The following is a 57,671-nucleotide window of genomic DNA, read 5'->3' as shown; positions in this document are numbered from 1 at the left end:
TTCTCGCCGTGGTTGTTGAGGGTGGCGTAGACAGCGGCCATCTGGAGCGGGCTGGCGCCCGTGGTGCCGAGCGTCATGGCCGGCACGGCCTCGGCCTTCTCCATGTTCATGCCGAGCTCGTCGGCGACGTCCTTGACCTTCTTGAGGCCGACGTCGACGCCCATCTGCGCGAAGACCGAGTTGACGGACTTGTTCATGGCCGTCTGCACGGTGATCTCGTCGTAGTCGACCTCGTCCTCGTTGGGCGGGGCGAATCCGACCTTCCGGCCGGCCTCCTTGACCGGGCGCCGGTTGGAGCCGTCGTACAGCGTGTTGGCGCGGATCTCCTTGCCGTCCTGCGTCCTGGCCTCGTTGTCGACGGCCGCTGCGAAGATCAGCGGCTTGAAGGTGGAGGCGGGCTGGTAGTCGTCGCGGGTGGCGTTGCTGATCTGGTGCTTGAAGAAGTCCTGGCCGCCGTACAGGGCGACGACTCCGCCGGTCTTGGCGTCGACGGACACGGCGCCGGCCTGGATGTCGGCGTCGACGCGGCGCTGCTCCGGCTTCAGCTTGCTGGTCAGCACCTCCTTGACCGCCGCTTCCAGCTGCCGCTGCTTCTTCTCGTCGATGTTGAGCGTGATGTTCCAGCCGCCGGACTCGATGGCCGCCAGGTCCACGCCGTTGCGCTGCAGTTCACGGTTGGCGGCCCGGACCAGGTAGCCCTTCTGGCCCTCCATTCCGGGGGCGGGCTTGGGTTCGAGGAGCTTGGGGAACGTCATCCGGTCGCGCTTGGCCTTGTCGAGCCAGCCCTCTTCGACCATGTTGTTGAGGACGTAGTTCCAGCGGTTCCTGATGACTTCCTGCATCCTCGGGGAGGCGGTCGCCATGTCGTAGTCGCTCGGAGCCTGCAACAGGGCGGCGAGGTAGGCACCCTGTTCCACCGTCAGCTTCTCGACGTCGACGCCGTAGTAGGCGCGGGCCGCGGCCTGGATGCCGCTGGCGCTGCGACCGTAGTAGCTGGTGTTGAGGTAGCCGGCGAGGATCTTCTCCTTCGAGTACTCCTGATCGACCTTGAGGGAGATCACCAGCTCCTTCAGCTTGCGGCTGAGGGTCTGCTCCTGGCTCAGGTAGTAGTTCTTGACGTACTGCTGGGTGATCGTCGAACCACCTTGCGTGCCCTGGCCGGTGACCGTGTTGACGACACCGCGGGCCACACCCTTGAGGTCGACGCCGTTGTCGTGGAAGAAGGTCTTGTTCTCCGCCGCGACGAAGGCGTACCGGACCGGCTCCGGCACCTTCTCCAGCGGGACGATCTCGCGGTTGACCTCACCGGTGCGGGCGAAGATCTTGCCGTCGTTGAACCGGTAGACGTTGCTCTGGAGTTGGGCCTCGGCGTTCGCGCTGGGGATCGGCACCGTCAGGTAGTAGACGAAGAGCGCGCCCATGCCCAGGAGGCAGACCCCGAGGAAGGTGCCGAGCAGCTTCTTCCAGGTGAGGAACCGGCGTATGCCGCCGGTTCTCTTCGCCTGCCGCGCCGAGCGCTGGCGGGCTCGTCTCTCCTCTGCTCGACCCATTTCTCCGTAGCTCCACTCATTGACAACGAACTGGCAAGCTAACACCACGCCCGGGGACAAAGGGGCGCCGATCCGGCGTTCGCCTTACGTGACAATCAGCACGCCGCCCCATGGAACCGACTGCTCTGAAGCGCCGAAGGTTGCCGGGCGAACGAATGCCGCCCGGTTCTGCCCCGAAATCTCCCTCCGCGACACAGCGGGCTTTGTCCGCGGGTCGGTATACACATCGCGTATACATGGCATGTATAGTCGCCGCTCATGAAAGGCATCCGAGAGTTCCTGCTCGGCGCCCGGTTCGCCGTCACGGGCGGCAGGGAGAGCTGGATACGCACGCTCCTGACCGCCGTAGGCGTCGGCCTGGGCGTCACCCTGCTGTTGGGCGCGGCATCCGTGCCCCACCTCATCGACAGCCGCGCGGACCGCGGTTCCGCCCGGACGGCCTCCGAGCAGTTCACGGGGGGCGACCGGATACGGGCCGGCGACCGCACCTTCCTCCACGCCGACGCGTCCACCGAGTACCGCGACGAGAGCATCGGCGGCTCACTGCTGCGCCCCGACGGCGCGCGTCCGGCGACCCCGCCCGGAGTGGCCGCGGTCCCCGGCCCCGGCGACATGGTGGTCTCCCCCGCCCTGCGCGATCTGCTCGCCGCGCCCGAGGGTGCACTGCTCAAGGAGCGGCTCCCGTACCGGATCACCGGAACCATCGGTGACGCCGGACTGCTCGACCCAGGCGAACTGCTCTACTACGCGGGCAGCGGCACGCTCACCACCGACAACGGCGGTACGCGCGCGGCAGGTTACGGCGGAACGGCCGACACCGAACCCCTCGATCCGCGGCTCGTCGTACTGGTCGTCGTCATCTGCGTCGTGCTGCTCGCCCCGGTCGTCGTCTTCATGACCACCGCCGTACGGTTCGGCGGCGAACGGCGCGACCGGAGACTCGCAGCGCTGCGACTCGTCGGCGCGGACAACGCCATGACCCGCCGGATCGCGGCCGGCGAGGCCCTCACGGGCTCCCTGCTCGGCCTGGGGCTCGGCTGGCTGTTCTTCCTCGTCGGCCGCGAGTTCACCGGCGGCGTCCGCATCTGGGACCTGGCGGCGTTCCCCGGGGACCTGACACCGCAGCCCGCCCTCGCCCTGCTGATCATGGCGGCCGTCCCGGCCCTGGCCGTGGCCGTCACCCTCCTCGCGCTCCGCTCCGTCGCGATCGAGCCGCTGGGTGTCGTACGCCGCGCCCGTCCCCGGTCCCGACGGCTGTGGTGGCGGCTGCTCGCCCCCGCCGCCGGACTCGTCCTGATCGCCTGGCAGCGGCCCGCCGAAGACGGGGGCAGCGTCAAGGCATTCCCGATCGCCGCCGGTGCGGTCCTCGTCCTCGTCGGCCTCACCGCCCTGCTGCCGTGGGCGGTCGAAGCGGTCGTGGCCCGGCTGCGCGGCGGGCCGCCGTCCTGGCAGATGGCCGTGCGCCGGCTCCAGCTCGGCAGCGGGGCGGCGTCCCGCGCGGTCGGCGGGATCACCGTCGCCGTGGCCGGCGCGGTGGCGCTGCAGATGTACTCCGCCTCGTTGCACGCGGACTTCGAACGGGTCACCGGCCAGCACCCGGAACGCGCCCAGGCGCGCGTCAGCGCCTCCTTCGCCAGCGGGGAGCGGGCCCGGCGCATGATCGACGAGTTCCGTACGACCGAGGGCGTCCAGGCGGTCGTCGGCACCGTCGAGACGTACGTCAGCCGGCCCGCGCACCTCAGGGCCGATCACAACGACCGGTCGGTCACCACCCTCACGGTCGGGGACTGCCCGACACTGCGGGAACTGGCCCGTCTTCCGTCCTGCACCGACGGCGACGCGTTCGTCGTCCACATCAAGGGGCAGGACGACGCCAACGACTGGGTGGACCGCACGGCCCGGCCGGGAGAGCCGGTCGACATCGGCAGCCCGGCGTCCGAGCGGAGCGGCCCCGTCGAAGGGGCGCTGTGGACCCTCCCCGAGTCGGCACGGACCGTCCACGCCCAGCGCGACCCCATGGGCCGACTGCGCGACGGCATCTTCGCGACGCCCGGCGCGATCGACCCGTCCCGGCTGCCCGAGGCCCAGACGGTCGCGCTGGTCAAGGTCGACCAAGCCCTGCCGGACGCCGCGGAGTTCGTGCGCAACACCGCCGCCCGGATCGACCCGGCCATGGACGTCACCACCCTGACGAGGGTCGAACGGGACAGGCAGTACGCCAGTGTTCAGACCGGGCTGCGGGCCGCCGCCACGGCCACCCTCTGGCTCATCGCCCTGAGCATCCTCGTGTCGCAGCTGGAACAGCTGCGGGAACGCCGCCGGGCGCTGGCCGTGCTCGTCGCCTTCGGCGCCCGGCGGGCCACGCTCGGCTGGTCGGTGCTGTGGCAGACGGCCGTACCCGTCGCGCTCGGCCTGGCGCTCGCCGTCGCCGGCGGCATCGGACTCGGTACGGCCCTGATCGCGATGGTCCGCAAGACGGTGGACGACTGGTGGGTGTTCGTCCCGCTCGTCGGCACCGGCGGGGCCGTGGTCCTCGCCGTCACCCTGCTCAGCCTGCCGGCCCTGTGGCGGATGATGCGCCCGGACGGCCTGCGCACCGAATAGACGTAGAGAACACCAGGAGGAGAGCTCCCATGTCCATCGGCCATACCCTGCTGGGTCTGCTGGAGTCCGGACCCCGGCACGGCTACGACCTCAAGCGGGCCTTCGACGAGAAGTTCGGCCACGACAAGCCGCTGCACTACGGACAGGTCTACTCGACCATGTCCCGGCTGCTGAAGAACGGCCTGGTCGAGGTCGAGGGCATCGAGGCGGGTGAAGGTCCGGACCGCAAGCGGTACGCCATCACCGACGCCGGTGTCACCGATGTGTCGGCCTGGCTCGCCGCACCGGAGAAGCCCGAGCCGTACCTCCAGTCCACCCTCTACACCAAGGTCGTCCTCGCCCTGATGACCGGGCGCGGCGCCGCCGAGCTGCTGGACACCCAGCGGTCCGAGCACCTGCGGCTGATGCGGGAGCTCACCCGTCGCAAGGCCTCCGGTGATCTCGCCGACCAACTGGTGTGCGACCACGCGCTGTTCCACCTGGAGGCCGACCTGCGGTGGCTGGAACTGACCGCGGCCCGGCTCGACGAGCTGGCGCAGGTGGTGTCCCGGTGACGGGCACCCTGCTGAGTGCCGACGGCCTGTGCAAGGCCTACGGGCCCACGACCGCCCTCGACGGCGCGGGCTTCGCCATCCGCGCGGGCGAGGTCGTGGCCGTGATGGGGCCCTCCGGGTCCGGCAAGTCCACCCTGTTGCACTGCCTGGCCGGCATCGTCCGCCCCGACAGCGGCACGGTCCACTACGACGGCCGTGAGCTGACGGCCATGTCGGACGCCGAACGCAGTGCGCTGCGCCGCGGCGACTTCGGTTTCGTCTTCCAGTTCGGGCAGCTCGTGCCGGAGCTGACGTGCGTGGAGAACGTGGCGCTGCCGCTGCGGCTGAACGGCACCCGCCGCAAGGAGGCGGAGCGTGTCGCGCTGGAGTGGATGGAACGGCTCGAAGTGGCGGACGTGCGCGCCAAGCGGCCCGGCGAGGTGTCGGGCGGCCAGGGGCAGCGGGTCGCGGTCGCGCGGTCGCTGGTCACGTCGCCGCGGGTGGTCTTCGCGGACGAGCCCACGGGGGCACTGGACTCCCTGAACGGTGAGCGGGTGATGCAGTTGCTCACGACGGCCGCGCGGGACACCCGGGCGGCGGTGGTGCTGGTCACGCACGAGGCGCGGGTCGCCGCGTACTCGGACCGGGAGATCGTGGTCCGGGACGGGAGGTCCCGGACACCCGTCGTCCCGTCGGGCATCTGAACGTCTTGGGTGTGCGGACGTCTCGGGCGTCCGGACCCCTCGGGCGTCCGGACCTCCCGGGCGCCCGAGCGAACGAATCGGGCGTCCGAACATCCGCCCGCCGCTGTGTCCGAACGTCCGCCCGCCCGCGCGGGCTCAGGCGTCGGCGGGCAGCACCCGCACCGGCAGTGACTCCATCGCACCGCGCAGGGCCTGCGCGAACTCCTCGAACTCGCCCTGCCGGGCGGCTCCCGACCGCATCGCGAGAGCGATACGGCGCGACGGCGCGGGCTCCGCGAACCAGCCGGTGACCAGCTGGTCGTTGCGGCCCGTCTCGATCTGCACGGCGGTGCGCGGCAGCAGCGTCACACCGAGTCCGCCCGCCACCAGCTGGACGAGGGTGGACAGGCCCGCCGCCGTGGTGGTGACGGGCGCGCCCTCCGTGCGGCCGGCCTCCCGGCAGATGTCGAGCGCCTGGTCGCGCAGGCAGTGGCCCTCGTCCAGGAGCAGCAGGTGCAGTTCCTTCAACGCCTCGCGGGGGACGTCGACGCGCCCGCCGAGCCAGTGGTCATCGGGCATGACGAGCACGAAGTCCTCGTCGAAGAGGGGGAGTTCGGTGACGCCCGGCACTCCGAGGGGTACGGCCAGCAGCAGGACGTCGAGCCGGCCGGCGGCGAGGCCGTCGAGGAGCGAGGAGGTCTGCTCCTCGTGCACCTGGAGGTCGAGCTCGGGGTAGCGGTCGTGGACCAGGCGGAGGACGGCCGGCAGCAGGTAGGGCGCGACGGTCGGGATCACGCCGAGCCTGAGCACACCGGTGAAGGGTGCCCGGGCCGCCTCGGCCTCCTCCATCAGCTCGCCAACGGCGTCCAGGACGGCCTTGGCGCGGACGGCGAGCCGCTCCCCGGCGGGCGACAGCAGCACCTTGCGGGTGGTGCGTTCCAGCAGCTGCACCCCGAGGGACTCCTCCAGTGCCGAGACCGCTCCGGAGAGAGCGGGCTGACTCATGCCGATGGCCGCGGCCGCGTCCCTGAAGTGCAGGTGCTCGGCCACGGCGGCGAATGCTCGCAGCTGTGCGAGGCTCGGCTGCTTCGCCCTATTACTCACGGCCACTGATAGGCACCTCCGATCACCATGACCGAGTCTAGCTATTTCACTGATCAATGGGAGCCGTGTCAGGATCGGTCACCGTCCAACCCCACAGGAAGCCCCCACAAGGGGCGACCCCCCATACAAGGAGAGCGCGTGCTCACTGTCGGTGACAAGTTCCCCGCTTACGACCTGACCGCCTGCGTGTCGCTGGAGGCAGGCAAGGAGTTCGCGCAGATCGACCACAAGTCCTACGAGGGCAAGTGGCGCGTGGTGTTCTTCTGGCCCAAGGACTTCACCTTCGTCTGCCCGACCGAGATCGCCGCGTTCGGCAAGCTGAACGACGAGTTCGCCGACCGTGACGCGCAGATCCTCGGTGTCTCCGGCGACTCCGAGTTCGTCCACCACGCCTGGCGCAAGGACCACGCCGACCTGCGTGACCTGCCCTTCCCGATGCTGGCGGACTCCAAGCACGAGCTGATGACCGAGTGCGGCGTCCGGGGCGAGGACGGCTTCGCCCAGCGCGCCGTCTTCATCGTGGACCCGAACAACGAGATCCAGTTCGTCATGGTGACCGCCGGTTCCGTGGGTCGTAACCCCAAGGAGGTCCTGCGGGTCCTCGACGCCCTGCAGACCGACGAGCTGTGCCCCTGCAACTGGAGCAAGGGCGAGGACACCCTCGACGCCGCCAAGCTCCTGGCCGGTGAGTGACCGTGGCTCTCGATGAGCTGAAGGCCGCGCTGCCGGACTACGCCAAGGACCTGAAGCTGAACCTCGGCTCGGTGATCGGCAACAGCGACCTGCCGCAGCAGCAGCTGTGGGGCACCGTCCTGGCCTGCGCGATCGCGTCCCGCTCGCCGAAGGTGCTGCGCGAGCTGGAGCCCGAGGCCAAGGCCAACCTGTCCGCCGAGGCGTACACGGCCGCCAGGTCCGCGGCCGCGATCATGGCGATGAACAACGTCTTCTACCGGACCCGGCACCTGCTGTCGGACCCGGAGTACGGGACGCTGCGCGCCGGTCTGCGGATGAACGTCATCGGCAACCCGGGCGTGGAGAAGACCGACTTCGAACTGTGGTCGCTCGCGGTCTCCGCCATCAACGGCTGCGGCCAGTGCCTGGACTCCCACGAGCAGGTGCTGCGCAAGGCTGGCGTCGAGCGCGACGTGGTCCAGGAGGCCTTCAAGATCGCTGCGGTGATCCAGGCCGTGGGCACCACGCTGGACGCCGAGGCGGTCCTCGCCGAGTAGGGCGCCGGGCACGGAATCACCGAGGGCCCCGCGGACATCACGTCCGCGGGGCTCTTCGCGTCACGGCCGGCCACCGACCCTCCTCGGACTCAGGACGGTGTGGGGCCGGGCTGCTGCTTCTTGAGGGTGCTCATCAGATCGCGCACGTCCTCGATCATGGAGGCTTCCAGAGGGGTCAGGTCGACGGACTCCGGGACGTCCTCCTCCGCGTCGTCCGGAACCGCGGGCGAGGCCGTCAGTTTCAGGACGAACACCGCTCCCCCGTGACGGACCTTCAGCTCCCGCTCGTCGGTGCCGGCGGGGGCCAGCATGTACGCGCGGTCGCCGAGCTCCGGCACCTCCTGCGGTGTCACATCGACCTCGGTGGCCTCGGAGCGGCCCTTCTGGGCCTCGAACTCCGCGGCCGGGTCGGTCGCCTTGTGCAGCCGGACGGACGCCGAGACGAAGTAGTGGACCGCGCGGTCCTTTCTCCCGCTCTCCTCGTCCCCCGGTGTGGCGACGTCGCACCGTGCCTCGTCCAGCGCCTCGTGCCGGCGCTCGGAGCGGCTCTGGACCTCCATCTCGCCCACCGCGCCCGTCAGTGCCCGCAGGTCCACCGCATCGCAGAGGCTGCCGGGCACCGCATAGCCGTGGATGTCCGGCCTGCCGTCGGGTACGAGGTAGTGCAGTCCGCCCGCCCACAGCGCGGACGCGGCCACGGCGCCGCCGAACGCCCAGGCCCAGGGACGCAGCCGGGCGGCCACGGGCCCGGGGGCGCCGCCGCCGGCGAGGGTGTCGTCGTCGGCCAGGGTGCCGTCGCCGTCGGCGACCACCGGGCCGACGCTGCCGTAGGCGCCGGGCGGCCCGTGGTCACCGTCCAGTTCCGGTTCGGAGATCACTCCCGGCCCTCCGGCCGGTCCTCACCTTCCGCGCGGTCCGCCGCGTGGCCCGTGACCGGGGGCGGGGTCGGGGCCGCGGCCAGCACGGTCGCTCCGTGCGGGGCGGGCGACATCCGCAGGCCCGGGTCCACGCTGAACGCCCGCAGATAGCCGACCACGGTGTTGGTGACGGCGACGAGCGGCACCGCCACGACCGCGCCGCCGATCCCGGCGACCAGACCGCCCGCCGCGACGGACAGCACGACCGCCAGCGGATGCACCCGCACCGCACGGCCGAGGATGAACGGCTGGAGCACATGGCCCTCGATCTGCTGCACGGCCAGCACCACCGCGAGCACCATCAGCGCGGTGAACACGCCCTGGGTGACGAGGCCGACGACGACCGCGAGAGCACCGGAGACGACCGCGCCGACGAGGGGGATGAACGAGAAGAGGAAGATGAACACGGCCAGCGGCACGGCGAGCGGCACGTCCAGGAAGTACAGACCGAGGCCGATGAAGATCGCGTCGATGAGCGCCACGACGACCGTCCCCCGCACGTACGCGGTGAGGGTGGCCCACGCCCGCGGCCCGGCGCCGGCGATGCCCGGCCGTGCCTGGGCGGGCATCAGCTTGAGCACCCACTGCCAGATCCGCTTGCCGTCGTAGAGGAGGAAGAGCGTCGAGAACATCGCGAGCAGGAGACCGGTGAGGATCTCCACCATCACCGTGACGCCCTGCAGGCCCGCCGAGGTGATCTCCTGGGTGTTGGTGCCGATGGTGTCGCTGAGGTTGTTCGCGATGTCGTTGATCTGCTTCTCGGTGACGTGGAACGGACTGTCCAGGAGCCAGCGCTTGAGCTCCTCGATACCGTCCCGCACCCGGTCCGACAGGGTGTCGAGGTTCTCCAGGACCTGCCACACCACGAACCAGCCCACCAGGCCGAGCACCACGAACCCGAAGATCCCGGTGATGGCGGTGGCGAGCCCGCGGGGCAGGCCGAATCCCCGCAGTCTGGCCACGGTCGGCTGGAGCAGCGCGGTGATCAGCAGTGCGGCGACGAACGCCAGTACCACGAGCTGAACGGCGCTGATGATGCGCATCAGCACCCAGACCGTTCCGGCCAGGACGAGCAGCCGCCAGCCGGCCTCGGCGGCGACGCGGACACCCCACGGCACGGCCGCGGCCGGATCGGGCCGGGCCGGGACGGCCGGGGCGTACCCGGGCGGAGGCGGCACGCGCGGGGGGGCCTGGGGGCCGGGGGACGCGTCGTCGGCTTCCTCCCGGGCGCGGCGCTCGTCCAAGCGCTCTCCCATCTCGGTCAGCCGGCCGCCGAGCCGGCCGAGCCATGCTGGCAGTCTGGACATGTCGGTTCCTCCCCCGTGCCGTCGGACCGACCGTACACGTGCGCAGCCCCTCGCCGTAGCACGGCGAGGGGCTGCGGAAGCGTGGAGTCGGCTCAGTACCAGTGGTTGGCCTGCCAGAACGACCAGGCGCCGCAGGGGCTGCCGTAGCGCTCGTTCATGTAGTTGAGGCCCCACTTGATCTGGGTGGCCGGGTTGGTGCGCCAGTCGGCTCCGGCGGAGGACATCTTGGAACCGGGCAGCGCCTGGACCAGGCCGTACGCCCCGGAGGACGGGTTGGTGGCGCGGTAGTTCCAGGTGGACTCGTGGTCCACGATGTTGCTGAAGCACTGGAACTGGCCGCTCGGGACCATCTGCTGGGCCATGGCCTTGACCTCGGCGACGGTGTACGAGGCCTTGGCGGGGAAGGCGGAGGCGTCGGCGGCCGCGGTGGTGGCGGCGTCGCGGGTCGCGGAACGGCTGGCGGCGAGCGCTTCCTTCTTCTCGCGCTCCTCGCGGATCTTCTCCTCGGCCGCGTCCTTCTTCGCCTGGGCTTCCTTGGCCGCCTCGAGGCGTGCCGTCTCCTGGGCGGACTGCTTCGCCGCTGCGTCGGCGGCGGCGGCCTGCGCGTCGGCCTGCTGCGTCAGGGATGCGGTCTGGACGAGCGCCTGCTCGCCGGCGGGTATGTCCGCGAGGAGGGTCGCGTCGGCTGCGGTCGCCTCGAAGCTGTCGTTCGAGGGCTGGGTGTTGCCCGAGGCAACGCCCACGACGGCGCCGACAGTGGTGACCGCCGTGGCCGAGGCCACTGCGAATCCCCGGACCGAGATCCGGCTCACACGGTTTCCTTCCAGCAGCACCCGCACAGGTGACCCTCGCGGACGCGATCGTGCCCCTGGCGCTCGCCTCCCAACTACGGGGTCACGGGAAGCACTGACCCGGTGGGCAACTCCCTTGCGGAAGTGCCGTCTGGTGCTCGGGCGGCATACGGCGGCTCTATGCAGTTGAGAGATACAGCTGTGCCGTATGCGGGGCCTGACGAGATCCAGACTCTGCCGGAAGCCGACACCGCAAGGCAATTCTGTGCCGCGTGGGAAAGCTCACACCTCCTGCGTCCCAGGAGTTTTGCAGAAACCGGCGCGCACAGCAGCGCCGCCCGGCTATGCTCTTGCGCTTCGCCGGGCGGCGCCAACTGCTTCTTATCCGCTTATAGGTGGCCGTCTTCGAGCATTTCGGTCACCAGCGCGGCGATCTGCGAACGCTCGGAACGGGCGAGCGTCACATGGGCGAAGAGCGGGTGCCCCTTCAGTTTCTCGACCACGGCGACCACCCCGTCGTACCGACCGACGCGCAGATTGTCCCGTTGTGCCACGTCATGCGTCAGGACGACCCGGGAATTCGCCCCCACTCGGGACAGAACGGTCAGCAGGACGTTCCGTTCCAGCGACTGGGCCTCGTCGACGATGACGAACGCGTCGTGCAGGGAACGCCCGCGGATGTGCGTGAGCGGCAGCACCTCCAGCATGCCGCGCGCCGTGACCTCCTCGATCACCTCACGGCTCGTCACCGCGGAGAGGGTGTCGAAGACCGCCTGCGCCCAGGGGCTCATCTTCTCGGCCTCGGTGCCCGGCAGATAGCCCAGGTCCTGCCCGCCCACCGCGTACAGCGGCCGGAAGACCATCACCTTCTGGTGCTGCCGGCGTTCCAGCACCGCCTCCAGGCCCGCGCAGAGTGCGAGCGCGGACTTGCCGGTGCCGGCCCGGCCGCCCATCGACACGATCCCGACGTCCGGGTCGAGCAGCAGGTCGAGGGCGACGCGCTGCTCCGCGCTGCGGCCCCTGATCCCGAACGCCTCCCGGTCCCCCCTGACGAGCCTGACCTGCCCGTCCGCGGTCACCCTTCCGAGCGCCTTGCCCCGCTCCGACTGGAGCACCAGCCCCGTGTGCACCGGCAGCTCGGCCGCCTCCGGCACGTGCAGGGCCTCCTGCTCGTACAGCAGGTCCACCTGCTCGGCGGTGAGTGCCAGCTCAGCCATCCCGGTCCAGCCGGAGTCGGTGATGGCCAGCTCCGCGCGGTACTCCTCCGCGAGCAGCCCCACCGACGAGGCCTTGATCCGCAGCGGCAGGTCCTTCGAGACGACGGTGACGTCGTACCCCTCGGCCTGCAGGTTGCGGGCGACCGCCAGGATCCGCGAGTCGTTGTCCCCCATCCGGTATCCCGCGGGGAGCACGCCCGGATCGGAGTGGTTCAGCTCGACCCGGAGCGTGCCGCCGAGCTCCCCCATCGGGATCGGGGCGTCGAGGCGTCCGAACCGCACCCGGTAGTCGTCCAGCAGGCGCAGCGCCTGGCGGGCGAAGTAGCCGAGCTCCGGATGGTGCCTCTTGGCCTCCAGCTCCGTGACCACGACGATCGGGAGCACCACTTCGTGCTCGTCGAAGCGTGACAGGGCCTTCGGGTCGGCCAGCAGGACACTGGTGTCGAGGACATAGGTGCGCCGGTCGGAAAGGCGGCGCTTGGAACTGGTCACCACGGATTGACCTACCCCCTCGGATGAGGTCGGGGTGCGACTGCGTCGCGGGGGAGTGAGCCGGGCCGGACCCGGTGCGCGGGCCGGTCGCCGGCCCTCCGCTCCGTCCGCGCACGCCCTGCCGGTGCGAGCCGGCTGCCGGGCCATGCGGTCGTCCTGGTTGCAAAGGGCCTCCCGGGCGAGCGACACGGAGCCGCCCACTGAGATACGACGTCCGCGAACCGGACGCCGACCTGGTTGGCTTATTCCCTCGAACATGCAGCCCCATGCCATCGGAACGGCATATGACGGGGCGTGACCTCGCACGACGCGTGGCGTGAGCGTCACGAGCCCGCGCAGGGCGCTCCGTTCGGGGCGCGGGGCGGGACAGGCCGAGGCCGTCGGGGCGGGACACGCCCGGGCCGTCGGGCGTGAAGAGGGCCGAGGCCGTCGGGGCGGACAGGCCAGACCGTGGGACGTGAAGGAGGCCGGGGACTCAGGTGCCGTAACGGCGGTGGCGGGCCGCGTAGTCGCGCAGCGCGCGGAGGAAGTCGACCTTGCGGAAGGCCGGCCAGAAGACCTCGCAGAAGTAGTACTCGGAATGGGCCGACTGCCACAGCATGAATCCGGACAGCCGCTGCTCGCCGCTGGTCCGGATCACCAGGTCCGGGTCGGGCTGGCCGCGGGTGTAGAGGTGTTCCGCAATGAGGTCGATGTCGACGATGTCCGCGAGTTCCTCGAATGTCGTACCCCTGCGGGCGTGGTCGAGGAGCAGCGAGCGGACCGCGTCCGCGATCTCCTGCCGCCCGCCGTACCCGACGGCGACGTTGACGAGTATTCCGGGCCGGTCGACGGTGGCCTGCTGGGCTTCCTTCAGCACCCGCTGGGTGCCGGCGGGCAGCAGGTCGAGCGTGCCGACATGGTGGACCCGGTAGCGGCCGTCCGCCGCGAGACCGCGCACCACGCCCTCGATGATGCCGAGGAGCGGGACCAGCTCCTCCTCCGGCCTGTCCAGATTGTCCGTCGACAGCATCCACAGGGTGACGACCTCGACGTCCGTCTCGGAGCACCAGCCGAGGAACTCCGCGATCTTGTCGGCCCCGGCACGGTGGCCCTGCGCCGGGCTCCCGCCGGACGCCTTCGCCCAACGACGGTTGCCGTCCAGGATGACGCCGATGTGGCGGGGCACCTGGGCGAGGTCGAGGCGGCCTTCCACCCGGCGCGCATACAGCCTGTAGACCAGGTCGCGCAGGTTCACAGAGTTCCACCCTCTCGATGCTGTTCCGGGAGACATGGGACACATCCCGGCATACCGGGGACGCGGCACGATGTTCCGGCCCCTGCCCGCCATGGCGGTCCCCGAGTGCCGCCACACTACTGCGCGCCGGTGGCGGCGGCCCAACCCGGTGTGTCACAAGTCATCGATAGGACCGTGATAGGGAGGAAGCGTGACTGAAACCGCATCCCCCTACTATCGCGCGGCCGACAACCGCTACGACTCCATGGAGTACCGCCGCAGCGGCCACAGCGGTCTGAAGCTGCCCGCGGTCTCGCTCGGCCTGTGGCACAACTTCGGCGACGACCGGACCCTCGAATCGCAGCGCGCCATCCTGCGGCGCGCCTTCGACCTCGGTGTCACCCACTTCGACCTGGCCAACAACTACGGACCGCCGCCCGGTTCGGCCGAGGTCAACTTCGGCAGGATCTTCGCGCAGGACTTCGCGCCGTACCGCGACGAAATGATCGTCTCGACCAAGGCCGGGTACGAGATGCACCCCGGGCCGTACGGCGAGTGGGGCTCCCGCAAGTACCTGCTGTCGTCGCTCGACGCCTCGCTCAAGCGGATGGGCCTCGACTACGTCGACATCTTCTACTCGCACCGCTTCGACCCGGAGACCCCGCTCGAGGAGACCATGGGCGCACTCGCGTCCGCCGTGCAGCAGGGCAAGGCCCTCTACGCCGGCATCTCCTCCTACAACTCCGAGCAGACGGCGGAGGCGGCCCGGCTGCTGCGGGAGATGGGCGTCCCGGCCCTCATCAACCAGCCCTCCTACTCCATGATCAACCGCTGGACGGAGGACGACGGCCTGCTCGACACCCTGGAGGAGGCGGGCATGGGCTGCATCGCCTTCGTGCCGCTCGCCCAGGGGCTGCTCACCGGTAAGTACCTGGAGGGCGTCCCGTCCGGCTCGCGCGCCGCCCAGGGCAAGTCCCTCGACCCGGGCCTGCTGTCCGACGAGGTGCGGCGCCGGCTCGTCGGGCTCAACGACATCGCGGCGCGCCGCGGCCAGTCGCTGGCACAGCTGGCGCTCAGCTGGGTGCTGCGCGACCCGCGCATGACGTCCGCGCTGATCGGTGCGTCGAGCGTGGCCCAGCTGGAGGAGAACGTCGCGGCCCTGCACGCGGCACCGCTCGGCAAGGAAGAGCTGACGGAGATCGACCACTTCGCGGTCGACACCGAGGGCACGAACATCTGGGCCCGGCGGGGCTGAACGCCCGGGGCCGAGTGCCCGGGAGCCGAGTCGCCCAAGGGCCCAGTGCCCGAATGCCCGGCGGCCGAGCTACCCGAATGCCCGGGGGCTGCGCGCCGGAAGGCCGGGCTCCTGGCGAGGCCGAAGCGGTGGTGGACCGCGGAACTGGTGCCCGTACGAGAAACGGGCCGGTCCGTGGGGGGGATACGGACCGGCCCGAGGGGGGGTTTCCACCATAACCCTTCGTAAGTGCTCTTGGCTGCCACGCCGTGCCGTGGTCACGCTCCGAAACCACCCAGGAGCAGTCCCGTGAACGCCCCGGCGATCATGAACGGCCCGAACGGCATCGCGGTACGACGTCCAGCACGGCGCAGCAGCACAAGGGTGAGGCCGTACAGCGCCCCGTAGAGGAAGCCCGCGAAGGCCCCGAGCAGCAATACCCCCCAGCCGTACCACCCAAGAGCGACACCGAGGGCGAGCGCCAGTTTGACGTCACCGAAGCCCATGCCGCTCGGGTTGACGACGAAGAGGACGAGGTAGGCCCCGGCGAGGGCGAGGCCGCCGAGGAGCGCGCCCGTCCAGGAGCCGCGGGCCCCGGGGAGAAGGGCCGCCACGCCCAGGAGCAGGGCCGTACCGGCGGCGAGCGGCAGGGTGAGGACGTCGGGGAGACGGTGCACCGCCCGGTCGACGAGGGCGAGCGTGATGTGGAACGGGGCGATCAGGATCCACACCGCGAGCTCGGGCGCGGGCCCGGTGGCCGCCGCGAGCACCGCACAGGCGACGGCGGCGAGGGTCGCCGTGAGCGGAGCCCCGGCGGTTCCGAGGACGTCGCCGCCCGGTCGGCAGCGGCTGGTGCCGAGCCACGCCCCGGCCGGTCCGGTGAGTCTGTGGCCTTCAGGGCAGTGGGCCCGCCACGCCGCCTCCGGCTCGACCGCCAGCCGGTACGCGGGCCGCGGCACGAGCGCCCCGGCGAGACCGCCGGCGCAGGCGGCGAGCGCGACGAGTGCGAGGAGTACGGCCACGCGGGTGAGCGTAGGCGAGCGCGGCGCGGGCCGTACGGGGAACGAGCCCCTCCGGTGGGCGGCAGCGACTCAGTGGTAGTGGCCCCGGCGGCCCGCCGCGAGGTGGGTGCGGAGGTCGGCGAGGTGCTCGGTGTCCGGCGGGAGGCCGAGCCGGCCCAGGAGGTCGAGCGCGGGCCCCGGTTCCAGGTCCCCGTAGACGTCGAAGTAGCTCCCGAGGAGCCCTCGGTACACGGCGTCGTGGAGCTCGGGGACGCCCAGCGCGGCCTCGTACGCGGGGTACTTGACCGGCCACGGGACCGGGCCGGAGACCTCCAGGACGCGGCGGGCGCGCCGCAGGAGGGATGCGGACCCGGGTGCGTGCAGCGCGGCGAGGTCGTTCCCGAGCACTTCCGCGAACGCGGTGCCGACGGTCGTACGGTCCTCGAACCAGTCGACCCACAGGGAGTAGACGACCGGTTCGCGATGCTCCGGGGTCTCCAGCCGCCGCCGGTATCCGTCCCAGAACACCTCGGCCGGCAGCGGCCACCGCTCGTCGTCGAGGGCCATGCGCATCTCGCAGGTCACCCAGTAGTCGTCGAGCAGATCGAGCAGCCCGAACGCGAGCCGCAGCCGGTCCGCCGGATCGAGGTCGGTGTCCGCGAGGGCCGCGGCGGCCCAGCGGTGCGCGATCTCGTTGGAAGTGAGCAGCGTGTACGGCGTGTCGTGCTCGGTCCACATGCCGCCCTCGGCCGGCGTCACCCCCTCCTGCGCCAGCCAGTCGCGTGCGAATTCGCTGTCTTCCACCTGTCCAGCATGGCGGACGGCACCGGTCGGAGCCGTCCGGAGACCCCCGGCGGATCGCCGGAGAAAGCCGGTCCGGCTCGGCCGGGATCGCCCCCGTGACGGCCGTGGAAGGGGGCGTGAACACGACACGGCACCCGTTGCGGAGGCCACCCTCCGCAGTCTCGCCGCAGCCCCTCACAGGGCCGGGAAGGGCATCCGCCAACACCCTCTGACCTGGGGTTTTACCTTTCACGAGGATACGATCGACGCAACGGAAGGGGGACCGGATGGACCGGCACATCCGCACCGTCGAGGACGTACTCGAGCTCTTGGACGGTCTGTTCGCGCCCGAGGCCGACCGCTGGACGGAGGGCGGGGCCTCCTGGTGGGACGACTTCTACGCGGACCGCAGCAGCCCGGTGCCGTTCTTCGTGGCGAAGCCCGACGAGAGCCTGGTCTCCTACATCGAGCGCGGGCTGCTCACTCCCGGGCGTGCCCTGGACCTCGGGTGCGGCCCCGGCCGCAATGCGATCCACCTCGCCTCGCTGGGCTTCGAGGTGGACGCCGTCGACCTCTCGCCGGCCGCCCTCGCCTGGGCCGAGGACCGCGCCCGGGACGCGGGGGCCGACATCAGGTTCCTCTGCGGTGACGCGTTCGCCCTCGCCGCCGGCGACGGCGCCGACGGTATCGACGGTCCGTACGACCTGGTCTACGACTCCGGCTGCTTCCACCATCTGCCGCCGCACCGCCGCATCAGCCATCTCGCCCTGCTCGACCGGGTCCTGGCGCCCGGCGGCCATCTCGCCCTCACCTGCTTCGCGGCCGGCGGGATGGGCTCCGAGCTCGGGGACGCGGACTTCTACCGCCAGTCCGGCCTCCACGGCGGCCTCGCCTACACCGCGGAGTCCCTGCGCCGGATCTTCCCCGACTTCACGGAGGTGGAGCTGCGACGCATGCGCGACGAACCACCGGAGTCCCCGAACTTCGGCGAGGACTTCCTGTGGACGGCGCTGTTCCGACGCGACGCCACGGCCTGACGGGAGCGCTTCGAGGTGTCGTCTCCTCCCGGGCGCGCATGCACGCGTGCACGCGCGCCCGGGACGGGGTTCCGGCAGAGCGTCCCCGTAGGCCCGGCGGCGCGTCAGCGGTGGCAGTTCGTGGGGTTGTGACGGCTCGTCGTGCAAGGCTTGTGGACCCGGGAGGTCGCCGACTTCCGCAGGTCGGCGCGGTCACCGTCGTTGTTCCAGATGTAGTTGCCGGAGTCCCAGTAGACGTGTCCGAGGCCGCGGACGTCGGATCCGACGTCGTTTCCGTCTCCGGTGTGGAGCCGCACGGTGGAGCCGGCACGCAGCTTGCAGGCCGAGCGGACCGGTGAAATCCGGCACGGCCGGGCGGAACTGACGCTCGGAAAGGTGACAGTGGGGCCTCACGCCTGACGGCTGCCACCTGACACCTGACGGCTGACACCTGACGCCTGACGCCGGACACCGGACGCCGGACGCCGGACGCGAATCGATCACTGTTCAACCAAATGCACGGGAAATTCACTCCTCCGCCACCCGTGGGGCGAACACACATGCGAGAAACCGTGACATGTGCGATGACGACCTCATTCCCCCACATGCGGATCTCACCGAGGAGCAGTGGACAGCCCTCGACGAAAGCGTGACGGCATCCCCGGCCGTCGCCGCTGCCGCGCACACGCCCGAGTCCACGGGCACCACCGCATTCGGCACCCTCAGCCGCCGTTCGCTGCTCGGCGGAGTCGCGGTCGGCGCCGCGGCACTCACCGTGCTGCCGGCCGCCGGACGGGCCCGGGCCGCGGTCCCCGGCAAGTACCCGCTCCCCAGCCGGCCCGGAAGATCCGGGACGTACCGGGTGCTGATCACCGGTGACGCGGGAACCGGCGCCGCCGAGCAGTACGCCGTGGCCGCCGCCGCCCGCAAGGTCTGCACGGACCGGGGCGTGAGCCTCGCCGTCGGGCTCGGCGACAACATCTACGAGAACGGCCCCGAGTCCGGCGACGACTCCGAGTTCGCGGACAAGTTCGAGAAGCCCAACACCGGCATCGACGTGCCCTGGCTGATGGCCCTCGGCAACCACGACTGCTCCGGCCTGATCCCCGGCAGCGGCGGCTGGCCCGCCCGTGGCGACCACGAGGTCGCCTACGCGCGGACCTCCCCGCGCTGGTACATGCCGTCGCGGTACTACTCGGTCCCGCTGGCCGCCCGCGACGGCGCGGCCCCGCTCGTCGAGTTCTTCGCGCTGGACACGAACCCGGTCGCCTCGACCGTCGCCCAGGTCGACCCGCGCTACTACTGGAACGGCCCGTACATGCGGGACCAGCGCCGCTGGCTGGACCAGGCCCTCACCGACTCCCGCGCCACGTGGAAGATCGTCCTCGGCCACCACCCGTACCTCAACAACGGCAAGCACCGCAGTGCCGGATCGTTCGACGGGTTCACCTGGGGCAACTACACGAGCGGCATCCACCTCAAGGAACTGTACGAGGAAGTCGTCTGCGGCCGCGCCGACCTCATCCTGTCCGGCCACGACCACACGCAGCAGATCCTCGAGCCCACCCCGGCGAGCAAGGGCACCCGGCAGATCGTCTGCGGCGCCGCCGGCAAGACCGGCGACGGCGTCCGCCACGGCAGCCACCCGGCGGCCTGGGAGAACTTCTCCCAGCGCGGCTTCATGATCCTCACGGTGGCGCCGGCCGAGCTCACGATCGACGCGTACACCGTCGACACCGCCACGGCCACCGCCGTCCGCGCGCACACCCTCACCACGCCCAAGCTCGTCGCGGGCTACGCGGGCGCGGTGTAGGGCCGGCCCGCCACCGGCAACGCCCCTGCGCGGCGGCCCGCGTGCCTCACGGAACGCTAGCCGCCGCGCGGGAAGGACACCTCGACCCGCCGGTTCTTCCTGCGCCCCTCCTCTGAGCTGTTCGAGGCGATCGGATAGTCCTCGCTGTACCCGCGGATCTCGTACGTGACCGCGGCCCCCAGCGTCTTCGCGAGCTCCCCCTGCACCGCGTCCGCCCGCTGCTTGGACAGCACCTTGCCGTGCTCGTACGAGCCGAGATCGTCCGTGAACCCGAACACCCTCACCTTCGTCGCCTTCTGCGTGTTGATCTCGTCGGCGATCGTCTTGATACGCGTCACCGCGTCCGGGTTCAGCTTCGCGCTGTCCTTCTCGAACAGCACCTCTGCCTGGAGCGCGAACTTCACGTCCGAGTTCGTGTCCTCGCGCCGTTCGTCACCCGACAGGTCCTCGACGACCGACTTGATGTCCAGCACCTTCGCAGGCGCCAGCGTCGCCCCGTCGGCGAGCTTCAGCCCCGGGGCGTTCGGATCGACGGTGGGCGGCGGCGACGTCGTCGTCGACCCCGGCGGCACGCTCGGCCCGTCCTCGGCCTGAGCAGGCCCGGCGCCGAGCAGCACGAACGCCGCGGCGGTCGTCACGGCGACGGCACGGGGGGAAACGGCACGGGGAGAGAGGTGGCGGCTCATCGGGTCACCCGCCGTCGGAGATCTGGATGGTGGCGGGGGGCATGTCGGCGATCTGGAAGTCGACGGAGGTCGTGCCGGCGGGTGGGGCGGGGAACTGGGCGAACCAGGTCCGCTCCTCGTTGGCCTTGAGGCCGCCGGTGAAGCGGGTACACAGGCACCGCCCCTCTGTGTCGCGAAGGATCAGGTACTTCTTCTTTCCCGACCTGTCGACGAGGGCAGAACCGGCCATGGACGTCGAGTTGCCGTCGAGTTCGCTCTCGTCCCCGGACCACTGGGCCTGCGTCCAGAACTTGCCGCTGCCGTTCCGAATCTTGCCGTTCACCGTCAGGAAGCCGCCGGCATCCCGAACGGCCGAGTTCACGACGAGTGTGATGTTGTCCCCGCCCTTCACCTCTGCCAGCACCTTCTCCGACGCAGAGGTCGCCGGCTGCTGCGCGCCCGTGCTCTCGTTCCTCTTCGAGGGCTGCGAAGCCGTCCCAGGGGCGGTCTTGCCGTCATTGCCTCCCCCGCCACAGGCAGCCGCAGAGAGGGCGAGACCACCTGCAATCACCACTGCGGTCAGCACCCTGCGGGATTTTGCCCCACGCCGCACGTTCATCAACAGCTCATCCTCGTCTCGTCATTCATGCGTCATTCAGAAAGGCGGACGGAAAATAGATCCTTCGGCTCCGGAAGATCTTCCTCGTCGAAGTCCTCAGGATCGATTTTCCAATGATCGCCGCCCTTGCAGTCGAACTCGATGAGTGGCTGCCCGGAAGCCGAGACCTCGCAAAGCGGCTCGATCACGGCGATAGCATGCGCCTTCGCGCGCTGATTCTCCGTGCCAGGGACTACCGAGTCGCCCACGGTGTAATGAGTGACGATGTCTGCCCGGAACGCGCGATGGCCATCGATTTCCAATGACTGGACCTGTCCATCGAGGTCTGCACGATTCTCACCGGCAAGTTGCTCGGCGGCGGCCTGCCCCGTACTGCTCACGAATTCCTCTCCGAGCAGCCAGCCGCGCCACGCTCCGTCGGCGCCGATCGACTCCATGAATCCGTCTGTCAGTTCGTCGCGAACTTCCTGAGCTGCCGCCAGCGCAGCCGCGTCAGCCGCGGACTGGGCTCCGTTGCGCGCCGTTGCCGCCTGAGCCACGGCGAAGTAAGCGAATGCCAGGAAGAGCAGACCTGCCACGACCGCGATATAAATCGGAATTGTCTGCCCTCTGTCTCCCCCTGCGGGTCTGACCATCAGCCGCCGGTGATCTGAGTCACCGCAGTCTGGATTGCGTTCGAGATCGTATCCTGCAACCCCAACGCCCTCACCGCCACCACTATCAACGCGATGAGCACCACCAGCCCCGCGTACTCCACCACGCTCGCCCCGCGGTCCCGTTCCCTCCCCCGCATTCGTCCGGTGACGGCGACCTGAATTCTCGTTGCGGTCAGCAGTAGGCGCTTCGGCATGACGGTGGCCTCCAGGGGCTCGGGTCGTATCAGGAGCGTACGGGGGAAAGGAGTTCGGGGACGAGAGGGCGGGGAGCCGCATCCTCGTCAGGTGTGGGGTCATGGCTGTCGTCGACCTCCTCAGTTCCCGAAGAGGGAGCCGAAGTCGTTTTCCGTGCCGAGGAACATGTTGACCACGATCAGGATGAGCGTGGCCGGGACCATGAACGTGAGGGTGACGACGGTGGTCTTGGGGATCGCCTTCGCCGCCCGGCGGCGCGCGTTCTGGGCGTCGGTGCGGCGCATGTCGTTGGCGATCTGGATGAGGGTCTCGGCGATGGGCGCGCCGAGTTCCTCGCCCTGCTGGAGGGCGGAGACGAACTGCGACACCTGTTCCGACTCGTTCCGGCGGCGGAGCTCGTCGAAGGCCTGCCGCCGGCTGACGCCCATGTCCATCTGGCGCAGAGAGATGCGGAGTTCGTCGGCCCATGGCCCCTCGTACTTCTCGGCGACGCGTTCGAGGGCCTGGCGGAAGGAGAGTCCCGCGCTGACGACGACGGCGAGGACGTCGAGGAAGTCGGGGAGGGTGCGTTCGATGACGTCCCTGCGGTGGCGTACGGCCTGCCAGATGGTGACGTCGGCGGCGAACCAGCCGTAGGCGAGGGCGAAGAGGCCGAAGAGCAGGTAGTCGTTGGCGAGGCAGACGAGACCGGTGAAGCCTCCGAAGAGGCCGTAGACGGCCCGGCGTGCGGCGTAGCGGTCGACGGTGAGGCCGCCGGGGTTCCCCGCCATGTCGATGCGGCGGCGTTTCCGGTCGACGAGCCGGGGACCCAGGAGGCGGAGCACGACGGGGGCGAGGCGCATGCCGGCGCGGTCGACGGCGGACTCGGCGCCGCGGACGCGGGTGGCTCCGACTTCCAGGGCGACGGTGAGGTCGTCGGGGAGTTCGACGTCCGCGCGGTACATGCGCAGGCCGAGGAGGACGCCGGCGACGCCGAGGGCCGCGACCGCGGCGAGGAGGAGGCCCAGGAGCTCCGTGGTCATGCTGGTGGCCACCCCCTCAGACTTCGATCTTGCCGAGACGGCGCATGACGAGGAATCCGAGGGCGTAGAGGCCGATCGCGACGATGACGGCGATCTGGCCGAGGGGATGGCCGGTCATCCGGGAGAGGGAGCCGGGGGTGAGCGAGTTCATCATGATCATCGCCCCGAGTCCGAGGAGCGGGATCGTGTAGGCGGTGGCGTTGACCTCGGAGAGCATGGTGCGGACCTCGCGCCGGGTCTCCTTGCGTTCCTCGAGGGTCTCCGTGAGGTTGCGCAGGGACCCCACGACGGTGCCGCCCGCCCGGTTGGAGAGCACGAGGGTGGTGACGAGGACGACGAGTTCACGGGAGGGGAGCCGTTCGGCGAGTTCGCCGAGCGCGTCGTCGACGGACCGCCCGAGGGCCAACTGATGGGCTACAGTGGCCAGTTCCTCGCCGGCCGGTGCCTCCAGTTCCTCCGCGGCCATGGAGAGCGCGGTGCGCAGCGCGAGCCCCGCCGCGGTGGCGTTGGCGAGGATGCGGGACAGTTCGGGCAGCTGGTTGATGAACGCCTCGATGCGCTTCTGGCGCTGCCAGTTGAGGAAGGCGTTGCCGCCCCACAGGGCGACCAGTCCGGCGACGGGGCCGAAGAAGGGTGCGAGGGCGATGGCTGCGACGAGCCAGAGCGCGGCCGCGCCGGCGACGACGTAGACGGTGAACTCACCGGCGGTGAGGTCGAGGCCGGTCGCGGCGAGGCGCAGCTGGACGCGCCGCCCGAGGGCGGTCCGGCGGATGCGCCGGTCGACGGCCGCGAAGCGGCGGGCGCGGCCCTCGGGCGCGGGCTGATGGGAGGAGAGCCGTTCGACGAGGGCGGCGCGCTGGGCCCGGCCGGAGGCGTAGCTGTGTATTCCGGCGGTGGCGAGGACGCCGAACAGCAGGGCGGCGCCCGGTGCCAGGAGTGCGAGTCGGTCCATGGTGTCGCCTACCTCGCCTCTCGGGTGTTGAGGGGGTCGATGTCGTGGGTGACGCCGAAGGCCGGGGGCAGGGGCTCGTTGGCGAGGTGGAGGCGTTCGGCGACGCGCCGGGGCAGCGGCAGGTGTTCGTAGTGGCCGCGGACGACACGGTCCGCGCCGAGCGGGGCGGGCACGAAGCGGGCGACGGTGGAGATCTGGAACTGCTCGCGGCCGTGGGAGACCAGGATGACGATCTCGCTGATCTTGCGTGAGCCGTCGGCATGGCGGGTGAGCTGGACGATGACGTCGATGGCGCTGTTGATCTGGTCCTTGAGCGCTTCGAAGGGGATCTCGACCTCGGACATGGAGCCCAGGGTCTGGAGACGCATCAGGGCGTCCTCGGCGCTGTTGGCGTGGACGGTGGCGAGGGAGCCGTCGTGGCCGGTGGACATCGCCTGGAGCATGTCGAGGGTCTCGCCGCCGCGGACCTCGCCGACGATGATCCGGTCGGGGCGCATGCGCAGGGAGTTGCGCACGAGGTCCCGGATGGTGACGCGGCCCTTGCCCTCGACGTTCGGCGGGCGGGTCTCCAGCCGCACCACATGGGCCTGCTGGAGCTGGAGTTCGGCGGCGTCCTCGACGGTGATGATGCGTTCGGTGCCGGGGATCAGACCGGAGAGGGCGTTGAGCAGGGTCGTCTTCCCGGAGCCGGTGCCGCCGGACACGATGATGTTGAAGCGGGCCCGTACGAACGCCGAGAGCAGTATCAGCATCTGCTCGTCGAGGGTGCCGAGGCCGATGAGTTCGGAGAGCCTGTACGCCCTGGGGAAGCGGCGGATCGTGAGGATGGGCCCGGTGAGGGAGAGCGGCGGGATGATGACGTTGACGCGCTCGCCTGAGGGCAGGCGGGCGTCCACCATGGGGTTCGACTCGTCGACGCGGCGGTTGACGGTGGAGACGATGCGTTCGATGGTCTGCATCAGCTGCTCGGTGGAGGCGAAGCGCATCGGGAGCTGCTCGACCCGGCCGGCCCGTTCGACGAAGATCGCGTCGGGGCCGTTGACCATGATCTCGGTGATGGAGGCGTCTTCCAGGAGCGGTTCGAGGACGCCGAGGCCGAGTGCTTCGTCGACGACGCGGCGGATCAGCTGGGAGCGCTCGGACGTGGAGAGGACCGGGCCCTCGCGGCTGATGATGTGGCCGAGGACGCGTTCGAGGCGGGCGCGGCGTTCGGTGGCCGTGAGGGACGACATCTCGGCGAGGTCGATCTCCTCCAGGAGCTTCGCCCGGTAGGTGGCGACCAGGTGGCCGTCCTCGCGGCTCCCGCCGTGGTTCTCGGCGGGTGCGATACGGGACCGCAGGCTCATCTCGTCACGCTCCTCTCGTCCTCGTCTTCTTCCTCGTCCTCGTGCTCTTCCTCGTCCGCGTCGTGCCTCAGCCGCTCCCCGTGTCCGCGAACAAGCCGGAGCCCGGACCGGCCCCGGTACCGGCCCTTGCGTCCCCGTCGCAGGGCATCGTCACCGAGCGGCTGATGCTGCCGACCGTGAAGGCCGGGATGACGGCTGGAATGCCGGTGACGGCGGTCGCGGTGGTGGAGCCCTCGTCGTCGGTGCAGGCGGGCGCCGTGATCTGTGTGCCCTTCGCCGTCCAGTCGGACATGGCGCCGAGACCCGCGGCCTGGCCGGCGTCGCCGAGCGAGGCGGCCCGGGCGGCGGCTCGTGCACCGGTCGCGGCCTGCTGGGCGGCGTATCCTGCGATGCCCAGCTGGATCGCCGCGAGGCCGACGACGAGGACCACGGGGAGGAACCCGGCGAATTCCAGGATCGCCGAGCCCCGGTCGCCGAGCGTACGGTGGACCAGCCGGCGGTGAACCAGCCGACGGTGGACCGGCCGGCCGTCGCGCGGATGCCGCGGTACGCGGCGTAACGGCGTGTTCCGCGTACCGCCTCCGGGAGGGGCCGGGATCCTCATCCTTCGTCCTCCTCCAGCACCGCCCCGGCCGTGCCGTGGACCCGCCATCCCGTGTCGAACCCCGGGAAGAGCACCGGCACCCGGAGACTGACGTCCGCCAGGAAGAGATCGCCCGCCGCGCCGCATTCCGTCGAGGCGCCGTCCGACCACGCGGCCGGCAGATGCTGCTGGGCCGCCGCCGCGCAGCCGCCGCCGACCGCTCCGGCCCGGGCACCCTGGTCGGCGGCGTTGCCGGCGAGGGAGAAGGTGTACCCCCACAGCACGCACTGCCAGACGATGACGAGCACGGCGAGGATGAGCGGGGCCATGCCCGCGAACTCGACGGTGACCGCGCCCTTGTCGGCGCGGGCCCGGCGGCGCAGGACGACGGCGCCCCGCTCGCCGCGGTGACCGGTGCCCCGTCCGCCCTCCGGCGCCTTCACGATGCCCAGTTCACCGGCGAGCGCCCACAGCGCCTGCCTGACGGAGCCCCGGCCGTCGAGGTCCTGGACGCGGCCGGTGTCGACGGCGGACTGGAGTTCCTTGAATCCCGCCGGGACGGCCGTGCGTGCGGCCATGGTTCCGGTGATCTTCTCGACGAGCGGCGGCTGGATCTCCGCGGACCGCGTGTGCCGGTTGACGACGGTGAGGGTCTCCTCCGCCTTGCGGATCTGGAGGCGGTCCCACATCCGCACCATTCGCTTGGCGGCCCGGACGGCGACGACGTCGGGGGTGACGAGCAGGAGCGCGTGGTCTGCCATTTCGACGACGGCGGCGTTCGCACCGGTCATCTGGGTGCCGCAGTCGACGACCACGACCTCGTGCCGGGCACGGAGGGCGTGGACGATCTGGCGGGCGACCCGGTCGGTGACCTCCTCCCCGCGTTCGCCCTCCGCCGGGGCCAGGAGGAGGGAGAGACCGGTGGGGTGGGTGTGCAGGGCGTCCTGGAGGACGCGCGGCGCGATGTCGGAGATCGCGGCGAGGTCGACCACCGAGCGCCGGAACTGCACGTCCAGGTACGAGGCGACGTCGCCGGACTGGAGGTCCAGGTCGACGAGGGCGACGCTGTGCCCGGACGCGTTGGCGGCGAGGGCGAGCTGGACCGCCGTGAGGGTCGTGCCGACGCCGCCTTTGGCGCCGCTGACGGTCACGACGGTGCCGCCGGGTCCGTGGAAGGTGTCGCTGCCGGCGCCGAGGTGGCGGCGGACGCCCGTGGACCAGGTGGCGGCGCTCCGGACCCGGACGGCCAGTTCCTCGTATCCGAGGGGGAGGCCGACGAGGCCGCGGGCTCCGGAGTCCATCGCGGCGGTGTACAGCCCGGGGGACGCGTCGGACGTGATGAGGACGACGCCGGCGGACGGGAAGCGGAGGGCGACCTCCCGGATGAGTTCGAGGGCCGGGACGGGGCCGATCCGCTCGTGCACGAGGACCACTTCGGGCAGCTCGTCGAGGGACTGGCCGGCGAGGCGCGCGAGGGTGTCGAGGAGCGCGGTCGAATCGGTGACGGGCGGCGCGGGTTCGGCGTCGGGGAGCCGGCCGAGCAGGCTGGTGACGGCGCGGGTGGCGTCGGGGTCGCCGACGGCCGGGAGGATGCGGATGACCACGCCCCTCACCTGTCCTTGTCCTCGTCGAGGGTGTACGTACGGTCGCTGGGCGAGATGGCGGTGTCGCCGCCGGCGCCCACCAGGGCGAGGCGGACGTGTTCGGCGAAGGACTCGGCGTAGGCGACGCGCTGGGCGTCCGCGGTGCCGAGGGCGAAGGTGATGGGAACAGCCTCGCCGGGCTGCCGGTTGCGGTCCCGGTCCGGTTCGAGGGCGGTGAGCTTGCCGACGTCGAGCACGCGGGCGCCGGAGACGATGACCTGGGAGCGGTCGGGCACGTCCTTCTTGTCGCCGGCGAACGTGGCGTAGATGTTGACCTTCGCCCCGGGGGTGATCTTTCCGGCGACGCCCGTCGCGGCGTCGATCATGATGGCGATCTCCTGCTCCCCCGCGCCGAGCGCCGGCCGGGCGACGATCATGTCGCTCTGCAGCAGGGAGCCCTTCTTCAGCCGCGTGACGGCGATCTTCCCGCGGATGTCGCCGAGATCGGTGACGGCGTTCTCCGAGAGCCAGCGCTCGGGCATCGAGATCTTCTCGAACCGGGACGCGTCGAGCGGTACGTACGGGGCGACGTCGTCCTTGAGCCGGTACGCCACGACCTCGGGACCGACCTTGGCGTTCACGTCCCTGATCACATAGAGGACGCCGACGAACGCGCCCAGAGCGCACAGGACCGACAGAAGCAGCAGGACGATGCCGCGACGCTGGCGTGAGTTCATCGGACGGGCTACCTCGATCGGGAACGGCGGTGCGGACGACGGCGGTTCTGGCGAAGGTGGTGCGGGCGACGAAGGGTACGGACGACGGTGGTTCGGGGCGGCTGGGCCCGGTTCAGCGTTTCGGCAGCGGCTCCGGCAAACGGCTCACCACGCTGTGACGATCGTCGTGGCGTGGACCGCTGCGGCGGCGGTACCGCTCCCGGCCGCGGGGCCGGCCGCGGACGCGGTGCCGGCGGATCCCGCGGGTGCGAGCGCGAGCGGGCCGGCGGCGGGGAGGGTGAGCGGACTGGCGCAGAACCCGCAGCGGTCGCCGATGAGTTCCAGTCCGCACCAGTGGCAGATCTCCCTGCGTACGGATGCGATGAGCCGGTACAGCACCGACACGTCCGGGATGGCCGCGGCGAACTCGACCAGTCTGGGGGTGCCCCACCAGCCGGCGGAGTCCACGGGGAGCGCGGTCTCCAGGACGCCCTGGGTGCGCCATCCGGGGGCGAGTCCCGAGGCGACCCAGTCGGAGTGGAGGCGGCCGCGGGCGATCAGCATGGACGTGGCGAACTCCGGTCCGGGGAAAACGTCCCCTGGTCCGGTTCCGGGTCCGATTCCTGGTCCGGCTCCGCCGAGCCGGACCAGGGCCGGCAAGGGGTTGGCGAGGACGGCGAACGTCGAGCCGGGGATCCAGGAGGCGGCGTGCGCCCTGAGTCCGACGGGGACCCGGTCGAGCCCGGTGACGGTGGCGAGTACGGCACCGGCATAGATGTAGTGCACCAGCAGCCTGACCGCGGAGGCGATCACGCCGGGGCTCAGGTCGCACATCGTGAGCTGCCTCAACTGCTGTGCCAGGACGGCGAGTCCGAGTGGCGGCAGGTCCACCGGCAGAAGCGCGACCCGGTCGCTCTCCAGCATCGAGCGGACGGTGTGCAGCCGCCGCACGCGGTCCGGAGCCATCCCGGCGGCATACGGCACGATCACGAAACCGTGCTGCTCCAAGAGCGCGTGCATGTCCGTGAGCGCGGCGTCGAGGCTCTGCCGCGCGGGGTCCTGGAGGACGGCGGCGAGCGGGGTGTGCCGGTCCGGTGGCGGCAGCACCAGATCGGCGCCGGTGACGGCAATGGCAGTAGGCACGTCCCCTCCCCACCGTGTCCGGCCGTGTCTGTCTGCAACTGCACTGTATCCACGTGTTACCTGTGAGGAACCCTCAACTTCGAGGAGTTCACCGGAACCTGCATCCGACTTCCGGGCAAATGCCCGCAGAATCGGCAAGTTGAATCACTTGCTCCACCTCCAGAGGTCTTGACAACCCTATTGGTCTGGACCAGTTTGGATGCGCAGCGGTGGCCACCGTCCCTGTCTCACGTCTCCACGCCCCACCTCGCTCCACGCCCCATCTCCCTCCTCAACCGCCTACCTTCCGTCCCTTTCCGCCCTCCTTCCCCCACCGGAGGCAGCACGTGGACCGCGCACGCACACAAACCCCAAGCCGCACACCCCGTACACCCCGCATCTCCAGCACATCCCGCTCGTCCTGCCCATCCCGCACCTGGCTCCGCGGCCTTGCCGCCGCACTCGGCGCGGGCGCCCTCGTCGTCACCGGCCTCGCCACCACCGCGCAGGCCGCCGACACGAACGTCGCACGGAACGCCGGCTTCGAGTCCGGCCTGGCGAACTGGACCTGTTCGGCAGGCAGCGGCAGTACGGTCTCCTCCCCCGTGCACGGCGGCGCCGCTGCTCTGAAGGGCACGCCGTCCGGCCAGGACAACGCCAAGTGCTCGCAGACCGTCGCCGTCAAGCCCAACTCGACGTACCAGCTGAGCGCCTGGGTGCAGGGCAGTTACGTGTACCTCGGCGCCGGCGGAACCGGCACGACGGACGTCTCCACGTGGACTCCCGGGTCGAGCGGCTGGTCCCAGCTGAAGACCTCGTTCACGACCGGCCCTTCGACCACGTCGGTGACGGTCTACACGCACGGCTGGTACGGCCAGCCCGCCTACTTCGCGGACGACGTGTCCGTCTTCGGCCCGGACGGCGGCGGGGGCGGCGATCCCGAGCCGGGCGTGCCGGCCACGCCCAGCGGCCTGACGGTGGGCCCGGTCACCTCGTCCTCGGTGTCCCTGTCCTGGAACGCGGTCTCCGGCGCCACCGGCTACAACGTCTACCGCAACGGCACCAGGGTCTCGTCGGTGACGGGCCCGTCGGCGACCGTGACGGGGCTCTCCGCCTCCACCTCGTACCGGTTCCAGGTCACGGCGGCCAACGCGGCGGGCGAGTCGGCCCGGTCGGCGGAGGTCACCGGCACCACGTCCGGCAGCGGCGGCAACCCCGGCGGTCCCGTGCCGCGGCACGCGCTGACCGGCTACTGGCAGAACTTCGACAACGGCGCGACCGTCCAGAAACTCCGGGACGTGCAGGCGCAGTACGACATCATCGCCGTATCGTTCGCCGACTCCACCACGACCCCGGGCCAGATCGTCTTCAACCTCGACCCGGCCGTCGGCTACTCCTCGGTCGCGGACTTCAAGGCGGACATCGCCGCGAAGAAGTCGGCCGGCAAGTCGGTGGTCCTCTCGGTGGGCGGCGAGCGGGGCAACGTCACCGTCAACAGCGACGCCTCCGCCACCGCCTTCGCGAACAGCGCGTACGCCCTGATGCAGGAGTACGGCTTCAGCGGCGTCGACATCGATCTCGAACACGGCATCAACTCGGCGTATCTGACGAAGGCGCTCCGCCAGCTGTCCGCCAAGGCGGGGCCGGGCCTGGTCCTCACGATGGCGCCCCAGACCATCGACATGCAGAACACCGGCACCGAGTACTTCAAGACCGCACTGGCCGTGAAGGACATCCTCACGGTCGTCAACATGCAGTACTACAACAGCGGTTCGATGCTCGGATGCGACGGCAAGGTCTACTCGCAGGGTTCGGTGGACTTCCTCACCGCCCTCGCCTGCATCCAGTTGGAGAACGGGCTCGACGCCTCCCAGGTGGGCATCGGCGTCCCGGCCTCCCCCCGGGGCGCGGGCAGTGGCTACGTCGACCCGCAGATCGTGCGGAACGCCCTCGACTGCCTGACCCGGGGCACCAACTGCGGTTCCTTCAAGCCGTCGAGGACGTATCCGGCGCTGCGCGGGGCGATGACCTGGTCCACCAACTGGGACGCCACCGCGGGCAATGCCTGGTCCAACGCGGTGGGCCCGCACGTCCACGGCCTGCCGTAGGACGTACGGCCGCGGCCCAGCACCCTTGACCCGCCCGTCCGTGTATCGCCCGTCCGTGTATCGCCCGCGCGTGCCCGGCCGGGCGAGCCACGGCGGACCGGCCGGGCGGGCCCGGGACCCCGCCCTCACAAGCCCTACGGACCGTACGGCCGAGCGGGCGGGGCACCCCCCACTCCCCACGCACCCCTGCGCACGACGCAGCGGCCGCCGTCGCCGGCACCTTCGCCGACGACGGCCGTTGCGCATTCGGGGTGACGCACGGCGCCGGGCCCGACGTGGCGCGAGGAAAGTCCAGGACCCGGCGTGTACAGAGCATGAGCATGCAGAGACGACGGGACCGCGCGACCGCGCCCGCGGCCGCTTGGCCGAAGCGACCTCTTGACCTGGCCATGCCACGGCCTCACCATGGGGCCGCTTCCTGCACGTCGCACTGACCCCCACACTCCCCACCCAGGAGACTTCATGCGACTTCGCCTTCGCGGGAAACGGACCGCCACCCTCGCGGCAGTACTCGCCCTTGCGGTCGCCGCGCCGCTGACGGCCACCGCCACCGCCACTCCCCCGCCCCAGGCCTCCACGGCCACCGAGGACGAGGACATCAGGCAGTACGAGGTCCACGGACCCGAGACCCCTGCCGCGCGCACCGCCGTCGCCGCGACCGGGGTCGCCATCGACGAGGTGGGCGACCACTCGATCGTCGTCAGCGCCGACCGCCGGCAGGCCCGGGTGCTGCGCGCCCTCGGCTACGCCCTCAAGGAACTTCCCGGGCCCCCCGCCCGCACGGACAGCCGCGGTCTCGTCCCGATGGACTTCCCGTCCGCCGACGCCAAGTACCACAACTACGCCGAGATGACGGCGGAGATCGACCAGCGTCTCGCCCAGTACCCGTCGATCATGAGCAAGCGCGTGATCGGCAAGAGCCACCAGGGCCGGGACATCGTCGCCATCAAGATCAGCGACAACGTGGCCACCGACGAGGCCGAGCCCGAGATCCTCTTCACCCACCACCAGCACGCCCGCGAGCACCTCACCGTCGAGATGGCGCTGTACCTGCTGCGCGAGTTCGGCGCGGGATACGGTTCCGACTCCCGGATCACCAAGGCCGTCAACGGCCGCGAGATCTGGATCGTCCCGGACCTCAACCCCGACGGCGGCGAGTACGACATCGCGACCGGCTCGTACCGCAGCTGGCGCAAGAACCGTCAGCCCAACGCCGGTTCGTCGTCCGTCGGCACCGACCTCAACCGCAACTGGGACTACAAGTGGGGCTGCTGCGGCGGTTCCTCGGGCTCCAAGGGCTCCGACACCTACCGCGGCAAGTCGCCCGAGTCCGCACCCGAGGTGAAGGTCGTCGCGGACTTCGTCCGCAGCCGGGTCGTCGGCGGCAAGCAGCAGATCAAGGCCGCCATCGACTTCCACACCTACAGCGAGCTGGTCCTCTGGCCGTTCGGGTACACGTACAGCGACACCGCGGCGGGCATGACCCAGGACGACCGGGACGCGTTCGCCACCGTCGGGCAGAAGATGGCCGCCAGCAACGGCTACACCCCCGAGCAGTCCAGCGACCTCTACATCACCGACGGGTCGATCGACGACTGGCTGTGGGGTGCCCAGCGGATCTTCGGCTACACCTTCGAGATGTACCCGCGCTCGGCGTTCAGCGGCGGCTTCTACCCGCCCGACGAGGTGATCGAGCGCGAGACGAGCCGCAACCGCGACGCGGTGCTCCAGCTCGTCGAGAACGCCGACTGCATGTACCGGTCGATCGGCAAGGAGCAGCAGTACTGCGCGAGCTGACCGCGGCCGCGTGACGAGGGGCGGGCGCCTCGGCGCCCGCCCCTCCGTCTTGCGCCCGCGTCCGGGGCGCCTCCCGCCCTTCCCGGACCGCCACTCCGGCTCTCCCTGGACTGCTGCTCCCGCCCTCCCCGGGCAGCGGCCTCCGTTCTCCCCGGACTGCGGCTCCCCCTGCCCCGAAAGCGCCTCCCGTTTCGCGCGCGCACCGCAACCATGTCGCACGTCCCGGCGTCGAACCGGTGACGGACGTTGTGCACGTCGGGCGTTGTGGAAGCCGGAACGGAGTGGGGTCGCGATGAACGTGGCGCAGTGGATCGGATATTCGTTCCTCCTCGCCTCTTCGGTCGCACAGCTGTACGCGGTGCGGGCCTGGATCGGGCGCGGCGTCGCGCGGACGCCGGTCGCGGTGCAGGACCTCGATCCGCTGGCCGCCGCGGTCCTCGTCAAGGGGCGCAACCGGTTCGCGGACACGGTGCTGTACCGGATGCACGTCGGCGGGCGGATACGGCTGGGGACGAAGGGCACCATCGCCCTCGTGCACTCCCACGGCTGTACGGGCGTCGAGGCCGAACTGTTCTCCGAGCTGCAGCGCAAGGACGCCAAGGGGAAGAAGCTGCGGTCCCAGGACGCCCACGACTGGCTGTGCGGCTCCTCCGGGGCGGCCGAACTCCGCGGGCGACTGGTGGCGACCGGACTGCTGCGGCCCACGAAACACCGTGCGGCGCGCATCGCGTCGGTGCTGCTGCACGTCTCGCAGTGCGCGGGGGCCGCCGGATTCGCGCTGGCGAGCGACGGAGGCGTGGTACCGGCACTCGTGCCGCTCGGCGTGCTGTTCGTCGGGCTCGCCCTGACCCGCGTGGACCGCCTCACCCCTGCGGGTGAGGAAGCGGTGAAATGGCTGTCCGTACGGCACGGACGCCGTACGCTGCGGGCGGCGCCCTCGGGCTGGATCGCCGACGAGGAGCGTGCCCAGGACGTCGACCCGGACGGCTTCGCCGTCGCCCTCTTCGGCACCCGCGAGATCCGTGACAGCACGCTGCGCGGGCTGCTTCGCAACGCCTCGCGTTCGAAGCAGTCGAGCAGCGGCTCGGGCTGCGGCGGTGGCGGCGGCTGCGGAGGCGGGTGCGGCGGGGGGTGCGGCGGAGGGTGATCCGAGGGTCCTCAGAGGTCCCCGGGGCGGTTTCCGGACTGACACCGTCTCGTGACGGTGTACCCCATTCCGGTCACGGGGCGTGCCGTGGCAGGGTGTTGTCCAGGGACGCGACAGGGGGAGGTCGCCGACATGGCGGGGACGCGACGCATCCAACAGCTCACCGCGGACGACCCGCGGCAGCTCGGTTCGTACCGGATCATCGGCCGGCTGGCGTCCGGCGGCATGGGCCGGGTCTACATAGCCCGCACGCCGGCCGGGTCCGAACAGCCGCTCGCCGCGGTGAAGACGCTCCTCGACGAGGGTGTCGTCAGTGATGTCGACCGCCGGCGCTTCGCCCGCGAGGTCGCCCTCGCGAAACGCGTCGACAGCCCGCGCACCGCGAAGGTGCTGGACGCGGACCCGGACGCGGACCGCCCCTGGATGGCGATCGAGTACATCCCCGCGCCGTCCCTCTCCGAACTGGTCGGCACCGCCGGGCCGCCGCCCGCCTCGGCGATCCGCTGGATCGCCGCCGGCACCTCGGAGGCCCTGGACGTCCTGCACGGCGCAGGCGTCGTCCACCGTGACGTCAAACCGCAGAACATCCTGCTGCCGCTGGAAGGCCCGCGGCTCATCGACTTCGGCATCTCGCACGCCACCGACATCACCCGGACCAGTCTCACCCTCGGCACGATCGCCTTCACCTCGCCCGAGCAGGCCCGCGGCGACCACTGCACCGCCGCGTCCGACGTCTACTCGCTGGGCGCGACCCTCTTCCACCTCGCCACCGGCCGCCCGCCCTACCCGGTGGGCGAGGACACGTTCCGGCTGCTGCACCGGGTCTCGCGCGCGGACCTCGACCTGACCGGGCTCCCCAAGGAGCTCGTAGCGGTGATCCGGCCCTGTCTGGAGGCCGAGCCGCGCAACCGTCCACGGCCCGCCGAGGTCCGCGCGCAGTTCCTCGCGGGGCTCGTCGGACTCCCGGTCAACGACAGCGGCCGACGCTGGCTCCCGCCCCGCTGGACCCTGCTGATCGCCGAGTACGAGGAGCTGGGCGACCGGCTCGCGCTCGGCGACGGCAGCGGAGGCCCGCCGGGCGCGGTGTCACCCGACGCGCCGACCGTCGACCAGCGCACGAGCGCGGTGCCGCCGCCGGGTCCTACGCGCCGTTACACCGAGCCCCGTCCGCCCTCGAAACCGCCCGGTGGGCAGGGCGGTCCGCCCGGTGGGCAGGGCGGTCCGCCCGGTGGGCAGGCCGGTCCGCCCGGTGGGGCCGCGCCTGGTGGGGCCCGCCCCGGCCCCGGTACGGGAGCGCCCGGCGGTGCGGGGGCGGCGTCCCGCCCGCCGGGAGCGGGGGCGGGACGCAAGGAACGCGTACGGCCCCCGCGCAACGAGGCGGCCGCGGGCGGTGCGGCCGCCGGCGGGGCGGCGGGAACGACGACGCCCCCGTCGGGCGCGGGTGCCGGACGCCAGGGGCAGGCACGCCCTACGGGGGCGAACACCGGTGGAGCGTCCGGCGGTTCGGGGCAGGCCTCGAAGGGGTCCGCGTCCGGCGGAGCAGGCTCGGGCGGCTCCAACGCCTCCCCCGGCGCGGCGTCCCGTCAGCCCGGCGGGGGCGCGGGCCGGAAGGAACGTGTACGGCCTCCGCGCGGCGGCTCGGCCGCGGGGGCGGGGGCCGGCACTCGGCCCGGCTCGGGCGCCGGCGCGGCGGGCTCGTCGACGGGCTCGCCGTCCGGGTCCTCGTCCGGCTCGCCGTCGGGGTCTGCGTCCCGGCCGTCCTCCGGCTCGGCGTCCGGCGCGGCGAGCTCGGCGACAGGCTCACCGTCCAGGCCCTCCTCCGGCTCGGCGTCGCCCGGGTCCCCGTCACGGCCGGCCTCCGGCTCGGCGTCCGGCGGGCCCCGCCGGGGCACGGGCGGCGGTGGCTCGGCCCCGGGGCAGCGGTCGAGTGCTTCCGCATCCGGGCCCCGGGGCGCCGCACCCACCACGCCTCCGTCCACGACCCCACCACCGAAGTCCGGCTCGGGCGGCGCGTGGTTCTGGTTCCTGCTGATCGTCCTCCTGTTCGCCCTGTTCGTGTGGAAGCCCTGGGAGTCGGCGTCCGAGTCCTCGTCCTCGGGCGGCAGCGGCTCGTCGTCCAGCGGCGCGTACTCCTCCGGCGGCTCGTACGGCTCCGGTGGCTCGTCGTCGTCCGCCGGCACGTACTCCTCGGGCGGCTCCTCGTCCACCGGGCTTTCGACGTCGACGAGCGGTTCGAGTGCGACCGGCGGTTCGAGTGCGACCGGCGGTTCGAGTGCGACCGGCGGTTCGAGTGCGACCGGCGGCGGCACGTACGTCTCGCGGACGCCCACGCCGACCGCCCAGGAGCCCGCACCGGAGGACCTGGCGTTCGCCGCCGTACGGGCCGGTGAGTGCCTGGACGTGTACGACGACGGGTACGGGGACTGGAGCGCCGACGTGCCGCGCACCGTGAACTGCGGGGCCGCCAACGCGTACATGCGGGTCGTCTCCGTGTCGAGGTCCGGCTTCGCGGCGCAGGCCTGCGACTCGTCGGACGGGCGCTACCGCTGGGGGCACCGGAACCGCAGCGGTTCGACCACCACGCTGTGCGTCGCCCGGCAGTTCCGCAAGGGCCAGTGCTTCCCCGCCAAGAAGGGCGACGGGAACAAGCCGGGGCCGGGACGGCTGACGGCCGTGTGGAGCTGCAGCGCGGACAAGGTCCCGCAGGGGTACGCGTACGTCATGCAGATCACCGGCTACTACCGGAACGACGGGACCAACCGCCCCGGCTTCTGTTCCCAGTACGCCGGCGACCGCACCGTCTACTGGTGGTGGCAGGTCGACGGCGGCCGCAACGTCGTCTGCGCCCGGTTCGCGTGACGCCCGGCCGGGCAACGGCCGGCGCGTCGGCCCCGACGTCTCCCGGAGGCCTCCGGGCTCCCTGGAACGGCCTTTGACCTGGCAATGTCCCGGATGTTAGACAGCTAGCGCAATACACAACGAACGTGGCACATGGTGCGACGCAGTGGAGAGTGAGGCTTCCATGGCCGCCGACCAGAACCCCGCAGGTGACGTGGACGCCCTCGCGGCGCTCGCCTCGGAGCGCGTCGACCACCGGTTCAAGGGGCTGCCGCCGGACGCGGACGGTCTGACCGTCGGTGAGCTGGCCGCGCAGCGCCGCAATCTGTTCACGGGCGGGTTCACCACACCCGTACTGGCGCTGTCCGCCGAGGCCCTGGAGCACAACCTCGCGCTCATGGAGGCCTACGCCGAGCGCCACGGGCTGGCGTTCGCCCCGCACGGCAAGACCTCCATGGCCCCGCAGCTCTTCGCCCGCCAACTGGAGCGCGGGGCGTGGGGCATCACGGCGGCCGTGCCCCATCAGGTGCGTGTGTACCGGGCGTTCGGCATCCAGCGGATCTTCCTCGCGAACCAACTCGTCGACCCGGCCGCGCTGCGCTGGCTGGCCGGCGAACTGGCCGCCGACCCGGACTTCCGCTTCATCTGCTACGTCGACTCCGTCCGGGGCGTCGAGCTGATGGACGCGGCGCTGGAGGGGGTGCCCCGGCCCGTCGACGTCGTCGTGGAGCTCTGCGCGGGCGAGGGGGCGCGTACGGGCGTACGCACCGAGGGCGAGTGCGCCGCCGTCGCCGACGCGGTGGCGGCGGCCGCCTCCCTGCGGCTGGTGGGCGTCGCCGGCTACGAGGGCGAGGTCCCGGAAGCCGACACCGAGCGGGTCGCGGACTGGATGCGGCGACTGGTGTCCCTCGCCGTCGACTTCGACAAGGCGGGCCGTTTCGCCGGCGACCTCGACGAGATCGTGGTGAGCGCGGGCGGCAGCGCCTGGTTCGACACCGTCACGGAAGCCCTCGAGAACCTCCCCGAACTGTCCCGTCCCGTCCTGAAGCTGCTGCGTTCCGGGGCGTACGTCTCCCACGACGAGGGCCACTACGGCCGGCTGACCCCGTTCAACCGGGTCCCCGCGGAGGGCGCCCTCGAACCGGCCTTCCGTCTCTGGGCGCAGGTCGTCTCCCGGCCCACCGCGGACCAGGCGTTCCTCAACGCCGGCAAGCGTGACGCCGCATACGACATCGACCTGCCGACGCCCCAGGTCGTCCGCGCGTCGGACGCCCGGGGCATCCCGGATGCCGCGCCCCGCCCGGCCACCGGGATGACGGTCACCGCCCTCTCCGACCAGCACGCCTGGCTCCGCACCACCCCGGAGGCGGAGCTGGAGGTCGGCGACTGGGTGGCGCTGGGTCTGTCCCACCCGTGCACGTCCTTCGACAAGTGGCAGCTGATTCCGCTGGTGGAGGCGGACGGAACGGTGACGGACTTCATCCGTACGTTCTTCTGACCGGCCATTCGCCGGACTTCGGCAGGCAGGCGGGCCGGGCGATCCGTAATTCCCGGCCCGCCGCCAGACCGTACGGGTATCGTCCACTCCCCAAACCCTTACCAAGGAAAGACCGGACCCATGACCAGCCGACCTCCGACGACGACGCTGTGGCGCCCCACCGGCCCCCAGGAGCTGGAGCTGGTCCGCGAACTGAAGTGGCGTGCCTGGCCGCCCCGCCTCCCGGAGCAGCCGATCTTCTACCCGGTCCTCAACGAGGACTACGCGATCCGCATCGCCCGCGACTGGAACGTCAAGCACAGCGGCGTCGGCTACGTCACCCGCTTCGAGGTCGACACCGAGTTCCTCTCCCGCTACCCCGTCCAACAGGCCGGCGGCGAGACCATCCTCGAACTGTGGGTGCCCGCCGAGGAGCTCGACGACTTCAACGCCCACATCGTGGGAGAGATCCAGGTCGTCCACGAGTTCCGCTAGGCGCCGGCATCGACCGGCGCCTCAGCGGCGGGGCGGGCCCGAAGCCGCGCGCCAGAAGCCGGACGGCCAGGTCAACTCCCAGGCGTACACCGGGAGCGCGGCTGCCGACCCGGCGGCGGACACCTGCTCGTAGAGCCCGAACGTCACGGCGACCCGCGCGGGAGCTGTTCGGCACCGGCCGGACCGCGCCCGCGACGGGCCCAGCAGCCGAAGCGGCCCCGGACATGCGCGCGACGTACCCGCACGTCGCGGAGATCGCCGCAGCGGCCGCCCACGACACGAGCTCGGTCGTCCGTGGCGCGGGCTGGGAACGGGTACAGCCACCGGGCGATCATCGGGGGTTGGGTAGACCCTGCCCGATGGCGGGCGATGCGACCAGGTCATGAACGGGATCGCGGGCCGGTTCCGGCGAGACGGCTCGCCGACGCATCCAGCGACGTGTGCGGGCAGGGTCGCCGTCAGCTGCAACTTCGCTGACCGGGCTCCGATTTGACAGCCGTTCCAGGTCCGTGCACGTGCACTGAAGTCCGCCGGTGTTGCCGTCACTACTGCCGTCGACGGTCTAGACCACTCAGGGGGATTCTCAGGATTTGAGATCCACGTCAAGCGGCCTGGTCGTGCGGAGTGAGACTGATGCTCAAGTCGGCTCCAAGGGCATGGGCCAGGCGGCGCAGCATCGGAAGGGTGGGCACCGTTCCGCCGACTTCGAAGCGGGAGATCTGCGGCTGTTTCATTCCGCACCGCTCAGCCAGTTCGGCCTGGGACAGCCCGAGCTCGGTGCGCCGGTCGTGGACGAGTCGGCCCAGCTCGCGGGCGAGTGCTGTGGAGGCGTCATGCATGGCTCCTCCCGGGGTCAGGCGGCCGGGGTGACGATGGTGACGGTGGGCTCATCCCAAGGGGTGAGGTGCATGTCGACGGTGAGGTCCAGGGCTCGGGCCAGGCGCATGATGACAGCGATGGGCGGCAGTTCGGTGGCGGTCTCGATGCCTTCGATCTCGTCGGTGGTGGTGTGCAGGCGCTCGGCCAGGTCGGCTTCGCTCAGCCCGAGTTGCTTGCGCCGGTCGTAGACGGCTTTGCCCAGCGTCATGGCCAGGCCGGTTTCGTCGTAGACGCGGTCATACTCGGGGTCGGCGTCGAGGTGTTCACCGACCAGCTGGCGGTGGCGGCGGGTCCTCCATTCTACGCCCACGTACGACTCCGCCTCCAACGCCAAGCCATCGACACCCTCGGCAACGCACTCGGCGGCCAGGACGACGACCCCGACAACCCACCCGCCGCAGCGGCTGTCGCTGACGTTGCCGCCACCGTTGCCGCTGAGGTTGAAAGGGTGGGGTGACAGCGGGCGTTGGCGGTGCTACATCCTCGTCATGAGGTATGCGGATGGCGGCGGTCTGACCGCTGTGGGGCGGGCAAAGCGCGAGGCGGTGCGCTTCGAGGCCGCGGAGATGTTCGAGAAAGGGGTGCGGCCGCCGGAGGTGGCCCGCGGGTTACGGGTGTCGCGGAAGTCGGCGTACGCCTGGCACGCGGCCTGGCGGGAGGGCGGCAGAGCGGCTCTGGTGTCCAAGGGGCCTGGTGGCTTTCCGTGTCAGCTCAGCGATGACCAGGCGGAGCAACTGCAAGTCGAATTGGAGGCCGGACCGGCCGTGCACAGCTGGAGCGAGGACCAGCGCTGGACGCTGGCACGGGTGGCGGAGCTGATCCACCGCCTGTTCGGCTACCGGTACACCCCGCGCGGGGTGTCGTATCTGCTGCACCGGCTGGGCTGGTCACCGCAGGTGCCCGTCCACCGGGCCGTCGAGCGCGATGACGCGGCTGTGGAGCGGTGGCGGACGGAGCAGTGGTCACGGGTAAGAGGACGGCCCAGCTCCTGGGCGCGTGGATAGCCTTCGAGGACGAGGCCGGGCAGGACCTGAGGCCCGGGAAGGGCCGGACCTGGTCACGGCGGGGCCGGACCCCGGTGAGCAGGGTGACGGGGAGGGGCTCGGGCCGGGTCCTGATGGCCGGGATGGTCTGCGTCAGACCGGGCCGAGAGACCCGTCTGATCTACCGGACACAGACGTACCGGGGCCGTACCGGCGAGAAGAAGGGCTTCCGTGCCCGCGAGTTCGCCGAACTGATCACCTCCGCACGCCGGCAGCTCGGCGGTGCCCCGCTGATCCTGGTCTGGGACAACGCCAGCACCCACCACGCCAAGGCCCGGCGGGAGTTCTGCGAACGCAAAAGCGACTGGCTCACCATCGTCAAGCTCCCGCCGTACGCACCCGACCTCAACCCCGTCGAAGGTGTCTGGGCGCATCTGAAGAAGTCCCTGGCCAACCTCGCACCCCGGACGATCGAAGACCTCACCCCGCTCGTGAAGATCCGCTTGCGCAGGATCCAACGCCGACCCGAAGTGCTCCACGGATTCATCGCCGAGACCGGACTGGGGCTGGAGCCTCCGTAACCCTGTCACCCCACCCTTTCAACCTCAGCGTCAACTACTGCCGACAGAGCACGCTGAAGCCCCACCAGGAGACACCTGGTGGGGCTTCAAATTTGCTACCGGAACTTTAGGTTGGCGAGCATCTTCATTCCTCAAGGCCAGACTGAAGCCGCTGCCAATCCTCCTGCTGATCACGCCAGGCGGTGCTTGCGCAGATCGCGGTCTTCGCCTCCGGCAAAGACAGGCCAAGCACACGAGAAGCTACGTAGATCGCTTCGATCGGCGACAGGCCCAGTTCCCGCAGTTCTCGGAATACCGGTTCCCGCTCCACTTGCCCTCGGCCCGTGATGCGCGATGCCAACCCGTCCAGTCGAGACCGATCCATTCTCTAATCTCCTAGAATCTTTGCGACATCCAAGGTCATCGACCCCGGTCGCTTGTAGAGGCTGCCGTCCGGCTTCGGGATATGCCGCTCATAGTTCAGCACGACGGTGCTATACCCCTGGGATCTCGCCTGCTCGGCGACGGAGCGCTTCATCTGGCGGATTGCATCTGGCCCGATCGGGGCGCGACTCAGTCCTTGGGTCCCCTTCGGGAAGACCATCAGTCCGTCCAGGTGCACGGTGTCTCCGGCCACCCTGACGGTCGCCATGGTCTCAACCGTCTGCCCTCCAACGTTGAATGATCCGTCCCAGATGTCTCCATCGGTGAACGGAGAGCAGTTGCTGTTGTGAACCAGAACCGGAGTCTGTCCCGCCAGCACATAGTACGTGCGCGAACTGGGCGGTCGCCACCTGCAACATCACTGGTCAGAGAATTCCGGCCAGCCCCGTGGAAGGTGCGTGGGAGCGCCGTGCTGTGCCCCTGCACTGCCGTCGGCGTTGCCGCCGCTTCACCAAAGCCAAAAGGGTCTGCCGGAAGCATCTCCGGCAGACCCCTCTTCGTCCATCGGGCTGCGATTGACAATCTCACCGATGCGTGAATCAGCCCGATTCTGCACATCTCGACAGCACGTGAGCTTCCTCCATGAAAGAAAGGATCCTAGAGAGATCCCTCAGGAAACCCATAATGCCGGCCACCTCGCGTAAAAACTCTCCAGGCTTCCACGGGGCCGGAACAGTCAGGAAATGCCTCGATCCGGAAAGCAGGTTCCCACACGACGGCGAGATGTCCGCCGTCGCCGAAAGTAACCTCTGTCACAGCTGGTCGAAGCTGTTCGAGGATCCCACTCAACGTCGCAGCTCGCGAATCATAGATGGTTCTGAACTGATCAAACGCTTCCGACCCGGCCCCTCGTTGCGGGTATCTCATGTCGCGGGACCCCAGAACGAGTTTCCCTTCCTGCAAGACCCGGAAAGGGCACTGTATATGGGCGCTGAGTTCCTCACCATGAGGGCCAGCGAACTCCACCACGCCCAAGTCGGCGGCCCTGCCAACAGAGCGAACTGTCGCGCCCTGGAGGAGTCGTCGGATCTCGGCCGTCTGATCGTTAGCAGCCACCGAACATCCCCCTAGCCTCTTCCACGATCCGATGATAGTCGTACCCCTGTCCAGTGATTCTGTCGTGCAGGGACCGACGCTCCGCTGGCGTTATCTGACGACCGAGGCCTCGTTCGACTTCACGCAGCGCATCCTTGAATTCCTTGTTTTCTGCTTGGTTTCCTCGCGGAGCATGGTAACCGTCATCATCGAGATCGCCCGAGTCCCAGTCATTCTTGAGGTCCTCGAGCCCCTTCTCCCAGTCGAATCCGCCGTCATTGTGAACGAGGACCGGCGTCTGCCCAGCGAGTACATAGTACGTGTGCAGGTCGGCAACCGTGAGGTTGTACGTCTCCCGTTGCTCCTCATATGACCGGACGTCGGTCACCAGGACGGAAGATCCTTCGTCGCTGCGCAGCGTCATCCCGGGCTTGAGGTCACCGGCATCGAGCCACGCAAGTTCGGATTCGGCCCAGAAGGGGTGGTGGTCCGTAGTGGTGAGCTTGCGCCCGCCGTCTCCACCGCGCCCTTCGGAAAGAGTCAGCTCGACGTATTGCTTGTCGTCGGCGCTGTGGATCGTAGTGGTGACAGGCTTTGGGTCCGTCTCTCCTGTCTCCGGATCCGTGGCCAGCACCTCGTCGCCGACCTCGATCTCCTCGATCGGCTTGGTCGTGCCATCGGAGAGCCTGACCAGCGTCCCGGCAGGAAAACTGTTCGCCGCCGAGACAAGACATTCGACAGCCTCTCCCGGATCGCCCTTCCTTGCGCCCTGTTTCATCGCTTTGAAGGCGATCTTGGCGGCCTTTCCGGCTCCAACGGACAGCACCGTGATCACAATGTCTACGGCGACCATGGCACAGGCCGCACCGTCCTGACCGACGGCGCAGTCGATGGCGTCGCGAACACCGATCACATCCAGGAGATCGATGTTTCCAGAGATGCCTGTGAGGCCCAGTTCCCCCGCGCCTGCACAGAACTTGCCGTTCTCCTCAGGGTGGTGGCATTTTTCCTGCGCCCAGAGCCTGAGACGTTCGCTCTCAGTCTTGGCGAAGGGAAAGCGGGCCGCCAGTTCCTGGGCGGTGGGGACTCGCATTCCCTCGATCCGGGTGGTTCCCTTTCCGTCCTTCGTGATCTTGACGGTGGCACTGGTCTTCGGCCTCTGCGGCGTAGAGGTGTTGGGGTTGTAGATGACGCGGTCCCCACCTGGGCTGTAGCAGCCCTCCGTGGTGCAGCCAGCACCGTGATCGGGTCCCCATGCAGAGTTGTCCTCGTTCGCGCTGCAGCCGTCGCAGAACAGTCCGCTCGGGTCGCTGAAGGTGGTCGGGTTGCCGTTGGCGTAGGCGTACCCGTTCATCTGGAGCGGGTCGGTGAGGTTGATCACCGGGTCCGCGGAGATGAACCGGCCTGTTGTCGGGTCGTATTCGCGTGCGCCGATGTGGGTGAGGCCGGTCAGCTGGTCGTCGACGCCGGTGCCGAGGAATGTCTGGCGGCCGGGCCAGCTGGTGGGTTTGGTGCCGCGGGGATTGCCGTAGGGGTCGAACTTGCGGCGGGTGACCGGTAGGCCGTCGGCCAGGTCGATGGCCGTGGTGGCGGTGTTGTGGTGGTCGGCGAGGAGAACGGTCAGCTTGTGGCCGGTGGTCTTGCCGCCGGTGGAGCGGACCGTTGTCGGGGCGCCGGGGTGGGTGTAGTAGCGCTCGGCGGACAGCGGGGTTCCGGCGGTGTTGACCTTGATCTGGGCGTCGCCGAGGTAGAGGGTGCGGGCGGTGCCGTCCTGTTCGATGAGGCGATTGCCGCCGGCGTCGTAGATGTACGTGACGTCCGCGGTGCCGTCGTTCTGCGTGTCGGCGGACGTGAGCTGGTTGCGACGGTCCCAGGTGAACTTCTTGGTCTGTCCCCCGCCGGTGACGCGTTGGGTGGTGTTGCCGGTCGGGTCATAGGCGAAGCTGTCCCGCAGCTGGAAGGTCGAGCCGCCCACGACCTCGCGGGTTTGGATGTCGGCCAGTGTGTGTGGCTGGACCTTCACCGGCGGTGCGGTCCCGTTGCCCGTGACCTCTCTGCCGTAGGTGTACTTGTACTCCTGGGGTGCTTTGGTCCCCATCGGGTCGTGAACCGTGAGTCCGGCGCGGTTGCCGATCGCGTCGAACGCGTACTCGTGCCAGTAGCCGGAGCCGTCCGTGCCCGGTGCGACGTCAGCGGCGGAGGGGCCGGCGCAGGCGGACGTCTTGCCTGTCCATGCCTTCACGAGCTGGCCCAAGGCGTCGTAGTCGAAGCATTGGTTCTCGGTGATGCCGTCGGCGGTGTCGCTGATCGACGTGACCTGGCCGGAGGGGTCGTAGGCGTACGTCGTCGCGGTGACGGAGGCACTGCCGGGGAGCTCGCGCAGGGCGGAGGTCTTCGTCAGCCGACCGGTGTTCGCGTCGTATTCGCCGGTCGACCATACACGGCGCGGTGCCTCGCCGGAGGCGGTGCGCAGTACCTCGCCGTACGGGCTGTAGACCGTGCCGGCGGTGTACCAGGCGAGGCCGGAGGTGGTGATGGGGGCGCCGTCGCCGTTGTAGCGGGTGATGACCTTTTCTTCGCCCAGGCCGCCGGGCGTCGCGGGAAGCGTGGTGCTCTGGAGCTTTCCGGTGGGTGTGTAGGTGTAGCGGTACTCGTAAGTGCCGGCGAGCCCGGTGGTGATGTCCTTGCCGCTGGGGATGGTGAGCCTGGTGCCGGTTGGGCGGTACTCGGTGTCGTAGCCGGTGACCTCGGTACGGTATTCGGCTCCGTCGTTGTAGCGGATGGCGGCAACCGGCCGGCCGACGGCGCCTGCGACGGAGTCGTACGTCCACTTCGCGACAAGGGGGCCGGTGAGGCTGTCGTCACGGAGCTCGGTCTGCCGGCCGAGCACGTCGTAACTGGTGTACTGGCGCTGCCCGCGGCTGTTCTCGGACCAGACCTGCTGGTCGAGAGCGTTGTAGCCCAGCTGGGACAGGCCCATGTCGGGGTCGGACGAGGCGGTCAGCCGGCCGCGCGCGTCGTAGGTGTACGTCCAGAGGTTGCTCTGGTGGTCGCGGACTTTGTTGAGGTTGCCGCGGGCGTCGTACTCGTACGTGGTGTCGTTCCAGGCGGTCAGGTCGCTGGACGCGGCGTGCTGGATCTTGGAGGTGCGGCCGAGTTCGTCGGTATGTGTCCTGACAGACCGGCTGCCTTCCAGGGGGGCGAGGGTTTCCGGGTGCAGGACCGAGCGGGCCAGCGTCCAGTCGCCGCCGTACTCGGTTGTCGCCGTGTACTGCTTGCTCCCCTTGTGGAGGGTCGTGACCTTGACCGCCCGGCCAGCGCCGTCGTATGCCATCTCGGTTGAGTTGGGTATCTGGGTGACCGATGTGGGGACGACGATCTGCTCGGCAGGCTCGCCGTCCATCAGGTAGCCGTTGGCGGTCGAGCGCACCGCGCCCAGGGTGTTGTACTTCGTGTCGGTGACGATCCGGCCGCCGCCCATGGCCTCTGTCTGCGTCTGAACCGGGCGCAGCAGACCGTCGTAGATGACGACCGCGTCTGCGTATGTTCCGTTGTCGCGCAGCGTCCGGGTGGTGACCGCCGTGGCCTTGCTGACGTCCGTCTGGTATCGGAATTCGACGACCGCGGCGTCCGTGCCCTGCTGGCGTGACGGCGTCCAGACGGCGGTGGTGCGGCCGAGGTTGTCGTAGCTGGTGGTGACTTTGCGTCCGTTGGGATCGGTCGCGGACAGGGGTGTGCCCCGGCCCGGGTCGACCTCTGTCTTGGCGATGTGGCCCTTGGCGTTGGTGACCGTCGTCGTGAAGGCCGGGCCGGTTGCTGGTGTGTAGGCGGTCAGCGTCACGTTGCCGTCGGCGTCGGTGACCTTGGTCGGGCGGCCCAGGGCGTCGTACTCGGTTCGTGTGGTGGGGATCCACCCGTCACCGTCGCCGTCGATGGTGTCGACCTGCGCGACCAGTCCTGTGACCGGCGCGGTTCCAAAGGCGCCCATGGTGTCGTATGCAGTCCGCGTGTCCGAGACAAGAAGGTCGGTGTTCGTGGCCGCGGCCGCTCGAGCGGCGGCGGAACAGCCGCCGACGGTGGTGCGCACCCGGGCAGGAAGGCCGATGAGGTGGGCTGCGGTGTTGTGCACGTACGACGTTGCGGCGCACGTCTCGTGTGCGTAGGCCGAGGGGGTGCGGGTGGTGCCGTCGATCGCGGTGGTGAACGTGGCGCTGTGGACCGTCTCCGGCAGACCATACGTCTCGTCGTACGTCGTGGTGGTCCGTACGGAACGCTCACTGGTGGGGCTGAGTACCTGGGTGGTGTCCGTGCGGGCCGTGCCGGTCCGGTACGCCTCCAGCGCGGGCAGTCCGGTTCTGGCACGGGTGGCGGTCTTCTGGCTCCATGGCACGGTCACCTGTCGGGTGAGAATGCTTCCGCCGACACCGGTGTAGGTGACCTGCTCCGCCATCATGCCCTGGTACGGCTCCAGGTCGGGTCCGAGCTCAGCGCCAGTGGAGTCCTTGACCGTGCCGCCCATGCCCCGGAAGTACGACGTGCGGGTCTGGGTCTGCGGACTCCACACGGCTGTGTTGTCGGCGGTCTTCGCCTCGCCCTTGGTGACCTTCACCCACGCATAGCCGCGCCACTGGTTGTAGGTCCGCAGCTCCGGCTTCGAGAACTCATCGGTGTCCTTCGCCCACGCCGCGTGGTCCTCGTCGTACTCGTACGTCGTGACGACGTCCGGCTGATCGGCGACGCGGTCCTTCTCCGTCACGCTCGTGACGACGTACTTGTTGAACCACTCGATCGGCGGCTTCTCGAGGTCCGGGTCGGGTGACCAGTGGACCGGGAAGCAGCGCGTGTGGTTGTCCTCGGGCTTGAGGTCCTTGACGGCGTCGGCGGTGCACGGGGCGGAGTACTCGACGGCGATGTCGCCGCCGGTCTCGGTGCGGATGGTGGCGATGCGCAGGCGGTTGAAGCCAGGTGTCGGGTCGCTCGGACCGTTCGTCACGCGGTTGTCCATCCGGCCGCTGTTCGGCAGGAACCTGACCGGGGCGAGCGTCGTCAGGAGGTTTTCGCCACTGCCCGGGGCGCCGTGGCCCGTGTGCTCGATCGAGTCCAGCCACAGCGGAGGGTGCGTGTCCGTACGGGACGTGGGGAACGAGTGACCGAGGTTCCAGGTGTCCACCTCGGACAGCGCGGTGGAACCACGGGTCCGCTGGGCCCTGGTCGTGACCTTCTTCAGGAGATGGCGGGACCAGAACGTCGGCGACGAGACGTAGCAGTTCTTCACCGTCATCGTGCAGTTCAAGGTGGTCGGTGTGTCCCACCAGGGTTGCTTGTCCTCGTAGTTCTTGGACTCGAACTCCGTGTCGGAACAGGTGGTGACACCGCCCCTGATGCAGCGCTGATCCACCTGGAAGGTCACCGTTGCCGACGGCGCGCCCTTGATGTTGTCCTTCCGGAGACCGTAAAGGATCTCGACCGGGTGACCGCCGCGCACGTACTGGACCTTGTCGGCTTCCTTCTCCTGGAACTTCTGGTTCCTGGCGTAGCGGTTCAGCTCCTGGCGCCAGGTGATGACCATGGCGTTGCCGTGCACGTCCTCGACGTAGTCGAGGTTCCAGCGCCAGGCCTGCCGGCATCCCGAATCGGCGTAGGCCGCCTGGTGGCACGGCTCGTCCGGATGGTTGCCGAAGACGGGGACGGTGAAGACCGAGTTGGTGGGAGCGTCACGGCCGACCTGGTGTCGACCGAACCAGTACTTGGTGCCGTCCGTGGCGGTGACGACCCAGTGCTCTCCATCACGCGCACCGTTCACGACATCCGGGCTGGTGACCAGCTCGACCTTGGAGCCGTCATCGTTGGACGGGATCCACGTGCCGGTGGCGTCGTCGCGTACCAGCTCGGTAGTCGATCCGCCGAGAGACATCACGACGTTGTGACCGGCCCAGCAGAGGTCCGACTTCTTCTTGTCCTTGGAACCTGTGTTGTTCGGGAGCCGGTCGTCCTTGTCCTTCCCCCGGTCGTCGGAGCAAGTGCGGTAGCGCCGCTCAATGAAGCCCGGGTTGTAGTCCCACCCGTCACCGATCCATGACGCCTGACCGTTGGAGACGGACGTCTTTCCGTCCACTGCCTGGGAGGAGTAAGTGAACGCGATCTTGGGAGCCGGCCCCGCCGGGGGCTCGGGGACCGCCAAGGGGTGGGTCCACGAGAAGCCCCCGCCGCTGCCGCCGGCCGTCCATGTGCCGGAGGGGGACAGCGGCGTCGCCTTGTACGAACCAGCCGAGCCGGCAGCTGAGTCGGTGGCCGCCAGCACGACCGGACCGCCGCCGGACTGGGTGGACAGGCCCTCCGGCTGGGCGGCCGCGGGGTCGACCGTCGCGGTGACCGTCTTCGCCTTCGGGTCGTTCTCGCTGGGCACCTCGGTGACGGTCGTGCATTCCTCCAGCTCGGGGGTGCTGAGGAAGCACTCGGGAAGCTGCACGAGCTCGAGCCGCGAAGCCCACTCCGTGCCGTAGAGGTCGTCGAACTTGCTGTAATCCAGCTCGACGTCGACGGGCGTCGAGCCGGTGGACGGCGGCGTCACGGTGACGATGGCGCCGTCCAGTTCTTTGGACTCGGTGTCGGTGCGCCCTTCCACGGTCACGTTCCATGTGCCCGTCGGCGCCTCCGGACTCGGATTCTCGGCTGTCGGCGACGCCTTGCCGATACTCACCGGGAGGTTGCCGGCCGGCACCAGGTCGTCGCCCGCTCCCGTCAGGTCCACCGGCGCCGCCGCCTCGGCCGGTGGTGTGAGAGCTGTCGGCTCGTACTCGTCCAGAGGATCGGCTGGGGCGCCCTTCCAGCTCTCCAGCGCCGCGGTCTTGGTCTCGTCGAGGGCGAGTGGGTCGGTGTCCTGGAGTGCGGGCAGCACGATGCCGCTGCGCGGGTCGCCGGGGGGCAGCGCCCAGGCTTCGGCGGGAAGCAGTGACACCGCCATGACGGCGGACAGCACGACGCCGATGGTGCGTGCCGAACGGCGTCGCCGCGCACGGGCGCGCTGACGCAAAGGACTCGTCGATGCCGACGACGGCATTGGACCCCCCACACCGCTGCCGCGGTACCGACACGCGACAGGGAATTGACAAATAGCCCCGAGATTCTGCGCATCGAGGGCACAGGAAATCCATAATCCCCATTCGGTCGTGACGTCAATCACAGAACGAATGGGAAGTCACGCGACTGAAGGGGAAGAGTATTTGAAACCCCCATGCACTGCCTGATCATCTTACGGATGATCAGAAAGTCGACACAGGACGGTAAATCGCCACTCATCCTCCCAAGAATAGCCCCATATGCCCATGTTCATCCCGGCCGGAACTTCTCATGGCGGATCTGGCGGCCGCCCCGACCTTCGCCTGGTCACCTTCTTTGACGTGCCTGGAGGCCGAACCGTTCAATCCGCCGTCGGTTACGGGCAGCGTGACGAAGTCGTGAAGATGAGCCATGCTCTGCTGGCACAAATCTGTGCGCGGCAGGGTCGATCGACGTTCGTCTCGCGCACGACCGACTCCGGTCACGGGTAATTCCAAGGGCAGCTCGGCATCCAGGCGCCCGAGGGGGGAGAGGAACCACCATGGACGCCGCCAAGGGTGCGGAAGAAACGACGTCTCCCAGTGGGACGACGGCGAGGAAAGGCCGAAGAAGACGGGCAACTGCCTTTCTGGCAGCCCTCATTGCGGCGGCCATCGCAATTCCGGTGGGCATCCACGTACTCTCCGGACACGACCGATCCGGTGACAGCACCGCTGGAAAGGGCCCGCTGGACGTGGCCGGTGCGCTGCGTCAGGCGAAGCAGACCGGCAAGAAGGTCGAGGTCGTCGCCGACCGCACTGCCACGACGACCACGTGGGCGCTTCCGGACGGGCTGCTGCGCAGCCGCACGCACAGCGACACGATCCGTGCCAAGGTCGGCGGCGAGTGGAAGAAGATCGACACGACCCTGCAGCGGGTGAAGGGCGGATACGCACCCAAGGCCGTCAACAGCCCCCTCCTGTTCAGCGCCGGCAGCGATGCGGCTGGAACCAAGAGTGAGGGCCGTGGAGATGGGCGTGCCGATCGGACGTACACGCGTACGGCGCTGACGGCTGACGCACCCGGTCAGTGGACGGAGCTGGTGCGACTGACCGTCGACGGTCACGACGTGGTCGTGAGCTGGCCGGGGCCACTGCCCGAACCGGTCGTCGACGGCTCCCGGGCGCTGTACGAGAACGTTCGGCCCGGCATCGACCTGCTGATGTCCGCGCGCGACGGCGGCTACTCCCACGTACTGGTCGTCCACACCAAGCAGGCCGCGGCAGATCCTTTGCTGAAGGAACTCAGCTACCGGTTGTCCTCCCCCGACCTGACGTTCCAGCGGAATGAGAAGACCCAGGCCGTCACGGCGCGCAACGTCAACGGTGAGGAGATGGCATCGACACCCACGCCCTACGCGTGGGACTCCGCCGGACCGGTGAAGACGACCATCGGCGAGGAGCCCCCGGCGTCGGCACCTGCTCCGACCACGACTCACCCGACCCTTGCCCTCCCGGGCCTGGCCGGTCCGCAACCGGGTACCCACGACGGGATCATGCCCACCACACTTGGCGCGGACGACGTCCTCGCAATCCAGGTCGACCAGCGGCTTCTGAACGACGCAGACACCGTCTACCCGGTGTTCATCGACCCGCCGTTCATCGGCCGCAAGAAGAACTGGACGCTCCTCTACAAGCCGTACCCAAACTCCAGTTTCTACAACGGCCAGAACTTCTTCGACGGTACCGAAGAGGCCCGCGTCGGCTTCGAGTCGGACACCGGCGGCCTGTCCCGCTCGGTGTTCACGTTCTACTTCGACACCCGTGCCCACGGCGCAACCATCCAGTCCGCGTACTTCCGCGCTCTCCAGACCTACTCCTGGGGCTGCGAGACACGGCGCTTCGACCTCTACCGCACCGACTCCGTGTCCACCTCCGACACCTGGAACAACCAGCCGGGCTGGCACGAGCAGGCCAACCACGCCAGCAACGGGCACGGCTACAAAGCCGTCACCTGCCCCGACTCCTGGACCAAGATGGGCATCACACCCCAGGCACAGCAGGCGGCCACCAGCGGCTGGGAAACCCTGAGCTTCGGCCTGCGGGCCACCAACGAGGGCGACCCGGCTTCCTGGAAGAAGTTCATGGCGAACGGTGAGAACTCCCCCTCCATCGAGGTCACCTACAACCGGCCGCCGCTGGAACCGGAGCGTTCGTCGATGTACATGAGCCCCGGCGGCCCCTGCGAGACGATGTACCCGCCGTCGGTGGGCAAGAGCGACATCGTCTTCCACGCGGCAGGCGCCGACCACGACGGCGACCTGAAGCACGTACTGCTGCGCATCTGGCCGAACGACGCTCCCGGAAGCCTCGTCCGGGACGCACTCCTCACACCGAACAGCAGCGGCGCGGTGACGACGACCGTGGCGTGGGGGGAGCTCACCGACGGCAAGACCTACTCGTGGAGCGCCCAGTCCATCGACACGGCAGGAGCGAAATCGGCCTGGGGTCCGGCAGGGGTGAGTCTGTACTGCCAGTTCAGGGTGGACCACACAGCCCCGCCGCCTCCGGCGGTCCGGTCCACCGAGTACCCCGAAGCCCTCAGTGACAGCGACAAGTGGTCGACCGTCCCGTTCGGTACCGCTTCCTTGTTCACGCTCTCGCCGAACCTGCCACTGGACAAGGCCAAGGACCTGAACCGGTACGAGTACGGTTGGACCTCCGCCTTCGCCGAGAACACGCTCCCCAATCCGGAACGCGACTACCGCTCGATCATCTCCCTCAAGCCGCCGTACGCCGGGCCCTGCGTCCTCTACGTGCGGTCCGTCGACAACGCCGGCAACGTCTCCGGAGCACGGATCTACAGGTTCAACGTCAAACCGGGCCCGGTCCTGGACTCCCCCGGGGACGTCACGGGCGACAAGGCCCCCGACGTCTACACCGTCGACAGTGCCGGCACGCTGGAACTGCACGTGAGGCCCGCAGGCAGCGAGAAGTTCCATTCGCAGCCGATGCCCGCGGCCTACACCACGGAAGGGGACGGAAGCGTCAAGAGCCTCCCGTCCGACTACTGGAAGGGCGCCCTGATCACCCACAACGGTGATCTGCTTCCCGGCGACGGCATCCAGGACCTGGTCGCGCGCATGTCCGACGGCAAGCTGTACGTCTACCCCGGCGACGGATACGGCAGCTTCGACGTGGCCGCCCGTCTCAACGTGCTGCTCCCGCCCGGAGCCCCCGCACCCAGCACGTTCCGGCAGATCGTCGCGGTCGGGGACGTCACCGGGGACGGCCGGACCGACATGTTCGCCACCACCACCGACGGACTGTGGGCCTTCACGGGCTACACCGGCGTCAGCTTCGAGTCCGCCCAGCAGCTCACCGGCGAGGACTGGTCCCAGCGAGACCTCGTACAGATCGCGAACATCGCGGGCGACACAGCCGTCGACCTCGTGTACCGGGACGCCTCGGCCGGCGCGCTCCGCATGCGCCAGGGCAAGCTGAAGACAGGTGGCGGTACGGACCTCAGCTCCCTGGCCACCAAGGCCGCCTCCGCCGGACAGCTCGACACCTACGGCAGTTCCGGATGGAGCCGGACCTCGCTCCCGGTCGTGACGGGTACGCCCGACGCGAGCGGTGACGGGATCCCCGACATCTGGGTCCTCACCAGCAGCGGCGACGCCCGCGTCTATCCCGGCCGGGCCGCAGGACTCGCCACCATGTTCCCCGTGACCGGCAGCGTCGACGACCCGACCTGGGCAGGACACCAGGCCATCGGATGATGCCCACGTGGTGGGGCCGGCTGACGGACCGGTCCCACCGCGGCCTCAGCGTCGGCCAGGACCCGCGAGCCTCCGCAGCCCCGTCGCGATGGCAGGGGCGTGCCACAGCACACCGTTGACGGTGACCAGGGTGGGCAGCCTGCCGGGGCCGGGCCCGGGTGGCGGCATGCGATGCGTACGCCTTTCTGGGAGGCCGTCGTCGTAGGCGACTCGGGGCCGAAGTCGTAGGCCGGAAGGACCATGCCACTACCGCACGTGGCCCGACGCCACGCGTGCGTACTCGCGCGTACGGTCGACGGCATGACCGCTACAGACCACCCCGAGCCGCCGGCAGTCGATCTCTCCGCCTACTTCGCCCGCATCGGGTACACGGGGTCGGCCCGGGCCGATCTGGAGACCCTCGGGGCCGTGCAACGCGCGCACCTCTACGGCATTCCTTTCGAGAACCTGGACCCGGTCCGCGGTATCGCGCCTTCTCTCGCCGTGCCCGACGTCGAGGCGAAGCTCGTCCGGGGCGGGCGGGGCGGGTACTGCTTCGAGCACAACACGCTCATGGCGGCCGTCCTGGAGCAGCTCGGCTTCGGGGTGACCCGGCTCGCCGCGCGGGTACGGCTGCGCGCGGCGCCCGGCGCGGTGCGGCCCCGCTCGCACATGCTGCTGCTCGTCGAGGTGCCGGGCGAGCCCGGCCCGTACGTCGTGGACGTGGGCTTCGGCGCGGTCGGCGCGCTGAACCACCCGGTGCCGCTGGTCGCGGACACGGAGTTCCGGGAGGCCGGGCGCCGGCACCGGTTCGTGCACGAACCGCACCACGGCCCGCTGGAGTTGTGGGTGCTCCAGGCCCACGAGGATGGGGAGGACGGCGGCGTCTGGGCCGATCAGTACGCGTTCTCCCTGGAGCCGTTCGAGACGCCGGACTTCGAGATCGTCAACTGGTACCTGGCGACGAACCCGCGGTCGCCGTTCCGGCAGTACGTGTACGTGCAGCGGGCCACCGCGGAGGTGCATCTCCTGCTGATGAACCGGTCCCTGGTCGAGACCTGCGCGGACGGGGGCCGCTCGGTGCACGAACTGGAAGAGCACGCAGAGGTGTTGAAGGTCCTGGAACACGATTTCGGGATCGAACTGCCTGACGGGTTCACGGTGCCGGCCAAGGCCTGACGGACGTCGCGGGCCCGACCATCGTGGCGGCCGGGCCGGGGATGTGGCGGAGGCCGGGACCTGAGCCTCGGGTCCGGCCTCCGTACCGCTTACGGCTTGGGCAGTGTGCAGCCCGCCCGGTTCAGGTCGATCTGGTTGCCGGCCCCGATGCACGGGACGAGCGTGTAGGTCTGCTGGGCGTAGTTGATCCCCTGCCGTACGGTCACGTTGCCGTTCTCGTCGACCTCGCAGGGGTTGTTGTCGGTGCAGCGGCCCCCGTCCTCGTTGCCGGTGTTGTTGACGGCGACGACCTTCCCGGTGGTGTTGTCGATGACGGGCGAACCGGACGTGCCTCCGATGGTGTTGCAGCTGGAGGTGTAGCGGACCGAGTCATTCCAGGTCCACGCGCCTTCCTTGAGGCGGTAGGCGAAGCCGTCGACGTTGCAGCTGTAGATCCGCTTCCAGTAGCCGGAGACCACCTTGATGGCCGTGCCCTGCACGGGGTGCGCGGCGTCGAGTTCCAGCGGCTTGATGCCGTACCGGCTCTGGATCTGCGCGTAGGTGCTGGTGAGCTGGTAGAGCGAGACGTCGGTGTCGGTCATCGTGGCGTACGCGATCCTGCTCGCTCGCAGCGTCGCGACCCTGGTTCCCGAGGAGTTGAGGAGCCCGAAGCTCCGGTTCGAGCGCTGGTTGAGCACGACCTCACCGGGGCCGGGGAAGCCGGTCTCGATGCAGTGGCCGTTGGACAGGACGAGTGCGGGATCGTCCGGCTGTGATCCGGGCGCCTTGACCACGGAGCCTGAGCAGTTGCTGAGTGCCACGGTTCCGGCGAAGTCGACCGCCTTGGCGCTCACCTGCGGGGCGGCAGCGGCGGTGGTGTCCGTCGGGTTTCCGGCGGCGACGGCGGGTGCGGCGCCCGCTCCGAGGAGCGTGAGCGCGAGCAGTGCGCCGGCGAGAGGCTTGTTCATGTGGGGGTCCCCTCTTGCGACGTGAGTGGCCGGAGTGACCACTCCGGCTTGTCATGCGCATTGTTGGGGGACGTGCTCATGCCATCAAGGGTTGGTTTTCGGTCACCGTCGGCGCGGTTCTGCGCGGCGTTGGCCGCGGTCTCGACACGCCGCGCCCGGCGGCGTCGCCGCGGTCGCCGCCCGAGGCTCGGGGTTCCGCCGGAAACGCACCGCCCGCGAATCGTTCGGCGGCACGAGGTCCGCGGGCCCGATCCGGACCTGAACCCCCCGCCAGGTCAACCCGGTTCGTCGCGGCGCGGCATCGGGCTGAGTCACGACCGTCACCGCATTGCTGGAAGCCGCCGCCGTGCCGGGCGATGCGATGTGACGTCCGCTCCGCCCCTGGCCGGGTGGGACGCCGACGCGGTCCGCTGCTGCATCCGGGACCTCGCCACCGAGTAACGGGGCGGCGAGGCTCCAGGAGGCAGGCCGTCTTTGGCGGCCGGTCCTTGGCCAGTGCCCGCTTCACCGTGCTCTTCGAGATCTCCAGGTGCCTCGCGATCGACCCGGACAGGCATCTGCTCAGCTCGGTGCATCCTGGGGTGCTCAGCCCCTGTTGAGTGTCACCAGCCGGTGAGGTCCACCAGGCGGGAGCAGTGCGGGTCGGTGTTGTCCAGGACTGTGCGCTCTTCCTCAGTGATCAGGGGCCGTAGGGCGGCAAGCAGGGCGGTGATGGCGCCGGACGGCCGTACGTCTGCAGCGACCACGTCGAGGGCTCCTTCCTGGTCCAGGTACAGGCGCAGCCGGTCGGCGTTGTGAAGGAGGAAACCGCGGAGGCGGAGCGCGGGCCGGTCTTCGGTCCAGGGGTAGGTGAGGGTGCGGAGGATGGTGAAAACGTTGTCGTCCGGGCTCGGGGCAGCGGGGTCGATCTGTGTGGGGTCGACACGGACGAGGGTCATGCCCATCACGGTGCCGATGCGGTCGCTGGGGTAGATGTGGGTTCCGGTGTGGAGGGCTCGCAGGATACCGAGAACGTCGTGAGCGCCCAGCAGCTCGTCAGGATCGTCGGGGGAACGGAGGGGGATCTCCCATGCGGTCAGCTCCTCTGGTGCGCGAGCGTCCTGGTTGCCGGTGACGATGCGAACCGCCTCGGCAGGGAACGGTGCGGGAAGAACCCCTCGGATGAACTGGGCCTCGGGCAGGGGTGCGTGGATGTGGTGAAGCAGCAGGCGGACAATGTCCGCCTGCTGCTCTGCGATGTCCTCATACAGGGAAGTCACTCGTCGACAATGTCACTCGTTGAGCCAGTTCGGGCACCTGTTCATGCCCTTGCAGTAGGCGGTGATGACACCGATGGTCTGACCACGGCCGGCATCGTAGCGTCCGTCTGCGGTTTTGCGTGCGTGCTGAACGGCGACGACGACCTGCACTCGGGCGCTTCCCTTCCAGGCATAGGCCCAGTACTCAAGGTGAGCTCCCCGAATCACGTCGGGCTTGCCGTTGATCGCGGCGTTCACGATTCTGCACTTCTTGATGTTGTGGCGCCCGGAGAAGTGCCTCCAGCCCAGTTCGCTGTTGCCCAGCCGGGTGGGAACCACCCTGCCATCCCAGTCCGTCTGCGTGCACTTGAGGGTCTTCCAGTCGGCAGCGTGTACGGGTGTGGCGAGGCTACCGGCAAGAAGAGCCGTGGCCGCTATGGTCGTTGCCACCCCCGTTGCGATCGCCTTCATGACGAGACCATGCCATGCATGCTGACTATGCGTTGCCAGAATTTCACTTCAAGTGATTTCATTCGGTCACTAGTTTGATCACGCCCGCCCGGCCAGAAGAGTCGCCGACGGGGAGCCGTGCTCCACGCTGCAGGAAAGTACAGGTTGTCGCCCGCATCCCCGGCACACGCGGGGAGCACGCGGCTTTCCGACGACATGGGAGTGGGGGGAAGGGGGGGGGGGGGGGGGGGGGGAGGAGCAACCGTGATGGGCTCCAGTCAAACGCGATACCAGCCCTCGCAACCACCCCCCCTTCCCTGTCCCCCCCTCCTGGAGGTGGCCTCACA

Annotated in this window: 45 protein-coding genes and 1 pseudogene (1 of these 46 only partly in view); 17 read left to right on the top strand and 29 right to left on the bottom strand. The window is 69.8% G+C overall.

The features are described 5' to 3' along the window. Positions 1-1,550: the 5' portion of a transglycosylase domain-containing protein gene (locus ACZ4Z5_RS25005; protein ID WP_468266387.1), read on the bottom strand. The gene continues 700 nt to the left of window position 1, outside the view; only the first 1,550 of its 2,250 coding nucleotides appear in the window; its start codon is at positions 1,548-1,550; the stop codon falls past the left edge of the window. A gap of 258 nt (positions 1,551-1,808) precedes the next feature. Here ACZ4Z5_RS25005 and ACZ4Z5_RS25000 point away from each other — a divergent pair, with 258 nt between their 5' ends. The 3 genes from ACZ4Z5_RS25000 to ACZ4Z5_RS24990 are packed head-to-tail and all read left to right on the top strand — an operon-like array spanning position 1,809 to position 5,391. After that, on the top strand, positions 1,809-4,154 hold the full coding sequence (locus tag ACZ4Z5_RS25000) for an FtsX-like permease family protein (RefSeq protein ID WP_468266385.1): 2,346 nt from the start codon (positions 1,809-1,811) through the stop codon (positions 4,152-4,154). A gap of 29 nt (positions 4,155-4,183) precedes the next feature. Next, a complete protein-coding gene (locus ACZ4Z5_RS24995) occupies positions 4,184-4,708 on the top strand; it encodes a PadR family transcriptional regulator (RefSeq protein WP_468266383.1) in 525 nt (174 codons plus the stop codon). Further along, positions 4,705-5,391, top strand: coding sequence for an ABC transporter ATP-binding protein (locus ACZ4Z5_RS24990; RefSeq protein ID WP_468266381.1), 687 nt, complete (start codon positions 4,705-4,707; stop codon positions 5,389-5,391). The genes ACZ4Z5_RS24995 and ACZ4Z5_RS24990 overlap by 4 nt, the downstream gene beginning before the upstream one ends. A 135-nt stretch (positions 5,392-5,526) precedes the next feature. Here the strand turns inward: ACZ4Z5_RS24990 and ACZ4Z5_RS24985 are convergent, their stop codons facing one another. Further along, the gene (locus ACZ4Z5_RS24985; protein ID WP_468266379.1) at positions 5,527-6,480 is read right to left on the bottom strand and encodes a LysR substrate-binding domain-containing protein; all 954 of its coding nucleotides are present in this window, start codon (positions 6,478-6,480) and stop codon (positions 5,527-5,529) included. A 132-nt stretch (positions 6,481-6,612) separates the two neighbouring features. Here ACZ4Z5_RS24985 and ACZ4Z5_RS24980 point away from each other — a divergent pair, with 132 nt between their 5' ends. After that, positions 6,613-7,167: a peroxiredoxin gene (locus ACZ4Z5_RS24980; RefSeq protein ID WP_468266377.1), complete on the top strand. Its 555-nt coding sequence runs from the start codon at positions 6,613-6,615 to the stop codon at positions 7,165-7,167. 2 nt (positions 7,168-7,169) lie between these two features. Next, a complete protein-coding gene (locus ACZ4Z5_RS24975; RefSeq protein WP_468266375.1) occupies positions 7,170-7,703 on the top strand; it encodes an alkyl hydroperoxide reductase in 534 nt (177 codons plus the stop codon). A gap of 89 nt (positions 7,704-7,792) precedes the next feature. Here ACZ4Z5_RS24975 and ACZ4Z5_RS24970 read toward each other — a convergent pair whose 3' ends face one another. The 5 genes from ACZ4Z5_RS24970 to ACZ4Z5_RS24950 form a co-directional block, all read right to left on the bottom strand. Continuing rightward, the gene (locus ACZ4Z5_RS24970) at positions 7,793-8,581 is read right to left on the bottom strand and encodes a hypothetical protein (protein ID WP_468266373.1); all 789 of its coding nucleotides are present in this window, start codon (positions 8,579-8,581) and stop codon (positions 7,793-7,795) included. Further along, entirely contained in the window at positions 8,578-9,927 is a 1,350-nt protein-coding gene (locus ACZ4Z5_RS24965; RefSeq protein WP_468266371.1) for an AI-2E family transporter, read from the bottom strand. Before ACZ4Z5_RS24965 ends, ACZ4Z5_RS24970 begins: the two co-directional genes overlap by 4 nt. A gap of 92 nt (positions 9,928-10,019) precedes the next feature. Next, positions 10,020-10,739, bottom strand: a complete 720-nt coding sequence (locus ACZ4Z5_RS24960) for an aggregation-promoting factor C-terminal-like domain-containing protein (protein WP_468266369.1) — start codon at positions 10,737-10,739, stop codon at positions 10,020-10,022. Between the two features lie 368 nt (positions 10,740-11,107). Beyond that, the gene (locus ACZ4Z5_RS24955) at positions 11,108-12,430 is read right to left on the bottom strand and encodes a PhoH family protein (RefSeq protein WP_468266367.1); all 1,323 of its coding nucleotides are present in this window, start codon (positions 12,428-12,430) and stop codon (positions 11,108-11,110) included. Positions 12,431-12,902: 472 nt separating this feature from the next. Then, positions 12,903-13,664 carry an isoprenyl transferase gene (locus tag ACZ4Z5_RS24950; RefSeq protein WP_468266365.1) on the bottom strand — a complete coding sequence of 254 codons (762 nt, stop codon included), beginning with the start codon at positions 13,662-13,664 and terminating at the stop codon, positions 12,903-12,905. A 190-nt stretch (positions 13,665-13,854) separates the two neighbouring features. On the opposite strand from ACZ4Z5_RS24950, the gene mgrA reads away from it, so the two are divergent. After that, positions 13,855-14,898, top strand: coding sequence for an L-glyceraldehyde 3-phosphate reductase (mgrA, locus tag ACZ4Z5_RS24945; RefSeq protein ID WP_468266363.1), 1,044 nt, complete (start codon positions 13,855-13,857; stop codon positions 14,896-14,898). Positions 14,899-15,155: 257 nt separating this feature from the next. Here mgrA and ACZ4Z5_RS24940 read toward each other — a convergent pair whose 3' ends face one another. Both ACZ4Z5_RS24940 and ACZ4Z5_RS24935 read right to left on the bottom strand, forming a co-directional pair. Further along, positions 15,156-15,899, bottom strand: coding sequence for a prepilin peptidase (locus ACZ4Z5_RS24940; RefSeq protein ID WP_468266361.1), 744 nt, complete (start codon positions 15,897-15,899; stop codon positions 15,156-15,158). A 69-nt stretch (positions 15,900-15,968) separates the two neighbouring features. Beyond that, the gene (locus ACZ4Z5_RS24935; protein ID WP_468266359.1) at positions 15,969-16,682 is read right to left on the bottom strand and encodes a hypothetical protein; all 714 of its coding nucleotides are present in this window, start codon (positions 16,680-16,682) and stop codon (positions 15,969-15,971) included. Between the two features lie 266 nt (positions 16,683-16,948). On the opposite strand from ACZ4Z5_RS24935, the gene ACZ4Z5_RS24930 reads away from it, so the two are divergent. Next, positions 16,949-17,698 carry a class I SAM-dependent methyltransferase gene (locus tag ACZ4Z5_RS24930; protein WP_468266357.1) on the top strand — a complete coding sequence of 250 codons (750 nt, stop codon included), beginning with the start codon at positions 16,949-16,951 and terminating at the stop codon, positions 17,696-17,698. Positions 17,699-17,802: 104 nt separating this feature from the next. Here the strand turns inward: ACZ4Z5_RS24930 and ACZ4Z5_RS24925 are convergent, their stop codons facing one another. After that, entirely contained in the window at positions 17,803-17,994 is a 192-nt protein-coding gene (locus ACZ4Z5_RS24925) for a hypothetical protein (protein WP_468266355.1), read from the bottom strand. Positions 17,995-18,254: 260 nt separating this feature from the next. On the opposite strand from ACZ4Z5_RS24925, the gene ACZ4Z5_RS24920 reads away from it, so the two are divergent. Continuing rightward, positions 18,255-19,490 (top strand): metallophosphoesterase, encoded by a 1,236-nt coding sequence (locus ACZ4Z5_RS24920; protein WP_468266353.1) that lies wholly within the window; start codon positions 18,255-18,257, stop codon positions 19,488-19,490. Between the two features lie 56 nt (positions 19,491-19,546). On the opposite strand, the gene ACZ4Z5_RS24915 is transcribed toward ACZ4Z5_RS24920, so the two are convergent. From ACZ4Z5_RS24915 to ACZ4Z5_RS24865, 11 genes are all read right to left on the bottom strand, one after another. Continuing rightward, positions 19,547-20,176, bottom strand: a complete 630-nt coding sequence (locus tag ACZ4Z5_RS24915; RefSeq protein WP_468266351.1) for an OmpA family protein — start codon at positions 20,174-20,176, stop codon at positions 19,547-19,549. A 4-nt stretch (positions 20,177-20,180) separates the two neighbouring features. Further along, the gene (locus ACZ4Z5_RS24910; protein WP_468266349.1) at positions 20,181-20,774 is read right to left on the bottom strand and encodes a hypothetical protein; all 594 of its coding nucleotides are present in this window, start codon (positions 20,772-20,774) and stop codon (positions 20,181-20,183) included. A 32-nt stretch (positions 20,775-20,806) separates the two neighbouring features. Further along, the gene (locus ACZ4Z5_RS24905; RefSeq protein ID WP_468266347.1) at positions 20,807-21,352 is read right to left on the bottom strand and encodes a pilus assembly protein TadG-related protein; all 546 of its coding nucleotides are present in this window, start codon (positions 21,350-21,352) and stop codon (positions 20,807-20,809) included. A 56-nt stretch (positions 21,353-21,408) separates the two neighbouring features. Further along, positions 21,409-21,624: a hypothetical protein gene (locus tag ACZ4Z5_RS24900; RefSeq protein ID WP_468266345.1), complete on the bottom strand. Its 216-nt coding sequence runs from the start codon at positions 21,622-21,624 to the stop codon at positions 21,409-21,411. A gap of 120 nt (positions 21,625-21,744) precedes the next feature. Beyond that, on the bottom strand, positions 21,745-22,647 hold the full coding sequence (locus ACZ4Z5_RS24895; RefSeq protein ID WP_468266343.1) for a DUF5936 domain-containing protein: 903 nt from the start codon (positions 22,645-22,647) through the stop codon (positions 21,745-21,747). Positions 22,648-22,663: 16 nt separating this feature from the next. Then, on the bottom strand, positions 22,664-23,599 hold the full coding sequence (locus ACZ4Z5_RS24890) for a type II secretion system F family protein (RefSeq protein WP_468266341.1): 936 nt from the start codon (positions 23,597-23,599) through the stop codon (positions 22,664-22,666). A gap of 8 nt (positions 23,600-23,607) precedes the next feature. After that, complete coding sequence (locus ACZ4Z5_RS24885) at positions 23,608-24,945, bottom strand: CpaF family protein (RefSeq protein WP_468266339.1); 1,338 nt, start codon at positions 24,943-24,945, stop codon at positions 23,608-23,610. Positions 24,946-25,012: 67 nt separating this feature from the next. Further along, positions 25,013-25,549 carry a TadE family protein gene (locus ACZ4Z5_RS24880; RefSeq protein ID WP_468266337.1) on the bottom strand — a complete coding sequence of 179 codons (537 nt, stop codon included), beginning with the start codon at positions 25,547-25,549 and terminating at the stop codon, positions 25,013-25,015. Further along, positions 25,546-27,132 (bottom strand): AAA family ATPase, encoded by a 1,587-nt coding sequence (locus ACZ4Z5_RS24875; RefSeq protein WP_468266335.1) that lies wholly within the window; start codon positions 27,130-27,132, stop codon positions 25,546-25,548. The genes ACZ4Z5_RS24880 and ACZ4Z5_RS24875 overlap by 4 nt, the downstream gene beginning before the upstream one ends. Positions 27,133-27,137: 5 nt before the next feature. Then, positions 27,138-27,848, bottom strand: coding sequence for a Flp pilus assembly protein CpaB (gene cpaB, locus ACZ4Z5_RS24870; RefSeq protein WP_468266333.1), 711 nt, complete (start codon positions 27,846-27,848; stop codon positions 27,138-27,140). Positions 27,849-27,992: 144 nt separating this feature from the next. Next, on the bottom strand, positions 27,993-28,970 hold the full coding sequence (locus ACZ4Z5_RS24865; protein ID WP_468266331.1) for a hypothetical protein: 978 nt from the start codon (positions 28,968-28,970) through the stop codon (positions 27,993-27,995). A 377-nt stretch (positions 28,971-29,347) separates the two neighbouring features. Here ACZ4Z5_RS24865 and ACZ4Z5_RS24860 point away from each other — a divergent pair, with 377 nt between their 5' ends. From ACZ4Z5_RS24860 to ACZ4Z5_RS24835, 6 genes are all read left to right on the top strand, one after another. Beyond that, positions 29,348-31,057, top strand: coding sequence for a chitinase (locus ACZ4Z5_RS24860; protein WP_468266517.1), 1,710 nt, complete (start codon positions 29,348-29,350; stop codon positions 31,055-31,057). Positions 31,058-31,519: 462 nt separating this feature from the next. Continuing rightward, on the top strand, positions 31,520-32,854 hold the full coding sequence (locus tag ACZ4Z5_RS24855) for a M14 family metallopeptidase (protein ID WP_468266329.1): 1,335 nt from the start codon (positions 31,520-31,522) through the stop codon (positions 32,852-32,854). Positions 32,855-33,146: 292 nt separating this feature from the next. Beyond that, on the top strand, positions 33,147-34,001 hold the full coding sequence (locus tag ACZ4Z5_RS24850) for a TIGR04222 domain-containing membrane protein (protein WP_468266327.1): 855 nt from the start codon (positions 33,147-33,149) through the stop codon (positions 33,999-34,001). A 132-nt stretch (positions 34,002-34,133) separates the two neighbouring features. Beyond that, positions 34,134-36,860: a serine/threonine-protein kinase gene (locus ACZ4Z5_RS24845; RefSeq protein WP_468266325.1), complete on the top strand. Its 2,727-nt coding sequence runs from the start codon at positions 34,134-34,136 to the stop codon at positions 36,858-36,860. Positions 36,861-37,023: 163 nt separating this feature from the next. Then, the gene (locus ACZ4Z5_RS24840; RefSeq protein ID WP_468266323.1) at positions 37,024-38,337 is read left to right on the top strand and encodes an amino acid deaminase; all 1,314 of its coding nucleotides are present in this window, start codon (positions 37,024-37,026) and stop codon (positions 38,335-38,337) included. 120 nt (positions 38,338-38,457) lie between these two features. Then, positions 38,458-38,811: a hypothetical protein gene (locus ACZ4Z5_RS24835; RefSeq protein WP_468266321.1), complete on the top strand. Its 354-nt coding sequence runs from the start codon at positions 38,458-38,460 to the stop codon at positions 38,809-38,811. Between the two features lie 602 nt (positions 38,812-39,413). Here the strand turns inward: ACZ4Z5_RS24835 and ACZ4Z5_RS24830 are convergent. Both ACZ4Z5_RS24830 and ACZ4Z5_RS24825 read right to left on the bottom strand, forming a co-directional pair. Continuing rightward, positions 39,414-39,629: pseudogene (locus ACZ4Z5_RS24830) on the bottom strand (helix-turn-helix domain-containing protein); the annotation flags it as partial. 35 nt (positions 39,630-39,664) lie between these two features. Then, positions 39,665-40,000, bottom strand: a complete 336-nt coding sequence (locus ACZ4Z5_RS24825; protein ID WP_468266319.1) for a helix-turn-helix domain-containing protein — start codon at positions 39,998-40,000, stop codon at positions 39,665-39,667. A 178-nt stretch (positions 40,001-40,178) separates the two neighbouring features. Here ACZ4Z5_RS24825 and ACZ4Z5_RS24820 point away from each other — a divergent pair. Next, positions 40,179-41,254 (top strand): IS630 family transposase gene (locus ACZ4Z5_RS24820; RefSeq protein WP_468266317.1). Its coding sequence is split into 2 segments (ribosomal slippage): positions 40,179-40,638 and positions 40,638-41,254, totalling 1,077 coding nucleotides; the frame shifts between segments, so codons are not numbered across the junction. Positions 41,255-41,378: 124 nt separating this feature from the next. Here ACZ4Z5_RS24820 and ACZ4Z5_RS24815 read toward each other — a convergent pair. The 3 genes from ACZ4Z5_RS24815 to ACZ4Z5_RS24805 form a co-directional block, all read right to left on the bottom strand. Then, on the bottom strand, positions 41,379-41,618 hold the full coding sequence (locus ACZ4Z5_RS24815) for a P-loop NTPase family protein (RefSeq protein WP_468266316.1): 240 nt from the start codon (positions 41,616-41,618) through the stop codon (positions 41,379-41,381). A 3-nt stretch (positions 41,619-41,621) separates the two neighbouring features. Then, positions 41,622-41,885, bottom strand: coding sequence for a hypothetical protein (locus ACZ4Z5_RS24810; RefSeq protein WP_468266314.1), 264 nt, complete (start codon positions 41,883-41,885; stop codon positions 41,622-41,624). An 837-nt stretch (positions 41,886-42,722) separates the two neighbouring features. Further along, positions 42,723-49,691, bottom strand: coding sequence for a polymorphic toxin-type HINT domain-containing protein (locus tag ACZ4Z5_RS24805; protein ID WP_468266312.1), 6,969 nt, complete (start codon positions 49,689-49,691; stop codon positions 42,723-42,725). 744 nt (positions 49,692-50,435) lie between these two features. Between ACZ4Z5_RS24805 and ACZ4Z5_RS24800 the strand changes: the two genes are divergently transcribed. Both ACZ4Z5_RS24800 and ACZ4Z5_RS24795 read left to right on the top strand, forming a co-directional pair. Then, positions 50,436-53,531, top strand: coding sequence for a DNRLRE domain-containing protein (locus ACZ4Z5_RS24800; RefSeq protein ID WP_468266310.1), 3,096 nt, complete (start codon positions 50,436-50,438; stop codon positions 53,529-53,531). Positions 53,532-53,831: 300 nt separating this feature from the next. Continuing rightward, positions 53,832-54,689 (top strand): arylamine N-acetyltransferase family protein, encoded by an 858-nt coding sequence (locus ACZ4Z5_RS24795; RefSeq protein WP_468266308.1) that lies wholly within the window; start codon positions 53,832-53,834, stop codon positions 54,687-54,689. Between the two features lie 89 nt (positions 54,690-54,778). Here the strand turns inward: ACZ4Z5_RS24795 and ACZ4Z5_RS24790 are convergent, their stop codons facing one another. The 3 genes from ACZ4Z5_RS24790 to ACZ4Z5_RS24780 all read right to left on the bottom strand — a co-directional run bounded on the left by ACZ4Z5_RS24790 (position 54,779) and on the right by ACZ4Z5_RS24780 (position 57,345). Continuing rightward, a complete protein-coding gene (locus tag ACZ4Z5_RS24790; protein ID WP_468266306.1) occupies positions 54,779-55,636 on the bottom strand; it encodes a S1 family peptidase in 858 nt (285 codons plus the stop codon). Between the two features lie 602 nt (positions 55,637-56,238). Continuing rightward, positions 56,239-56,895, bottom strand: coding sequence for a hypothetical protein (locus ACZ4Z5_RS24785; protein WP_468266304.1), 657 nt, complete (start codon positions 56,893-56,895; stop codon positions 56,239-56,241). Between the two features lie 12 nt (positions 56,896-56,907). Beyond that, on the bottom strand, positions 56,908-57,345 hold the full coding sequence (locus ACZ4Z5_RS24780) for a hypothetical protein (RefSeq protein WP_468266302.1): 438 nt from the start codon (positions 57,343-57,345) through the stop codon (positions 56,908-56,910). Between the last annotated feature and the right edge of the window lie 326 nt (positions 57,346-57,671).

Source organism: Streptomyces sp. NPDC030222 (assembly GCF_055573115.1).
Note: the sequence above shows the minus strand (reverse complement) of the source record. Positions and strands in the feature narration are given on the sequence as shown.

Coding starts and splice junctions, on each gene's coding strand:
- ACZ4Z5_RS25000 (WP_468266385.1), top strand. CDS start 1,809: ATGAAAGGCATCCGAGAGTTCCTGCTCGGCGCCCGGTTCGCCGTCACG.
- ACZ4Z5_RS24995 (WP_468266383.1), top strand. CDS start 4,184: ATGTCCATCGGCCATACCCTGCTGGGTCTGCTGGAGTCCGGACCCCGG.
- ACZ4Z5_RS24965 (WP_468266371.1), bottom strand. CDS start 9,927: ATGTCCAGACTGCCAGCATGGCTCGGCCGGCTCGGCGGCCGGCTGACC.
- ACZ4Z5_RS24930 (WP_468266357.1), top strand. CDS start 16,949: ATGGACCGGCACATCCGCACCGTCGAGGACGTACTCGAGCTCTTGGAC.
- ACZ4Z5_RS24920 (WP_468266353.1), top strand. CDS start 18,255: ATGTGCGATGACGACCTCATTCCCCCACATGCGGATCTCACCGAGGAG.
- ACZ4Z5_RS24915 (WP_468266351.1), bottom strand. CDS start 20,176: ATGAGCCGCCACCTCTCTCCCCGTGCCGTTTCCCCCCGTGCCGTCGCC.
- ACZ4Z5_RS24910 (WP_468266349.1), bottom strand. CDS start 20,774: ATGAACGTGCGGCGTGGGGCAAAATCCCGCAGGGTGCTGACCGCAGTG.
- ACZ4Z5_RS24900 (WP_468266345.1), bottom strand. CDS start 21,624: ATGCCGAAGCGCCTACTGCTGACCGCAACGAGAATTCAGGTCGCCGTC.
- ACZ4Z5_RS24895 (WP_468266343.1), bottom strand. CDS start 22,647: ATGACCACGGAGCTCCTGGGCCTCCTCCTCGCCGCGGTCGCGGCCCTC.
- ACZ4Z5_RS24890 (WP_468266341.1), bottom strand. CDS start 23,599: ATGGACCGACTCGCACTCCTGGCACCGGGCGCCGCCCTGCTGTTCGGC.
- ACZ4Z5_RS24885 (WP_468266339.1), bottom strand. CDS start 24,945: ATGAGCCTGCGGTCCCGTATCGCACCCGCCGAGAACCACGGCGGGAGC.
- ACZ4Z5_RS24880 (WP_468266337.1), bottom strand. CDS start 25,549: ATGAGGATCCCGGCCCCTCCCGGAGGCGGTACGCGGAACACGCCGTTA.
- cpaB (WP_468266333.1), bottom strand. CDS start 27,848: ATGAACTCACGCCAGCGTCGCGGCATCGTCCTGCTGCTTCTGTCGGTC.
- ACZ4Z5_RS24855 (WP_468266329.1), top strand. CDS start 31,520: ATGCGACTTCGCCTTCGCGGGAAACGGACCGCCACCCTCGCGGCAGTA.
- ACZ4Z5_RS24850 (WP_468266327.1), top strand. CDS start 33,147: ATGAACGTGGCGCAGTGGATCGGATATTCGTTCCTCCTCGCCTCTTCG.
- ACZ4Z5_RS24845 (WP_468266325.1), top strand. CDS start 34,134: ATGGCGGGGACGCGACGCATCCAACAGCTCACCGCGGACGACCCGCGG.
- ACZ4Z5_RS24840 (WP_468266323.1), top strand. CDS start 37,024: ATGGCCGCCGACCAGAACCCCGCAGGTGACGTGGACGCCCTCGCGGCG.
- ACZ4Z5_RS24835 (WP_468266321.1), top strand. CDS start 38,458: ATGACCAGCCGACCTCCGACGACGACGCTGTGGCGCCCCACCGGCCCC.
- ACZ4Z5_RS24815 (WP_468266316.1), bottom strand. CDS start 41,618: ATGGATCGGTCTCGACTGGACGGGTTGGCATCGCGCATCACGGGCCGA.
- ACZ4Z5_RS24810 (WP_468266314.1), bottom strand. CDS start 41,885: ATGGCGACCGTCAGGGTGGCCGGAGACACCGTGCACCTGGACGGACTG.
- ACZ4Z5_RS24795 (WP_468266308.1), top strand. CDS start 53,832: ATGACCGCTACAGACCACCCCGAGCCGCCGGCAGTCGATCTCTCCGCC.
- ACZ4Z5_RS24790 (WP_468266306.1), bottom strand. CDS start 55,636: ATGAACAAGCCTCTCGCCGGCGCACTGCTCGCGCTCACGCTCCTCGGA.
- ACZ4Z5_RS24780 (WP_468266302.1), bottom strand. CDS start 57,345: ATGAAGGCGATCGCAACGGGGGTGGCAACGACCATAGCGGCCACGGCT.